We start from the raw sequence: 57,671 nt of genomic DNA, 5'->3' as shown, positions 1-57,671 counted from the left end.
AATCGCCGTCTTCAACTCTTAGAGCTTTCAAAAAAATGGGGCTTTTATATTATTGAAGATGACTATGATCATGAATTCCATTATGACAGTCGGCCTATGCCACCCTTAGCGAGTTTGCCTCATTCTGAATTGGTTATTCATGTTGGCTCATTGTCTAAAGTTTTTGCACCAGGGATCCGTTTAGGCTACATCGTGGCATCGCCATCAATCATTCAATCGATTACTGAAGATATTTTACTGATTGATCGTCAAGGTAATAATATTACTGAACTTGCCTTAGCAGATTTAATGCAACGGGGTGAAATTAAAAGACACATCCGTAAAATGAAAAAGATATATCAGCTACGCCGAGACCATGCATTAACTGAGTTCAATCGAATTTTTGCAGAGTGTGTTCATATACAACCACCCGCAGGTGGAATGGCGTTATGGGTGAAATTCCAGAAACCATTTACTCAAGATCAGCTTATAAAATTAAAAGAACTCAACATTGATACAGAGGATAAGTTTAAACAAATCGAGTCTTCTAATCGTAGTATCCGCTTCGGTTTTGCAGCTTTATCAGAGAAAGAAATCACTAGTCTAATTGAAACCTTAAATAAGGTTCTTAATAAAAGAACAGCGGACTCATAATCCGCTGTTTTACCTTAAGAATGATTGCCTCGATAAGAGAGAGCTTCTGTAAGATGAGGGCTCTGAATCATCTCGCTTTGAGCCAAATCGGCAATGGTCCGCGCTACTCGTAAAACACGATGATAAGCACGAGCTGATAGATTTAAACGTTGCTGTGCCATTTCAATCATTCGCTGTGAAGTACTATCAAGGACAGCATATTGTTCTAGTTGCTTCGGTGAAAGCGCTTGATTTAAACAATTTTGTCTTTGCATTTGTTGTTCATAAGCAGAAATCACACGCTGTCTTACAGCCGTAGAACCTTCAACAGGTGTTGGATCTTGCAGTTCCTGAGCTTTTAAAGGCGGTACATCAATATGTAAATCGATACGGTCAAGTAACGGGCCCGATATACGGTTTTGATAGCGCTTAATGCTGTCAGGTGAACATTGGCAACGGCTGTCTTGATTAAACGCATAACCACATGGGCAGGGGTTCATCGCAGCAATCAATTGAAAGTTAGCCGGATAAGTAATCTGCCGAGCTGCTCGTGAAATAATGATTTCTTTTGACTCAAGCGGCTGGCGTAAAACTTCTAGCACCTTTCTGTCAAACTCTGGAAGTTCATCTAAAAATAGAACACCTAAGTGAGATAGGGTAATTTCACCCGGTTTAGGATGAGATCCGCCCCCAACCAGTGCAATTGCTGATGCGGTATGGTGGGGCGCACGAAAAGGACGCTGTCCAAACTTATGCGGTGTATTCGAAATCGAGTAAATACTCGCAACTTCAAGTGTTTCTTGATTAGAAAGAGGTGGCAAAATTGAAGGAAGGCGTGAAGCGAGTAAAGTCTTACCGGTGCCCGGTGGTCCTTTAAAGAGCAGAGAATGTCCCCCTGCTGCGGCTATTTCTAGTGCGCGACGTGGGCGTAGCTGACCTTTTACATCTGCCAAATCAAATTTATAAGGCATTTGATTTGATGTTGTTGAAGGTTCAATCGAAGATAGAGATTTCGTGCCCAGAAAATGTTCACAGACTTCTTTTAAATGGCTCACCGGATAACACTCAAGGTCCGGTAAATGGTTAATATCTTGACTATTATCGAGAGGTAAAAGCATTTTATGCTTGGCCTGTTGACAGGCCATTGCCAAAGTTAAAGTACCTGACACTGGTCTTACATGACCATCTAGCGCTAATTCACCAATTAATTCAAAATCTTCGGCACAGTTTTCGGGAAGCTGACCAGAGGCAATTAAAATGCCTACAGCAATTGGTAAATCCAGACGTGACCCATCTTTGGGCAAATCTGCTGGTGCAAGATTAATGGTCAGCCGTTTAGTTGGAAATTGAAATCCACTATTAATAATGGCTGAGCGAACTCGGTCTTTACTCTCTCTTACAGCCGCCTCTGCTAGTCCGACAATGGTAAGAGAAGGTAAGCCTTGACTCACATGTACCTCAACTTCAATTAGAGGTGCATGCAAACCCAAAAGTCCCCGTGTATAAATTTTAGAAAAAGACATCTTATTGTTCCATTATGGTGCTTCATTTTTAATCGTTGTAAAGTATAAGTGCGCTACGTTGGTGCTTATTTTTTATTCTTTAAAGTTTCTTCTAACAGACTTACTTGTTTTTGTAGCTCTTCTAAACGTTGAGTGGCAGATTGAAGTGCAGTTTTTTGACGGTCAATTTCTTGTTTGGACACAAGATCCAACTTTTCGACTGCTTCATTTAATAATGCACGTAAATTTTTTTCCAAATCTTTTTTAGGCTCATCAATTTGTTCCAAAATGGCCTGTAGTAATGTTTCTAGCATAAAATATCCAAAGTGTTGTATTACCTTATGGTTTACAGTTTAACACTGCTTGAACTTGGGATATAGGTTTCAATTCTTTTAGTACAAATAGAACATTAAATAAGCACTCAACGATACTGAAAATTCATTTTATTTTTAATAGCTCATCTACATCTTGATCACTAAATAGGTTATAAAGAAAGTTCATGCAATAGATTCATTTCCCTCAACCTTTGAAATATTGGCATGAAAATTGAACATAAAACCTTACTGGTGAAAAGAAGCCGAAGGAAACAAACATGAAGCTTGTAACTGCAATTGTAAAACCGTTTAAATTGGATGATGTGCGTGAAGCGCTCTCTGACATTGGTGTACAAGGGATTACCGTAACTGAAGTTAAAGGTTTTGGTCGTCAAAAAGGACATACAGAACTCTACCGTGGCGCAGAGTATGTGGTTGATTTCTTACCTAAAGTAAAAATCGAAATTGCGATTAGTGATGAAATGGTTGACGCAGTAATTGAATCAATTACTCGTGTAGCAAGCACTGGAAAAATCGGCGATGGTAAGATTTTTGTGACTAACTTGGAACAAGTTATCCGTATCCGTACGGGTGAAACTGGACCAGATGCTGTCTAATTGGCACAAAGCTTGCTGAGTAGAAAATAACTCGCAAATGAGGTTGGGGGACACGAATGAAAAAAATGCTTATGGCGCTGAGTCTATCAGGCGCTCTTTTGGGTGGTACTGCCGTTTGGGCAGAAGATGCTGTAACAACGCCTACATCGGAAGTTGCGGCTACATCAACATCTCCAGCTACTGCAACCACTGCAGAAGCACCAGTTGCTGAAACTCCAGCAGCTCCAGCACCAACACCAAAACTTGATACAGGCGATACATCTTGGATTTTAGTTTCAACAGCTTTGGTTCTATTAATGACCATTCCTGGTTTGGCACTATTCTACGGCGGTATGGTACGTAAGAAAAATGTATTAAGTACTATGATGTTCAGCCTTTCCGCTGCAATTTTAGTAAGTTTGCTGTGGGTGATTGCAGGGTATTCAATCGCGTTCTCTGGCACAGGTGCATTTTTTGGTGATTTGTCTAAAGCCATGCTCAACGGAGTCGCGTTTGATGCATTGAGCGGGACAATTCCTGAAAGTCTTTTTGTTATTTTCCAAATGACTTTTGCCATCATTACAGTTGCAATCCTGAGTGGTTCTATTGCAGACCGTATGAAATATTCAGCTTTCATGGCATTCATTGCAATTTGGGTACTTGTTGTTTATGCACCAATTACTCACTGGGTTTGGGCAACAGATGGCTGGTTATTTAAAGCAGGCGCGTTAGATTTTGCTGGTGGTACAGTTGTACACATCAACTCAGGTGTTGCAGGTCTCGTTGCTGCTTACATGCTTGGAAAGCGTATTGGCCTTGGCCGTGAATCTATGGCTCCTCATAACCTGACTCTAACTGTTGTTGGTGCAAGCTTACTTTGGGTGGGTTGGTTCGGCTTTAACGGTGGTAGTGCCTTAGGCGCGGGTGCTCGTGCAAGTATGGCAATTTTAGTGACTCAAGTTGCTGCCGCTGCTGCTGCATTATCTTGGTTAGTTGTTGAACGTATGATCCGTGGCAAAGCATCTGTATTAGGTGGTGCTTCTGGTGCGGTAGCTGGTTTGGTTGTGATTACACCAGCAGCAGGTTTTGTCGGGGTAGGCGGTGCTTTAGTGATGGGCCTTATTGGTGGCGTAGTGTGCTTCTGGGGTATTACAGCACTTAAACGCTTACTTAAAGCCGATGATGCTTTGGATGCGTTTGGTTTGCATGCGGTAGGGGGTATTGTCGGTGCGATTTTAACTGGCGTATTCTACAGTGACGAAATTATTAAAGCAGCTAACGTTACCTTAGCTCCAACATTCGCTGGCCAATTATGGGTACAAGTTGAAGGCGTATTGGCAACCATGGTTTACAGTGGTGTTGCTACTTTTGTTATTCTTAAAGTGATTGATCTTGTAATCGGTATCCGTGTGAACGCTGATGATGAGCGCATGGGTCTGGATTTAAGCCAACATGGCGAACGTATTGAATAATCATCATTAATATATCTGCTGTCTTAAAAGAACAGTCTTGCGCTGTGATCAAAGCGATGCTTTGATCTTGCTCAGGGCTGTTTTTTTGTCTTATAGAATGCTGGTTCTGTAAGTGTAGAAATTTTGCTACACTAGGTCAAAGTAATCGACCCTATAAATCCGCTATGCATTGTCCATTTTGCAACGCCGCAGATAGTAAAGTCATCGATTCACGTTTAGCCGCCGAAGGCTGTCAGATTCGTCGACGTCGTGAGTGTGTAAGTTGCGGTGAACGTTTTACCACTTTTGAAAGCTATGAAGTGGTAATGCCCCGTGTGATCAAATCGAATGGAAAAAATGAACCTTTCGATGAGGCCAAATTACGTCGTTCGTTAATGCATGCTCTGCAAAAACGTCCGGTCACACAAGAGCAGATCGAAACAGTTTTAAGTGATATTCAGTTGCAGATTCGCCGTTTAGGTGAGCGTGACGTAAAATCTAGAACAATTGGTGAAATCGTCATGCAATCTCTATTTGCACTTGACCATGTCGCTTATGTCCGATTTGCTTCTGTATATCAAGATTTTCAGGATGTTGAGGCGTTTCGTCGTCAAATTGAGCAAATGCAACAACGTGAACAATAACTATTTGAGATTTTTATGTCTGAGTTGAAACAAGATCAATATTGGATGCAGCAAGCCATTGAACTTGCCAAACGAGGTCTATATTCGACTAAGCCTAATCCAAATGTTGGTTGTGTCATTGTCAAAGATGATCAGTTAATTGGTGAAGGCTTCCATCCTAAAGCGGGTCAACCACACGCAGAAGTCTTTGCTTTACGTCAGGCAGCTGAACAAGCACAAGGTGCAACAGCCTATGTCACACTTGAGCCATGTGCGCATTATGGAAGAACTCCTCCTTGTGCTGAAGCACTGGTTAAGGCTCAGGTTAAAAGGGTGGTTGTAGCATGTCCTGATCCAAATCCGCTCGTTGCGGGTAAGGGCGTTCAGATTTTGAAAAATGCCGGAATTGAAGTAGAAGTTGGCATTTGTGAAGATTTAGCAGAGAAATTAAATCAAGGTTTCTTAAAGGCAATGTCTACGGGTATGCCTTATGTACGCTTAAAAGTAGCTTCAAGTCTAGATGGACGTACAGCAATGGCATCTGGTGAATCGAAGTGGATTACCGGTTCTGCTGCCCGTCAAGATGTCCAGCATTGGCGTGCCATTTCAGGAGCGGTGATTACAGGTATTGAAACTGTGATTGCAGATGATTGTCAGCTTAATGTGCGTTCACTCGGTCATATTGATATTGAGACAGTTGCTCAACCAAAACGGGTTGTTTTAGATCGTCAGGGGCGTTTGCCACTTAACGCTAAAATTTTAGAAAACCCTGAAACTGTGCTGGTGATGGGGCCATATCGTCAAGAACTTGCCGATTTAGGCGTGATACAATTAGAAATTCAGCCTTTAAAAATGCTGTTACAGACCCTATCTAAGCAACATCAAATTTATGATGTATTGGTGGAAGCCGGTGCGACATTATCTACTGCCTTTTTACAAGAAGGTTTGGTAGATGAGTTGATCAGTTATATTGCCCCAACATTCTTGGGGAAAAGTGCAAGAGCCATGTTCAATGCAGAGTTTGAATATATGGCACAACAACTTCGTTTTACACTTCTTGATGTGACACAACTTGATCAAGATATACGCTTAAGGTTAATCCCTACGCAAGAGAAAGTATGAATTCAGAGCCTTCGGTTTATCACAAACGTCGTCATGCGGCCCGTACGACAGACGAATATCTTTTCCATCAGCTTGTTCCTTACCTAGGTAACAAGCGCCGATTGCTCCATCTAATTTTAGAAGCCCTTGAAATTACAGGGACACTGAATAGCAAGAAAAAGAATCCTCCGATTTTTGCCGACTTCTTTGCCGGCAGTGGTGTCGTGTCTCGTTTAGCACGTCAAAATGGTTACCGTGTGATTGCAAATGACTGGGAACCTTATAGTCATGCTTTAAATCATGCGATTTTAGCTTGTACCGATGCACCTGCATTTAAAGAGCTTGGTGGCTATCAGAAGGCAATCGACTATTTAAATCGCTTACCTGAAGTTAAAGGTTGGGTAACGCATAACCTTTGCCCACGTAACGATGATGTATACGATCCAACTCGTGACCGTTTATTCTTTAAACGCCGTAATGGTATGCGTATTGATGCGATTCGCCAGCAGATTGCAACATGGCAGGCACAAGGTGCAATTAATGATGTAGAAATGAGTGCTTTACTCGCGCCATTACTTTATTCAGCAAGTTTTGTGAGTAACACCAGCGGCGTATTTAAAAGCTTTCACCAAGGGTGGGGCGGACGTACACAAACTGCATTGGAACGAATTGAGTCATTGCTTTGGTTAACACCAAGCCGTTTTTGCGAGATTGGTGACCGTAAACGTCCTGCTGCTGAAATGTGGTGTGTAGATTCACAGCATCTAGCAAATCAAATGAGTGGTTTTGAAGTCGATGTTGCCTATCTCGATCCACCCTATAACCAGCACGCATATAGTAGTAATTATCATGTTCTGAATGCATTAACTTTATGGGATCAGGTCGATTTACCATCACCAGATACCAAAGGTTATAAGAGTGGAATTGATAGAGCGTGGCGTAAAGAACGTCCAAGCCCATATAACTCTTCTAAATATGCGAAAGATGCGTATGAAAAACTACTTTCAACCATCAATGCCCGCTATATTCTGACCAGTTATTCAACTGATGGTAATATCGAGCCGAAAGATTTGCTTATGGCTAATCTGGAGCGCGGCAAAGTGACTTTGTTAACACAAGATGTTCCGCGCTATCGAGTAAGTAAACAGCGACAGTCTGAACGGGCACGCGTACTTGAGTTTATTGTGATTACTGATACTCATGCTAAGTCAGGACCACCATTACGTCAGTTATTAGGCCAGCTTTACCACTTCGCCGAGCTAGGTGGTGTAGATACTTCAGGTAATAGTACACAGCTCGCACTTTGGTAAGCGCTGCAATTTAAGCAGTGTAAAAAGATTTGGAGATTGAGCCATGTTTACAGGCATTATTGAAAGTTTAGGAAAAGTTGAAAGCCTGCAAAGCGTAGGTGGTGATGTGCGTTTACGTATTCAGACTGATCTGGATATGTCAGATGTGCATTTGGGTGACTCAATTGCGACCAATGGAATCTGTCTCACCGTGATTGAATGGGGCGATAATTGGTACGCAGCGGATGTTTCTCGTGAAAGCTTGAATCGTACGACTTTAGGTAACTGGAAAGTTGGGCAACGTGTCAATGTTGAAAAGGCAATGTTACCGACAACACGCTTTGGTGGACACATTGTCAGTGGCCATGTTGATGGTGTGGGTGAAATTACTGTAGTACGTGAAGATGCTCGCTCAATCTATTATGAAGTTACAGCACCCGTAGAACTTGCTAAATATTTAGCCGAAAAAGGTTCTGTGACCGTAGATGGGATTAGCTTAACGATTAACCACTTACGTGGAAATATTTTAAGCTTAAATTTAATTCCGCATACAGCAGAGCGTACTAACATTGGAACATGGCAAGTTGGTAGCAAAGTAAACCTTGAAGTCGATGTTTTGGCGCGTTATATCGAGCGTTTATTGCTAGGTGACAAAGCAGCTGAACAAAAAACAGAGTCAAATATTAGTATGGCTTTTTTAGCTGAGAATGGTTTTTTAAAATAAAAAGCTAAATCGTTAAAATAAAAAAACCGGACACTTGTTCCGGTTTTTTTATTTTGAAAACTTATTGCTTGGTTAGCGTAACCGAGTTTGTGCCGACCCATGGTTTATTATGTTGGGTGCGTGTAATTGAAAATTCGCCTTTTTCTGACTCTCGTGTGAGTAAGATAGATAAAGAGTTAAAGTCGTTATGACTCATATAAAGTTCTTGTGCTGAAAATGTCCATTGTTCACCCTGATTAAGCTGCTCAAGTTGCATTGAAATCTGATGCGGAATGTCCATTTTTACCCTCATTAATTTTCATAAATAACCATGCGGTATTCTAATAATTATTTGAACTAAAAGAATATTGTGCATGACTATTCTGTGACAATTAAATGTCATTTTTATGACAAAGAGAGTCTTAAAAACTTTACTTTTCTATTTTTTCATCAGAAAACTTAGAATTCTTTAAAATGTATTCAATTTCTTCTTGAGCTGCCGAATTTAGCTTAGCTCGGAAAGCTGTTACAGATTGTTCAATTAAGCTCTCAGCTTCAAGTTCTAAACGAATACGTAAACTTTCAAGCTCAGATAAGATTTGATCATCGGTAATACTAAGTTTTACGCCAGCAGAGTAATTGACTGCCGGTGTTTCAGGGTTTTTCTGATAACGCGCAGTTTGCTCTGCAACCTCTTGTTCTAAATGGCTACGTAATGTATGTAATGTTTCAGTCTGTTCATTAAATTTTCGAACTTCGTCTGCTTGCAACTCCGCAGCATAAGCAGCTTCTGATGCACGTTTATCAGCAAGCGATTTTTCTAAAGCAAGTTGACGACGAATACGTGCTTGCTCAATGAGCTCCGCTTTAAGATCTGCGTAAGCTTGTTCAATTTTTTGCTGTGATTCTAACTGCGCTTTTTCATCATTTAAAACCCAAAGTTGAATAGGCGTTTGAGGCTCTAGTAAGTCACAAATACGTGCCAGATCCTGTTGATAGGTATGACGGACAGCTTCAGGCGCATTTAACCATCTTTTTTTAAAATCTTGCCCGACATTTAATGCCACCATGTTTCTCCTTGATCAACAGTATTTACATTTTAGCGCGTTATAATTTAAAGGTCCGCGGTTCTATACCCAAACGGCGATACATTTTAAATTTTTCTCGACCAATTTGCTTGGCTGTTTCATTATTTTCAACAATTTCTATAATGTGGCTAAAATGATCAACTTGTTCAAGTGCATGATTGTTAAAATTAAATACTAACAGGCCTTGTTCAAGTGGTTGTTTAGCCGAAATACATACAGCAGCATCAGTCTGGTCAACGCCATGCGCAATGAAACTGACAGGGTCGAATTCCCATAATCTTTCATCAAGCATCTGTTGTAGCTGCACATCTGGGCAATACCACCAGATTTTAGGATGCTTCTGTAATATTTTTCGACATAAACGGCAAGCACTATCGACTTGCCGTTCTTCGCTGGTTTCAAACAGATAAAAACTAACTTTAGCCATTCGTATTTACACGATTCGCTAAAAATTGCATGAGTAATGGTACTGGACGACCTGTTGCACCTTTAGCTGGACCAGATAACCATGCAGTTCCTGCTACATCTAAATGAGCCCAACGATATTCACGTGTAAAGCGCTCAAGGAAACATGCAGCCGTAATCGCGCCGCCGTATGGACCACCGATGTTTGCAATATCGGCAAATGGTGAATCAAGTAATTCTTGATAATCATCAATCACTGGCATACGCCATACACGGTCAAATGATTGTTCGCCAGCTTGTTGGAGCTCTGCTGCCAAAGCATCATCTGGTGAGAACAACCCACTGAGTACTTTGCCTAAAGCAACTACACACGCACCTGTTAAGGTCGCAATATCAACCACGACTGCTGGATTAAAGCGTTTAATATAGGTCAATGTGTCACACAGTACTAAACGGCCTTCAGCATCTGTATTTAAAATTTCAACAGTTTGACCGCTCATGGTGGTCACAATGTCACCTGGACGAGTTGCTTTACCAGAAGGCATATTTTCTGCTGCTGCAATTGCACCAACGACATGAATAGGAAGTTTTGCTTCGCATAGGGCACGAATGGTACCAAGTACAGATGCTGCACCGCACATATCGAATTTCATTTCATCCATGCCAAGGCCTGGTTTTAATGAAATACCACCTGTATCAAAAGTTACGCCTTTACCAACGAGAACAACTGGAGCTTGATCAATCTGTGCTTGATATTCGAGCGTTACAATACGGCCCGGACGTTCAGATCCTTTGCTGACTGCAAGAAAAGCATACATGCCTAAATCAGCCATTTGTTGCTCATTTAAAACAGTTACTTTAAGTAAGTCAGGGAATTCTGCGGCTAAAGCTAGAGCCTGTTCTGCCAAATATTCTGGGAAACAAATATTCCCCGGACGGTTGCCAAGATCACGTGCATAAGACTGACCAGACTGTACTGCATGTACTAAAGCCAGTTGTTTTTCATCTAGGCTAGTCGTTGAGCTAATTAAATCAACCTGTTGTAACACAAATTCATTTTTTTTCGATTTAAACTCATCATAACCATAAGCTGCTTGAGTTAAGCTTAAAGCAAATAAATAATGGTGCTCGACAGGTAAAGCAGCAATATCAATTGCGATATGCTTAAATTTATTTTGTGTCGATTTGATAATCGTTTGGGCAAGTTTAGCGAGCTTGACTGCCTGAAGTTCAGCTGTTTTTCCTAAGCCAAGTAATTGGCTGTGAGGCTGATTTGAAATCTGACCAAATAAAGGCAGAGTTTCATTGAAGTTGCCTTTAAATTGGGTAGCGTTCAGAACGCTTTCTAGGTTATTGATTTGATATGTGTTGACGTTGCTTTGTAGCTGTTCTGAATCAACTAAAACCCACAAAGATTCATTAGATGTCTGTTCGGGAAAAGTTGTATAAGTTGTAAATTTCATGGCTGTCGTGATTGCCTATAGAAAGTTATGATGAATTAAAACATTGAAACACTTTCAAGCATAGCGTTGCAATGTGCGGTTTTATATTTTTAACATTCGGGTAAACTAGCAGTCGTCCCGATTAGCCTTTTGGAAGTATTACTTTGATTATTCGGCGTTATCTCGTCAAGCAAGTTGTCTCTACCTCATTGGTGGTCATTTCTTTATTGACCTTAATCATGATGGGTGGTCGTCTGATCAAATACTTTGGTGTGGCGGCGCAGGGGCGTTTAGATGCCAGTATCTTGTTTAGCATCATTGGATATCGTTTACCTGAATTTCTAACCCTCATTTTACCACTGGGTTTTTTCATTGGTTTAATGTTGGTGTTTGGTCGTTTATATGTTGACCATGAAATGGCAGTACTGAACGGTAGTGGTGTGAGCCGTCATCAATTAGCACGATTACTCATTCCAATGACGCTTGTTTATATGGTTTGTCAGTCTGTGCTTATGCTCTGGATGACGCCGTGGGGACTGCGTGAGTTTGAGAAATTAACCACCACCCAAGCGGTTCGGACAGGCTTCGATTTGGTTCGCCCAAGAGAATTTATTTCTTCTGGACCCTATACGATTTATGCAGGTTCATTGTCAGAAGACCGAAAGAATTTGAAGGACATTTTCTTTTATCAACGTGCGACCAAAGAAGATAAACCAGATGTCATGATCTTGGCAAAAGAAGCGACTCGTGTAGAAGTTGCAAATGACACAGCCAATGTCGTTGATCTGGTGCAAGGCCGCCGTTATGAGATATTTCCGGGACAACCAAAATATACACAAGCAGAGTTTCAGTCTTATCGTCTACGTTTAGAAAATGATAAAGATGTTAAGTTTGAAAGTGGCGATGTAGAAGCATTATCAACGACTAAACTCTTTTCAAAAACAAATGATCCAGTCATAAGAAGTGAGTTGGGATGGCGTTTGTTTGGACCATTCACCATTATTATTGCTTTAATGCTTTCTGTGGCATTGTCGGAGGTGAGTCCACGACAAGGTCGTTATTACCGTCTTATTCCGGCGATTTTTATTTTTTCCAGTCTGATCGTATTAATGATTGCAATCAAGACTCGTATTAGTAAAGAAGAACTCGATATTTGGGCTTATCCTGCCGTGTTGGTGGTTTATGGCGTTGCAGCAGCCTTATTTTCACGTAAACAAAAGTTGGCACCAAAAATCAAGAAACAGATCAAGCGAGTGAAATTATAATGTTAGCACGTCGAATAGTCGCCAAATATGTGACGAAAACCACTGCGCTTGCAATGTTTGGCACCACAGTTGTTTTGTCAATTCTACAGATCTTATTTACGTATCTGGGCGAGTTGGGTGAGCTCAAACCAGACTATAACGCATGGCAAGCTCTCATCTATGTGTTATGGGGCGCTCCTCGTTATCTATATGAAATTTTGCCTATTTCTGCCTTGATTGGTGCGGTAATTGGTTTAGGGTCACTAGCAACCAGCAGTGAACTTATTGTTATGCGCTCTGCTGGTATTAGCTTATGGCGTATTGTTGGTTGGGTGATGCGCTCAGCTTTACTGCTTATTATTTTGTCTTTTGCTTTAAGTGAATGGGTTATTCCATATACTAATGAAAAAGCAGCAAGTGTTAAAAGTCACCGCTCTGTAGCTGCTTTAGGCGAAGTGAAAGGTTATTGGTCACGTGAAGGGCAGCGATTTATCTATATCGACTATGCTAACTCTCAAGGCAATTTAAAAGATATTCAAGTGGTCGATTTTGACCAGAACTATTACTTGCAATCATTAATCAATGCTCAGCAAGGACAGTTCGTAAAAGATGGTCAATGGGCTTTGAAGAAAGCCCAACAAATGGATATTTTGGCGGCAGGAAATGCCATCAAAACTGACCATGACGAACAATCGCTTTCTTTAGCATTACAGCCTAAATATGTGCACATGGTGACTTTAGATCCTGAAGATTTATCACCAAGCCAGCTCATCAGTTTCATGCGCTATATGGATGAATATAGTCAGGTTCCAAAGACCTATCAATTGGCTTTCTGGCAAAAAGTTGCCTCGCCATTTTCGTTGATTGCTCTGGTTCTCGTGGCATGTTCATTTATTTTTGGGCCATTACGCCAACAATCGATGGGTTTCCGTTTGGTGATCGCATTGTTTATTGGTTTGAGTTTCTATTATTTGCAGGATTTCTTGGGTTATGCCAGCTTGGTTTATGCCCCATCTCCTGCGTGGTTCGTACTCGTACCTATCTTGTTAATGTTTGGTGCCGGAAGTTATTTGCTTTACCGCGCTCGCTAGTAATAATTGAAATTTATGGTTTTCATCAATCGTAGATATTGGTGAAAGCCATAGGAAAAAATAGAGTCTTGACCGAAAATTCGGTAAGATATTGTGACGAAATTGTAGACAAAAGAGAAATAGATTATGACGGATGCAACTGCTGGCAAGATCCCTCACGTTCTGGTCATTATGGATGGTGTTGGTCACCGTGAAGCGACTGAAGATAATGCCTTTCTTGCAGCAAAAACACCGAATTTGGCGGCAATGACCGCAAAGCATCCAAATAGTCTAATTTCTGGTTCTGGCGAAGATGTTGGTTTACCTGATGGACAAATGGGTAACTCTGAAGTTGGTCATATGAACCTTGGCGCAGGCCGTGTGTTATATCAAGACTTTACCCGTATTACTAAAGATATTCGTACTGGCGACTTTTTTAAACATGAAGTGTTGATCGACGCTGTTGAAAAGGCCAAAGCTGCTAATGGTGCTGTTCATATTATGGGCTTGCTCTCAGAAGGTGGCGTCCATTCACATGAAGACCATATTGTGGCGATGTGTGAGCTTGCATTAAAACGCGGTGCAAAAGTTTATTTACATGCTTTCCTAGATGGTCGTGATACACCTCCACGTAGTGCTCAGCCATCTTTAGAAAAATTAGATGCATTATTTGCTCAATATCCAGGTCAGGGTCGTATTGCGACCATGATTGGCCGCTACTTTGCAATGGACCGCGACAACCGTTGGGATCGCGTTGAACAAGCTTATCGCTTGTTAACTGAAGGCGAGGCACTTCGTACTGCACAAACAGCAGTAGAAGGATTAGAGTTAGCTTATGCAGCCAATGAAAACGATGAGTTTGTAAAAGCGACTCGCATTGGTGATATTGCTAAAGTCCAAGACGGTGATAGCGTTGTATTTATGAATTTCCGTGCTGACCGAGCTCGTGAAATTACTCGCGCATTTGTAGAAAAAGATTTTGCTGGCTTTGAACGTAAAGTTGTTCCAAATCTTTCTAAATTTGTGATGCTTACGCGTTATCAAGCTAGCATTGATGCGCCAGTTGCATACATGCCAGAAGCTCTCAAAAATTCATTGGGTGAATATTTATCCTCTCTTGGAAAAACTCAGTTACGTATTGCCGAAACTGAAAAATATGCTCATGTAACGTTCTTCTTTAGTGGTGGGCGTGAAGATGAATATCCAGGTGAGAAACGTATTTTAATTCCATCTCCAAACGTTGCGACATACGATCTTAAGCCTGAAATGAGTGCTTATGAAGTAACTGATGAATTGGTTAAAGCCATTAACTCTGGTGAATACGATTTATTGGTTGTGAACTATGCCAATGGTGATATGGTAGGCCATACAGGTATTTTTGATGCGGCAGTTAAAGCAGTTGAAGCAGTCGACCTTTGCCTAGGACGTGTCTATGAGGCAGTTATGGCGAAAAAAGGCCACATGCTCATTACTGCTGACCATGGTAACGTTGAACAGATGCAAGACTACGAGAGTGGTCAAGTTCATACTCAACATACAACGGAACTTGTACCGTTTATCTATGTTGGCCCAACACAAGCAACAATTGCAGAAGGTGGTGTGCTTGCCGATGTAGCACCAACGATTCTCAATTTAATGCAGATTCCTGTTCCTGCTGAAATGCAAGGACGTAACCTGATTACATTATCTGCATAAACTAAAGGTGATTGGATGCTGCAACACATTAAATATAAAAAACTTATTGTAAGTATGTTGCTGTGTTGCAGCCAATTTTCTTTTGCGGCGCCAGTTGTAACAGAGAAATTGTCACCTTTGCATTCTGATTCGGAAGAACCAGAACATAGTTATGCAGAGGTGCCGATCGAGTCGATTCAACAGTTTGTACAAATCTATGGAATCGTTCGAGATAACTATGTCGATGTGAAGTCTGACGATGCCTTATTTCAACAAGCCATTAAAGGGTTAGTGAGTGGGCTAGATCGTTATTCACGTTATTTGTCGGCAGAAGAATATCGTCAACTCATTCAATATACCGAAGGTGACCTTGCCTCGGTTGATTTTGCTTTAAGCCCTGAATTACATCTCCATAAATGGATAATTCGTGATCTTAAAACAGGTTCAGACTCATATAAATTAGGCTTAAGAAATGGTCAGACGATTCTCAAGATTGATAATCAAGACTTAAAAAATTTAAACCAAGATCAGGTACTTGGTCTGCTTTACGGTTCTATTGGAAGTACGCTTCAAGTACAAGCAGAAGAGTTAAGTGGAAACATTAACTTAGTTCGTAATAAAAAAATAGAAACCGATATCGAACCTGTAATGCTACATAATCAGGTTTTAGTACTCAAAATTAGAGTATTCCAGCAAGATACGGCAAATGAAATTAAACGGTTAATTGAAGAAAATAGTTCACCACGTTTAAAAGCCGTTTTAATCGATTTACGAAATAATCCGGGTGGACTGTTATCAGCAGCAGTCGAGTCAGCAGATTTATTTTTAAATAATGGAATTATTGTTTCAACCAAAAGCCGCTCGGAAGGTAACCAGCAATTTCAGGCTTTGCCCGGCAATGAATTTCAGAATATAAAATTAGGTATATTAATTAATCATCGCTCTGCATCGGCAGCCGAAGTTTTTACTGCAGCCATGAAAGAACACCAGCGTGCATGGGTCATGGGTGAAAAAAGTTATGGAAAAGGTGTAGTGCAAAAGCTATTTCCTTTGCCAAGTGGTGCGGCACTACAAATGACAGTCTCACATTACTACACGCCAAACGGCAATATGATTGAAGGGCAAGGTATTCAGCCTAATCAGACCTATCCTTTGCCCCCAGAAATGAAAGAAGACGTCTATTTAGATCGCGTTGCAGACTTATTTCTAAAGAAAAAGTAGTTTTATACTTCTTCTCCCAATTCTGTATCTAAGCCAAACTTTTTCAGTCGATAGCGTAAAGAACGAAAAGTCATTCCTAGCTTTTTAGCTGCTAATGTTCGGTTCCAATGTGTCATATCCAATGCGTTCAATAGAAGATCTTTTTCAATATTTTCTAAGTAGCGTTCTAAACCTTCCATTGGTAGTTTTGGTCGAGTTTGGGCAATCGCAGTTGACGTGTCATTCACTGGTTGAGTGGTGATTTGAGAGTTAACACTACTGCCTCTGAGAAGAGGTGCGAGGTGTGTTAAATCAATAAATTCATCATCACTTAAGGTAATAGCTCGTTCAATCATATTTCTTAATTCACGAACATTACCCGGGAAATCTTGCTGCAATAAATAAGTTTCACCAGTTGTAGTTAATTGTTTGCTTGGAATTTCCCATTCCATACAAACTTTTTGAATAAAATGATTGGCTAATAACAAAATATCGCCACCGCGCTCACGCAGTGGCGGTAACATGATATCCATCACATGAATACGGAAAAATAAGTCCTGACGGAATTTACCTTGTCGGACTAACAAATCTAAATCTTGGTGGCTGGCACTGATTACTCGAAAATCAACATCAATTTCCTGATCTGAACCTACTGGACGAATTTTTTTCTCTTGCACGGCCCGAAGCAATTTAACTTGCATACTTAATGGCAATTCGGCAATTTCATCTAAAAATAAACTACCGCCGTGTGCCGATAAAATAAGACCTTGTTTATCTTGAGTCGCTCCAGTGAAACTTCCTTTTTTATGTCCAAAAAGTTCACTTTCCATGAGCTCGGTTGGGATGGCTCCACAGTTAATCGCAATAAAAGGGCCTTCGCTGCGATTACTCAAGCGGTGAATCAGATTAGCAACAACCTCTTTACCTGTACCAGACTCGCCTGTAACAAACACAGGAGCTTGAGAGCGGGCTATTTTTTTAATAGCTGTTCGTAAGTTTTGTATTGGCGGAGAACGACCAATTAATAGGTCATTTTCCAAAGTTGTTTCACCAAACTCATGCTCTGGTTTTGGCTGATTTAGCGCTTTTTTTAATAACTGATCTAAATGAATTTGGTTAATAGGTTTACTTACAAAGTCAAAAGCTCCTGCTTTTAACGCTGCAATTGCAATATCCATATTGCCGTATGCAGTTAAAACTGCAATTGGTGTGTGTGGGTAAGTTTGAGAAACGTGTTTAACCAATTCTAAACCGCTACCATCGGGTAGGTTTAAATCGGTTAAACATGCATCGTAATGAAACTGAGTAAAGAGTTGTTTGGCCTGTTCAACCCGATAAGCAAGATGTGTTTTAATCCCCATTCGTGCAAGAGTCATTTGCATTAAAAGGCACAAATCTTCTTCATCGTCTACAAGCAAAACCAGTGGTTGCTGTTCTGCCATTTCCCCAAAAACCTAATAAAAAAATCAATATATTATTGGGCATTCCATTCGGAAGCATGCCCCTTGTTTTTGCTCTACATAAGTGAGCTTTGCATGGTTTGCCTCACAAAAACTATGAGACAAATATAATCCTAAACCAGTTCCATTAATTTCGGTACTAAAAAATGGTTTAAATAATTGAGATATATCACGTTTTGAAACCCCTTCGCCGTAATCGATCACATCAATATAAATTTTATTTGTTTGTGAGTGAATGTTGATCAGAACATGGGATGAATCGGGTGCATTATGTCGCAAAGCATTTCTGACAAGGTTAATGAGCACCTGCCTAAGTTGTTTCTCGTCAAATAATAATTTTAAGGATGAATCGGAAATTTTAAGCTGTATAGAATGTTTAACATCTAAAAGATCTTCGTCTAATAACGTCTTTATGAAGTTGTTTAATTCAATCTGGATTGGGTAAGTTCTTTCGCTGCTGGCCAGTCCTAATGTGTCTTGAACAATACTATCGATGCGCTTTGTTTGCTTGCCAATCATACGACGTAAAGTATTTTGCTGTTCTAAATCACTATCTTTAAGTAATTCATTTGCCTGAACAATGGCTGCTAGGGGATTACGGATTTCATGTGCAATGCTGGCTGAAAGTTGCCCTAGGGCAGCAAGTTTGAGTTGTTGAGCTTGCTGATTAATCTGCTGTGCATCTTGTAAGGTGAGTAGCGTCAATGCTTGTTGTGGCACTAAAAGATGTTGCACTTTAATGTTAATAGAATAAGTCGATAGTCGCGACTCAAAAATAAATCGGTCGCCTTCTTGTAGGTTATCAAACTTAAGAATTTCAAATAAATCGGGGTGCCATTTCGCTAAAGGATATTTTTCACTGGCAAATTGAGGAGGAATCCCTAATAGAGAACAGGCAGCTGGATTGCTTAAAACAATGTCGTAGTTTTCATCTAGAACCAGATAACCTTCTTCAATTTGTTCCAAAATATAGCGGTTAATATTTTGTAGTTGATAGAGTTCTATTGATTGATGGAAAGTCAGTGCTTCAAGTAGTTTAAAGCGCTGTACCGCGATTTGCCCAATGCCATGCACCACAAAAAATAAGAAGGCTAATAAGGCACTATTACCAATCGTATTTAGATTATTGTAGTCAAATAAACTACCAACAAAACGTTGGTAAATAACGGCAATGACCGCAAGTAATGTAATGAGTAAAGACATTCTTGCGCTGAGTAAAATTGCCGAGGTAAATATAGCAATAACATACAACAAGCTGAGTTGTAGATTTGGTTCACCTACAGAAAATGTAAGTAAACTCAGGCAGATAACATCAACTACAAAAAATAAGATAAGCTGCTTTGTTGCCTGAGTTGCAACAAACTTAAAACATAAAAGCTGAAGAAGGCTTAATATGGAATAGCCGAGCAGGGTATAAGAATATAAAGCGGGTTGTTGTAGACTATTGTCGATTTGAGCATCGGTTAAAACCAAAATAATATTGAGGCTAACCGCAATAATAAGACGATATAAACCATACCACGTGCCCAAACGAAAAATCGTATGGGACAACGATGAGTTTAAAGGAAATTGCATATAAGTTGGATTATGGCTTGATCAAACCATAACGGATCGCAAGGTGAGTGAGTTTAACGTCGCTATCGATAGCGAGTTTTTCAAAAATACGGTAGCGGTAAGTATTAACCGTTTTTACACTTACAAAAAGTTTGTCCGCAATTTCCTGAGCGCTAATACAATTTACAACCATCATTGCAACTTGCATTTCTCGTTCAGATAAAGCGTCAAAAGGCGATTGTTGCGTATCAGATAGATAGGAACTCGCCAACTGCTCAGCAATATCGGCACTGAAGTATTTGCCGCCTTGCATGACTTTGTTGATTGCCCGAACCATTTCTGTAATTGGAGCACCTTTAGTGATATAGCCTTTAGCTCCTGCTTTAAGCAGAAGAGAAGGGTACGGTTCTTCTGATAAACCACTTACAGCAATAACTTTTGTGTCTGGTGCGGTTTGTAGTAAACGACGTGTCGTTTCTACGCCCCCGATACCTGGCATGTTGACATCAAGCAACACAACTTGAGGATGTTTCTGACGAACAATAGCAATTGCTTCTTCACCCGATTCGGCTTGTCCAATGACCTCTACATCGGCATGATCTTCTAACATACGGCAAATGCCTGTACGTACAAGTTCATGGTCATCCACAACTAAAACTGTAATCAAGAAGACCTCCTTTCTTTCAAAAAACAAGTTTTTTGTTACATAAAGCAAAATTAGCTTGCAATGGAATGACAAAATTAGCAATCCTATTCTTATATAGTGAGCGAATAGTTGTGCACAATTGTGTCGGTAAAAGCGTTATACCTTATACCTCAAATGTAAGGCATAATTATAGTAAGCGCAAATGTGTATCACCCTGAGTCGAGTATTGTGCCGTGAAAAATTCTAAAAAGTCTTTAATACATGTGCTAAGCATGTCTATTTTGCTTAGTTTGAGTTCAACAAGCTTTGCAGAACTCGTCAATAACCCGTCCTCAGGGAGTAGTGGTACTGCAAGCTTAAATTGGTCTTCAGCTGATGCTAGCCAATTTTTGAATGAGGAAGATGATGAGCCAACTCCACAAGGTTCAACGTCTGTAACCACGACATTGCGTGGTGGTAGTGCACCGAAAGTTATAGCATCTGCTCCTAAGCTCGCTCCAATTCGTGATACGAGTGGTTACAATGCTCAGCCGAGTGTAAGTGCTCGAGCTGCTTTAGTGATGGATGCGCAAACGGGTGAAGTGCTGTTTAGTAAAAATACCAATGCTTCTGTGCCAATTGCCTCTATTACCAAGTTAATGACAGCAGTGGTAACAGCAGATGCTCGTTTAAACATGTCAGAAGAAATTATGCTTGAGCAAATTGATTTTGCTGGGGCAAACGGTAAAAATTCAAGTTCAACACTCCGTGTTGGCGACAAAATGAACCGTGCAGAAGTATTGTTGTTTGCTTTGATGAAGTCTGAAAATCCCGCAGCGGCAGCTTTGGCGCGTACTTATCCGGGCGGTCGTCCTGCATTCGTAGCGGCGATGAATGCTAAAGCACGTGCTTTAGGTATGAATGCAACGCATTATTATGAGTCAACTGGTTTAGATCCACGCAATGTATCTTCTGCGCGTGACTTAGGAATTTTAGCGAGTACAGCTTCTCAATATGGTTTGATTCGTCAATTCTCAACTACACCAACTTATGACTTTAACTTGGGTTATCGTGTTTTGAAATCTAACAATACCAATGCTCTAGTGCGTAATGGTGGTTGGAATATTAACTTATCTAAAACAGGTTATATCAATGAAGCAGGTCGCTGTGTTGTCATGCATACGACTGTAAACTCGCGTCCAGCAGTGATTGTATTACTTGGTGAGCCAAGTACGCAGGCACGTAATAACGATGCAACTAACCTATTAGGTTGGTTAAGTAATTTACCAAAACGTATTTAATTTAAATATTCTAAAAACGCTTCTATCAAGAAGCGTTTTTTTACGGCTATAAAAAAGACATAAAAAAACGGCTGTGTTGAACAGCCGTTTTTTGAAAACTCAGATTTTACATATTAGATAAAATCGAATCTTTTACTTGGCTCATTGTCGCATCAATTGACAACATCACTGCATCAGCACATTGTTTGATTGCAGTGTCAGGATCTTTCAAGCCATTACCAGTTACTGTACATACAATGACAGAACCTTCAGCAATTTTACCTGCTTTAATGTCACGAATCGCACCGCCAATAGAAGCAGCAGATGCTGGTTCAACAAATACGCCTTCATACATAGAAAGTAAGCGTTGAGCTTCTAAAATTTCGCTGTCTTGAAGTTCATCGAACCAGCCTTTAGAGTCACGTACTACAGCTTTTGCATGGTTCCAGCTTTGTGGATTACCAATACGAATTGCAGTTGCAACTGTTTCAGGGCTTTCAACTGGAGCACCACGTAAGAATGGAGCTGCGCCAGAAGCTTGGTAACCAACCATTGTTGGTAAACCTTCAGGTTTTGGACCAGTGAATTGATCAGTAGCTGCATCATAAATCACTTGTTCAAACTGATCAGCAGGTTGGTTTGCTACAGCTTCGGTATAACCCATCCAGTGAGCAGTGATGTTACCTGCGTTACCAACAGGTAAGCAGTGATAATCAGGTGCGCGGCCTAAAGCTTCAACGATTTCATAAGCAATAGTTTTTTGACCCTGCAAACGGTAAGGGTTGATTGAGTTTACAATCGTTACAGGTGCTTGATCAGCAACTTCTTTTACAAGACGCATACCATCATCGAAGTTACCACGAATTTGCATAGTGATCGCACCATACATCATCGCTTGTGCCATTTTACCCATTGCAATTTTGCCTTCAGGAATCAAAACAAATGCTTTGATACCTGCGCGTGCAGCATAGGCAGCAGCAGCAGCAGAAGTGTTACCAGTAGATGCACAGATAATCGCTTTAGAGCCTTCTTCAACCGCTTTGGTTACAGCCATGGTCATACCACGGTCTTTAAATGAACCAGTTGGGTTTAAGCCCTCATATTTCACATAAATTTCAACATCTTTGCCAATAATACGTGGAATATTCTCAAGTTTAATGAGTGGGGTGTTGCCTTCACCCAAAGAGATAGCACGAGTAGTTGCCGAAACTGGCAAACGGTCACGATAACGATCTACAAGACCAGTATAACGATTGGCATTAGACATGATGGTGTTCCAATTAGAGGTGAAGCGGGAGAGGGAATCTTTCCCTCAACCTGATTAACTATCGAGCGATTCTAAACGAATTCTTACGATTTCGCCACGAATTGCAGGTAATGCTTGGATTTGTGCAAGAGCCTCATCCATTTTAGATTCAACGATTGGATCGGTCAGAATCACGATTGGAATAAGGTCTTTTAAACGGGATTGTTGCATGATGGCATCAATACTAATTCCAGCGCGACTTAAGATGGTAGTAACATCTGCAAGTACGCCAGTTTGATCTTCTGCATTTAAGCGGATGTAATAACCGGTAGTCATTTCTTCACGACTTAAAATTGGCACATTTGTTAATGCTTCAAAAGCCAACTGAGGAATTGTTCCTGCACCGTCTTCGGTATAAGAGATGTCACGAACAATATCAATTACATCAGCAACAACAGCAGAAGCTGTTGGACCAGCACCAGCACCAGCACCGTAATAGAGCGTTGGGCCTACAGCATGCGCTTGAACTAAAACAGCATTTTTAACGCCGTTTACATTCGCAATAAGCTGTTCATCTGGAATGAGCGTTGGGTGAACACGTAGTTCAATACCCTTTTCAGCACGGCGTGCAATTCCTAGGTGTTTAATGCGGAAACCAAGTTCTTCTGCATATTTCACATCTTGTGCAGTGATTTTACTGATACCTTCGGTATAGACCTTATCAAACTGAAGAGGAATACCAAACGCACAAGACGCTAAAATTGTAAGCTTGTGCGCAGCATCAATACCTTCAACATCAAAAGTTGGATCTGCTTCTGCATAACCAAGTTCTTGAGCTTCTTTTAATACATCATCAAATGCACGACCTTTTTCACGCATTTCAGTCAGAATAAAGTTGCCTGTACCATTAATGATGCCTGCCAACCATTCAATATGGTTTGCAGCAAGACCTTCGCGGATGACTTTAATAATTGGAATACCGCCAGCAACTGCTGCTTCATAAGCAATTTGTACAGCATTATCTTCAGCTGCTTTAAATAGTTCATTGCCATGTTCAGCGAGTAACGCTTTATTTGCAGTCACGACTTGTTTGCCGTGTTTGATTGCTTCCATGATAATTTCGTAAGCAGGATGGATACCACCCATTACTTCTACAACCACATCAACGTCTGGTTGACGAACGATATCAAGTAAATCTGCGCTTTGTTTAATCCCTTCCAATTCTAGATCTGGACGAGGACGGCGTGTTCCAACGTGGGTAATTTGAATTTCTCGACCGGTGCGACGTTTAATTTCAGCGGCATTTTCTTGTAGTAGTTTAAGGGCTCCTCCACCTACGGTTCCTAGACCGAGTATTGCCAGGCGAACTGGTTTCACGTCACACTCCATTCATCATTTAATCATTTAGTTGAAGCTAGATCATAGCTAAAAAAAACGCCAGACTCTAGCGCTTTTAGTGCCTGTTCAATGAATTAGAGTGCGATGTTTGGAAAAGAAGAGTAGATCAGTCTTTAAACACAGATAGTTAAAGCATTATTTATTGAAAAAACAAAGCGCTGCAATGAGAGCAGCGCTTTTTGTAAGAGATAGATGATTAATCATTCATCAACTTTAAGTAGATTATTTATCCAGACGTTTAATTAATTCATCTGGTGTTAGATATCCACCTAAGTACTCGCCATCAACACTATAAATAGCAGGTGTACCATTTACACCCATGTTTAAGCCAAGTTGATACTGCTCTCGAACAGGGTTTTTACATTGAGCGGGCGGAATATTGACGCCTTGTACTGCTTGGCTAAAGGCAGCTTTACGATCTGCACTACACCATACAGCTTCCATGGTCGGCATAAATTGCTCACCACGTGGCCAAGCGATATAGCGTACTTCAATACCCTTTTCATTAATTTCGGGAATGTGCTCATGTAATTTATGGCAATAAGGACAACTTGCATCGGTAAACACATAAATCACATGTTTAGCCTTACCTTTTGCAGGGTAGACGATGAGATCTTCATTTTTTAAAGCAGCAAGATGCTTTTTGTTTTCTGAAGCTTGAAGATTATCTCCAATATTATGAAGCTCTTTGCCTCCTAATCGGATTACATCACCCTGAATTAAATATTTTCCATCACTGGTGGTATAAATCGATGTCATTCCTTCGAGATTTACCCAATACAAATTAGGAACTTCTGTCGGCTTGATATCTAAAATTTTGGCGTTGATATTTGCATTCTTAAATTGTTTCTGCAAAGTTTCGATCAAACGCTGCTTATCATTACGTTCGATAATGGTTGAAGCTTCCCCAGTAGCAGGTGCAGTCGCTGTGAGCGCATCTTCTTTTTGTGGTTTGTTTTCTTTAGAACAAGCACTGAACAAAAGGCTAGATGCCAGAGCGCAGGCAAGAAAAATTTGAGAGCGGGTAAAAGACATAGATAACCCTTATTTCATCAGTATTTATAGTCAGAAGCTGCTAAGCATAACAAAAAATCTAATGTGTATTGTTAAAACTTTCTTAACCTTTGTGAACGAAATCAAACGATTGATATGAAATATTTACTTTGAGCTTCACAGCTTTATCATCCTCTAGGGTGATGTTTTTCATGTAATTGTTGCATTCGTACTTGTGCAACATGTGTATAGATTTGTGTTGTAGATAAATCGCTATGACCCAGTAACATTTGTACTACGCGTAAGTCAGCGCCGTGATTAAGCAAGTGTGTCGCAAAGGCGTGACGTAAGGTGTGAGGTGAGAGTTCAGCTTGAATATTGGCTTGAAGCGCATAGCGTTTAATGGCATACCAAAAGTTCTGCCGACTCATAATTCCGCCATGTTGGGTCAAAAAAAGATAGTCAGTCGAGCTTTTGTAGAGTTGAGGCCGAGCATTATGCAAATAGCGTTCTACCCATTCACAGGCGAATTGTCCTAACGGAACTAAACGTTCTTTATTGCCTTTACCTGTAACACGTAAATAGCCTTGCTTTAAATTAATGAGCTCTAATCGCAAGTTAAGTAGTTCTGAAACACGTAAACCACACGCATAAAGTACTTCAAACATTGCTCGGTCACGTAAGCCAAGTGCTGTATTGATATCGGGTGCTTGAATCAGTGCTTCAACATCTTCTTCAGATAGATCTTTGGGTAAGGCTCGTCCAATTTTTGGAGAATGGTGGGTTGCTACAGGATTATCGCTTCGTAATTTCTGTTCACGTAAAAATTTGTAAAACTGGCGTAGAGCAGATAAGCAGCGAGCAATCGAGCGGGGGCTTTTCCCGACTTTGGTCAACTCAATTAAAACATCAGCAATATCATCACTTGTCCACTGTGGAAGAGCTGTTTTTTGATGAAGTTCACTGCATTGAATGAGGTCGGATAAATAAGCATTTCGTGTATGAGGACTTACTGTCTGTGCAACTAAATAGTCTCGAAAACCTTGTAAAAAGCTTAAATGTTCAGGAATTTGAACTGGGCTTGGAATACGCGGTTTTTTATTCAACATACACTAGATCCTCTAAACCTCTGTACTTTAAAAGAAACTTTAAGGTTTGTCGATTAAACTGAATAAGAAGTGAAATTTAACCTTATTTGGTAATTATTCTCATTTATATGTATACTAGAAAAAAAGGTTTAGGATCGGATGCGGTGCGTTTATCAGCTTTAAAAGTGAAGCAAGCGGCGACCATCACCAAAGTGAATCGGATAGAAGTAGAGTCCGAGCAGCAAGATTTGGTCGCAATTCGTTTGGAAAGTCTGGGCTTTGTACCAGGCACACGAGTGGAAGTGATTACCAAGGGTATTTTTGGTGGTGATCCGATCTTGATCCAAATTGGCTTTACTCGTTTCGCTTTACGTAAAGCAGAAGCGGAAAAAATTGAAATTTTAGTAGAAGAAGGAGTACCCGCATGAGTGATGCGTTACGTATTGCCCTTGTGGGAAACCCGAACTGTGGTAAAACCTCTCTTTTCAACCATTTAACTGGAACTCGACAAAAAGTTGCAAACTATGCGGGCGTAACTGTTGAGCGTAAAGTAGGTCATTTTCAGTTACCGTCAGGTCGAGCAGTGCGTGTACTCGATTTACCGGGTACATATAGTCTAAATGCAACTAGTCCTGATGAAGTTATTACCCGTGACGTTTGTTTGGGTAAGATTGCAGAAGAAGGGCAGCAAGATGCGTTTTTGTGTGTGGTTGATGCCACTAACTTAAAATTGCATTTAGGACTGGTGCTCGAAATGATCGGGCTAGGCCGCCCGATTTTACTTGTACTGAATATGATGGATGAAGCGCGTCGTCGTGGCATCCAAATTAATACTCAAAAGTTATCTCAACGTTTGGGTGTACCTGTTGTTGAAACAGTTGCTGTTCGTAATGCGGGTATTGAAAATTTATTACATGCCCTTGATCAAGAAAAATACAGTGTGCCACAAACCGAACTGAGTGGTTTAACTGGGACTCATCATCAAAAAATCGATATGATTTTTAAAGATGTTGTTCATTATGTTGAGCAGGGTGATAAGCGTACTGATTTTCTAGATCGAATTTTCTTGCATCCAGTTTTAGGCCTGCTTAGCCTTGCGCTCATGATGTTTATTGTGTTCCAAGCAGTTTTTGCGTGGGCAGCTCCATTCATGGATGGCATTGAAGGTTTCTTCGGCTGGTTGGGTGAAGTAATCGGAAGCGTGATTACACAGCCCCTACTACATAGTTTGGTCGTTGATGGAATTATCGCGGGTGCTGGTGGCGTAGTGGTATTCTTGCCACAAATTCTGATCTTGTTCTTCTTCATTTTAGTATTAGAAGAATCGGGCTATTTACCGCGTGCAGCATTTTTGCTTGATAAATTAATGTTTCAAGCTGGTTTAAGCGGACGAGCCTTTATTCCTTTACTTTCAAGCTTTGCTTGTGCAGTACCGGGAATCATGGCAACGCGTAGTATTAGTGACCCTCGTGATCGCTTTACGACCATTATGGTTGCGCCATTAATGACTTGTTCGGCACGTTTACCTGTATATGCTCTGCTGATTGCTGCATTTATTCCAGAGAAAATGGTCTGGGGTATTTTCAACCTACAAGGTCTGGTGCTATTCGGTCTCTATATGGCTGGTATTGTGAGTGCGCTTTGTGTTTCATTTTTAATGAAATTCTTCCAAAAAGATAAGTCTCAACATGCCTTATTGCTAGAGCTGCCGAGTTATCGTTTCCCTGATTTAAAAAGTGTGGGAATTGGTTTACTGGACCGTGCAAAGATCTTCTTAAAACGCGTCGGCGGAATCATTTTTGCGCTCTCTATTTTGCTCTGGTTTTTGTGTACTTTCCCACAACCACCAGAAGGGGCGACATTACCTGCTATAGATTATAGTTTTGCCGGCATGCTCGGACACCTTATTCAACCTTTATTTGCTCCAATTGGTTTTAACTGGCAAATCTGTATTGCTTTAATTCCAGCTATGGCTGCGCGTGAAGTTGTGGTTGCAGCATTAGGTACGGTTTATGCCTTGTCTGCAACGAGTGACGATGCTGTAGCACAAGGTTTGTCACATCTGATTAGTGCAGATGGCACAGGTTGGTCTTTGGCAACAGGATTGTCGCTTTTAGTGTGGTTCATTTATGCCCCACATTGTTTGGCTACGTTGGCAACAGTACGACGTGAAACAGGTTCATGGAAACATGTTGCTGCCATGACTGCATATCTGTTCGGTTTGGCTTATTTGGCATCGTTTGTTACCTATCAAATTGCTTCCCACTATTGGGGTTAAGGCAAGAAAGGAGGTTGTATATGATTCAATATCTGATTATTGCGGTTGTAGTGAGTTGGAGTGCGGTTGTTGTTTTTAAGAAAGTATTTCCAAAAACAGCAAATTCAGTCTTTTCTTCACTCTCTGTATTTTGTGAAAAGCAGGGTTGGACAACTTTGGCAAAATGGCTTAAACCAAAAATGACTTTTGGTTGTGCTGGTGGCTGTGGTTGTTCAAGCGAAGATAAACCTACCAATACAGTTCAAGAAATTAAGCCAATTAAATGGCAATAAATTTAGTATTTCCTGTTTCGTTTAAAAAGCCATCATATTGATGGCTTTTTTACGCACTGACACAAAAAAAGATGAATAAAGTTCAAACTGAAAAAGCATTCAAAACAGCAAAGTGCTAACATTTTTGCCATTCTGTCGATTGATAAATTGTGGGGCAAAAATGTTAATACAACGTGGTGGATTAAAAGTTGTCGCAGGCTTAGGAATATCAGGTGTATCTGCTGTTAATTTCCTGCATGAACAAGGCTACCAAGTTGCAGTAACGGACTCTCGTCCAACCCCTCCTGGCCATGACCAGATTCCAGCTGGTGTTAAAACCAGTTTTGGTCAACTTGACCAAGAATTATTATTACAAGCAGAAGAAATTATTTTAAGCCCAGGCCTTGCACCGCAATTACCAGAAATTCAGGCAGCTATTGCTCAAGGGATTTCAGTAGTAGGCGACATTCAACTATTACGCCGTGCGACTGAAGTGCCTATTGTGGCTATTACGGGTTCTAATGCCAAAAGTACCGTAACGACTCTAATTGGTTTAATGGCTAAAGATGCGGGTAAAAAAGTTGCTGTGGGTGGAAACCTAGGACGCCCAGCTCTAGACTTGCTAAAAGACCAACCAGAGTTGCTTGTACTTGAGCTATCAAGTTTTCAGTTGGAAACCACATCACATTTAAATGCTGAGGTTGCTGTGGTTCTTAACATGAGTGAAGATCACCTAGATCGTCATGGCGATATGTGGGGTTATCACCAAGCAAAACACCGTATTTTCCAAGGCGTTAAAAAAGTTATATTTAACCGTGATGATGCTTTAAGTCGCCCTCTTGTTCCAGATACAACCCCAATGCAAAGCTTTGGTCTAAATGCACCAGACTTAAACCAGTACGGTGTTTTAAGAGAGGGTGATGGCGAGCTTTGGCTTGCACGTGGTTTGCAGCGTTTAATTAAAAGCTCAGATTTATATATTCAAGGCATGCACAACGTAGCCAATGCTTTAGCTTGTTTGGCATTAGGTGAAGCAATTGGTTTGCCTATGGAATCTATGCTTGAAACGTTAAAACAGTTTAAAGGATTAGAGCACCGCTGTGAGTATGTGAGAACTGTACATGATGTACGTTATTATAATGACTCTAAAGGGACTAATGTTGGTGCTACACTTGCTGCAATTGACGGTTTAGGTGCTGCAATTGAGGTTAAAAAAGGTAAGGTTGCCTTGATTCTAGGTGGGCAAGGTAAAGGTCAAGATTTTGCTCCATTACGTTCTTCTATCGAAAAATATGCCAAAGTTGTGGTATTGATTGGTGAAGATGCTCCAGTTATTGAACAGGCTATTCAAGGCGCAACCAAAATTTTGCATGCAGCAACGCTTAAAGAAGCTGTAGAGCTGTGTCAACGTGAAACACAAGCTGAAGATGTGGTGTTGTTATCACCAGCCTGTGCAAGTTTTGATATGTTTAAAAGTTATAATGACCGTGGTCAGCAGTTTGTTGCCTGCGTCAATTCGTTGGTTTAAAGAAAACATGATTAGGAATGTAGTATGGCAGGCTTAGCTCAGACCACAATCCAGAAAATCAATCATTGGTATGAACGGATATTGCCTAAATGGCCAGCGGAAGTGACGCCACGTAATGTCCTGATTTTCTGTGTCGTTGCATTGTTGTGTATCGGTTCAGTGATGGTGGCGTCTGCTTCGATGCCCTATGCTGAATATATGCATGAAAACCCGTTTCACTATGTGATTCGTCATGGTATTTCGATTGTCGCTGCGGCTGTGGTGGCATATTTGACCTATCGGATATCACTCAATACGTGGTTTAAAAATACTTTTCCGCTGTGGCTGTTGACCATGGTTCTGCTACTTGCTGCTTTGGTGGTAGGTTCAGAAGTGAACGGTTCTACACGTTGGATTAAGATCGGTGGCTTTACTTTACAGCCAACCGAGGTTGCCAAAGTCATGATGGCAATCTTTACCGCAGACTACGTTGTACGCCGTGCCAAAGAGGTTCGTACTCATTGGAAAGGCTTATTACGTTTAAGTGGGGTTATGGCAATTACGGTTGGTTTGATTATTGCTGAGCCTGACTTGGGCGCTACGATCGTAATTGTATTGATGATGGTCGGGGTATTCTTTTTAGCTGGTGCACCGCCAACACAGTTCTTAATTATGTTAGGTGCGATTGTAACCGGTATCGTATTTTTGATTTTGTTTGAACCATATCGTTTCCAGCGTTTGATTTCATTTACTGACCCATGGGCAGATCCATTAGGGGTGGGGTATCAGTTATCAAATGCATTAATGGCCTTTGGCCGTGGTGAGTGGTTTGGTACAGGTTTAGGGCACAGTGTCCAAAAGCTATCTTATTTACCTGAAGCGCATACTGACTTTATGTTGGCGGTGTTAGGTGAAGAGTTTGGTTTCTTTGGTATTTCTATTGTCATTGGTTTGTCTTTCTTGATGTTGGCATGCTGTATCAAAATTGGTCATCGTGCATTGAAACATCATTATCTTCGCGCAGGCTATTTAGCTTACGGTATCAGTATTATTTTCTTGCTCCAGATTTTGGTAAATGCGGGCATGAATATGGGTTTGATGCCGACTAAAGGTTTGACTCTGCCATTTATTAGTTATGGTGGTACATCTTTAATGATGTGTGCTGCGATGATTAGCTTGATCTTAAAGATCGATGCTTCAACCCAAGAAGTGAACCCAGAAAGGGAAGAATCAAACTTCTAGTTAAGTATTTAGGCGAGAGAAAACCCGATTTGATATCGGGTTTTTTTATTTATAGATATGTTCCGCTGAGCTCTTGCCCATGTGGAATTAAATCAACATTCCACTGTGCTACTGCCTGCTTTAGCATCACTTCGGGGCGGTCTAAATCAACGCTTGGTTGGCCTAGTGCTTGTATGGCTTGTTGTAGTAATTGAGGAGCTTTAGTTAAATCGAGTGCTTGAGCAAGGTTTTGTTTAGAAAGCTTTTGCCCTTGATCATTCATGGCGAGAGGGAGGTGCATGTAGCTCAGTTTAGGGTATCCTAAGAGCTCGCTAAGCCAGATCTGACGTTCGGTGTTATCTAATAGGTCTGAGCCTCGAACGACATGGGTGATGCCTTGCAGATAATCATCCACGACGACAGCAAGTTGATAGTTAATAATCCCATCACGGCGTTTAAGAACAAAGTCTCCAAGGTCATGTTGCAGGTTAGAACAATGAAGTCCTTGTAGTCGGTCATCAAAACAGATTTGTTGATCTTTAACTTTTACGCGAATTGCTTGGTCTTGAAAATCAAGATTAAGATTGCGGCATGTGCCCGCATAGATTGCATTTGAACCCAGCATTTTGCGTGTACATTGACAAGCATAGATTAGACCCTCTTTTTTAAGTTGATTTAGTACACTTTCATAAATGTCTAAACGGTTTTTTTGAAAGATGATTTCTGCATCGGGTTCGAACTGGAAGGCTTCCAGTGAGGTGAGGATATGCTCTTCACTGCCCGGATAAATACGAGGGATATCTGTGTCTTCGACACGAACCAGCCATTTGCCTTGGTGAGCTTTAGCATCACAATAACTGGCGACAGCGGTAATGAGTGATCCAAAATGCAAAGGGCCGGTTGGCGAGGGCGCAAACCGACCTGAGTATGAAAAGCTAGGCTTTTCTTGAGTAGCTACAGCGGTCATATTAACCGTTATTTTGCTTCTCTTTAATTTCTGCCAAAGTTTTGCAGTCAATACATAACGTTGCAGTTGGACGTGCTTCTAAACGACGTAAACCGATTTCGATACCACATGTTTCACAGAAACCGTAGTCTTCGTTTTTAATTGCTTCCATAGATTGTTCGATTTTACGAATTAACTTACGTTCACGGTCACGTGTACGCAATTCAATTGCAAACTCTTCTTCTTGGGTGGCACGGTCATTTACATCTGGCAATGCAGTTGATTCGTCTTGCATCGTATTCAACGTACGATCAACTTCAGACATTAATTCAGCTTTCCATGCTTGCAGAATTTGTCGGAAATGCTCGAGCTGTCCTTCAGACATGTACTCTTCATTTTTCTTAGGTTGATAAGGTGCAATACCAAATAAACTTGCAGTTGTGCCTATGTCAGAAGTTTTAGGTTTCACTTTACGTGCACGTTTTGCAGAAGCTTTGTCACCTTCCACTACAACTTCTGTATGTTCATCCAAAACTTGGTTGTGGTTGTCATTCGCCATAATAGGGCATTCCTCATCATACACGTATTATCTATACGCAAAAAATATGGTGATATGCAAGTGTTTTTATAGAAAACCATCGATGGGATTTTCCCATCGGGTCGTCATCATATAGATTTTTCCTGCAAGATGATAGTCATTCCGTCCCGTAAATATTTTCAAAACGTGTTTACCCTAGTCATAATTGCATATAAGCATATATAAAATAGAGCTAATAGCCTGAAATATTGGTATTTATAAGGCCCTGAAAATTTTCAAGACGGAAGACTTCTGTTTCAAAACTACCATCGTTTTTTAGACGAATGTAACGGTAGCCGGGAGCATTTTGGTCTAGGGCAAACTCATTACTAAACGGTTTAAACTGAACGCTTGTTGAGGGCGTCGAGAAAAATTCGATCCCTTGCCAAGTGTTTAGTGAGTCTTGGTGAACGTGCCCGCAGATTAAAGCTTTTACATTTTTAAATGGAGCTAATGTGGTAAGCAAAGCATTAGAGTTTTGTAACTTGTGATGATCAATCCATTTAGATTTCATTGCAAAAGGATGATGATGACAAGCCAATAAAACAGGGTTATCTGAAAATTCTTCGAGTAGTGCCGCTAAATTTTGTAGTTGTTCTGGCGACAGGTGTCCATTAATCTGACCTTTTACTGCACTATTTAATAAAATAACGCGCCAGTTTCCTAAACAAATGACCACAGGTTCCTGATGATTTTCTTTATGTAATGGAAAATGATCAACGTTATCATGATTGCCCAGTGTCTGGAAAAATGGCAGACCTAACGTTTGCATATATTGAATATAACGTTTGTAGGTAATAGGCGTTGGTGCTTGAGCCAAATCTCCAGTGTGGATAATGGCATCAGTTTCAGGATGTTTTTTCAGGATCTGTTGAATAATGGCATGAAAACTTTCTTCAGGATTCATCCCCACAAATTCTAAGTGTGGATACTCCAATAAGTGGGTATCGGTAATTTGTATAATGACATGGTCTTTTTGTGAAAGTGTTGAGACTTGAAAAGTCACCGTCCTACCTCGTCGGATTTTATTATCGTTGTGATGTGTTGAGATAGCCATTGTAACGCCATAATGACAGGGGCATTTCTCAAACGTCCTTGACTCAATAATGTTGATATTTCGCTGTAGTCAAACAGGTGTAAAAGAATATTTTCACCTTCATCAGGCATGCCAAAAACCCCGCCTTTAGATGGTAAGTTTGTTTCAGCAGCATATAAGTGAAATAGTTCTGAACACGCCCCAGCAGATGGATAAAAGCTAAATAGATGATGTAAATGATTAACTGTGCATCCTGACTCTTCAAGTGTTTCACGGCGAATACAGCTCTCCGGCGTTTCATCTCCATCCAATACACCAGCAATTACTTCCAATTGCCACGGCGAATCGGGGTCATTAATTGCACCTACACGAAATTGTTCAATCAGCGCAAACTGTTGTCTTTGATCATTGTAGAGTAGAACGCCAGCCGCTTCAGGCCGATGAATCAGTTCACGTTGTAATACATGAGTATATTTAGTTTGATTAAATAGACGATGTCGAAGGCTGACTTTTTCAACTTGAATAAAACCACGGAATAGAGATTCACGTGATGTTACTTCGACATCTTTAGATGTATAACTTGGACGTTCAACAATACTCATGATTCGATCAGGACGAAATCTATTTATTTCATCCTAACCGAGAATCATGGCTAGGCAAGTGTTTTTTTTGAATATTTACACTTTGTGATACAGTTTTTGACCTTGCTCTTGATAAACCTCTTTCATCGCTTTGAGGCCTTCTTCAACCTCTGAATTGCTATTAGTGAGGTTGTTGGCATAGTCACGAACATTCTGGGTGATTTTCATCGAACAGAATTTTGGTCCACACATTGAACAGAAGTGAGCAGATTTATGAGCCTCTTTTGGTAAGGTTTCATCATGCATGCTACGCGCTGTGTCAGGGTCTAAACTTAAGTTGAACTGATCATCCCAACGGAATTCAAAACGAGCTTTTGACAAGGCATTATCGCGAACTTGAGCGCCCGGATGTCCTTTCGCAAGGTCAGCAGCATGTGCCGCAAGCTTGTAGGTAATAATTCCGTCTTTAACATCTTTTTTGTTTGGTAAACCCAAATGCTCTTTTGGTGTCACATAGCAAAGCATCGCTGTGCCGTACCAACCAATCATGGCTGCACCAATTGCAGAAGTAATGTGGTCATAACCCGGAGCGATATCAGTCGTTAAAGGCCCAAGTGTATAGAATGGTGCTTCTTTACATACTTCTAGTTGGAGATCCATATTTTCTTTGATCATGTGCATTGGTACATGACCAGGGCCTTCAATCATGACTTGAACATCATGTTCCCATGCACGATGAGTAAGTTCACCTAGGGTTTTAAGTTCGCTGAACTGTGCTTCGTCATTTGCATCTTGAATACAACCCGGACGTAAGCCATCACCTAAGCTAAATGAAACGTCATAAGCTTTCATGATTTCACAGATTTCATCGAAATGAGTGTATAAGAAGTTTTCTTCATGATGCGCTAGACACCACTGCGCCATGATTGAACCACCACGAGACACAATACCTGTTAAACGGTTTGCTGTAAGTGGAACGTAACGAAGCAATACACCTGCGTGAATCGTGAAGTAGTCAACGCCTTGTTCAGCTTGTTCAATCAGTGTGTCTTTGAAGATTTCCCATGTTAGGTCTTCTGCAACACCATCAACTTTTTCAAGCGCTTGATAAATAGGTACGGTACCGATTGGAACAGGTGAATTACGAATAATCCATTCACGTGTTTCATGAATGTTTTTACCTGTCGACAAATCCATAATGGTGTCGGCACCCCAACGCGTTGCCCACGTCATTTTGGCAACTTCTTCGTCAATTGAAGAACCAAGCGCTGAGTTACCAATGTTGGCATTAATTTTAACCAAGAAATTACGGCCAATAATCATTGGCTCAAGTTCTGGATGGTTAATATTGGCAGGAATGATCGCACGACCTTCAGCAACTTCTTGACGAACAAATTCAGGTGTAATTTCTTTTAAGTTTTTTGCACCAAAATTTTGTCCAGCATGTTGACGCATATCAACACCTTCACGCTGGCGCTGATTCTCACGAATTGCAATATATTCCATTTCAGGTGTGATAATACCTTGCTTGGCATAGTGCATTTGAGTGACATTTTTGCCAGCTTTAGCACGGCGTGGGTTTTGAATATGAGCAAAACGAATGTCAGCGGTGCGAATGTCTTTTAAACGTTCTTGACCAAAAGTTGAAGTTAAACCAGAAAGTACGTCAGTATCGTTACGTTCTTCAATCCAGTTTTGGCGAACTGAAGGTAAACCTTTGTCTAAATCAATTTGAACATTTGGATCTGTATAAACACCTGAAGTGTCATAGACCATAACAGGGGGATTATGTTCACCGCCCAGACCAGTTGGAGTATCTGTTAAAGAAATTTCTCGCATCGGAACCTGAATATCAGGACGAGAACCTTCAATATAAACTTTTTTAGAAGCGGGTAAGATGCGGGTTAAATCTTTTGCATCTTGTTCATGTTGTGCTGAAATTTCAGCAGAAGAGAGATTCGTTAACTGGTTCATTACATGATCCTTATGAATAACATCAACGAATCAAGCACGACCAAAAACGATGGCGGATTTATCTTTGCTAGATAAATTTAAGGCTTAAGTTTTCAGATGGCTTGATTCCTACGCAGGTCTTAACCTGATCAGGTTCAACGGTACTCATGTTCAAACTTGTGTTGCGATAACACGAAATTTACACAATCTCAGCGAGTTATTACTCGCGCTCCGTCAAGCGATTTACAGACTAACATGTTTTAGGTTGGGTGGCATTGTCAATTTGTATCTATACAAACCGCATCTATATGGCAGTCACGATAAACTTCAGTGTTCCATGGGGAGTCTAATTTTAATAGCTGCTCGAGTTGTTCATGAGTCATCTGATAATTTGATTTTTTATCGCCACTCTTATCAGTTAAATCTATTCTAAATTGCTTATTACGCTCCTCTACAGGCGTGGCAATAAACTTAAGAAATAGTTGAGCAGGTTTCGCTAAACTCGATTGGCTTTGTGTAGATAGAAACTGAATCTGTTGAAGCGCATCTTTATCAAACCATGTGTTCGGTGCATATTCATCTGACACAGGTGTATTATCGAGACCAAAGAAAATAAAATAGCGATATTCGTTAAAGAGTAGTTTTGCATCACTAATAAAATGGCTTTTTGGATACTTTTGAATAAATTTTTCCCAAAATAATACACGTTCAGTCAGCTCTTTCCATGAAATAGCCAACGCACCATCGTTATAGAAAATATTTTGATTGTCTTTCGCCATACGAGTTAAAAACTCTTTTTGGTCAGCAGGTAAGGCTTTAGAAAAAACATCAACTAAATAGTTTGGCTGACGTCGATAGGTAAACATGCCTTCGCCTTGATAGAGTAGTTCAATATAGGCTTGACCTTCATGTTGAAGTAAATATTGATCACGTGGACTCAGTTGGTCGAAGAGCTTTTTCTGAGTTTGGATGACCTTTTTAAGGTCTTGTTGTTTATGTTCTAAAACAGCATAGCCAAAAGCTTCAAACGCTCTACCTGTTTTTTCAGTGTAGTCTTGTTTAATAAAACGTTGATACATGGCTGTTGATGCATCAATCAGCTTAAGCTGTTCATCATTTTTTAAAGACGGAACACAGGTTTTAAGCTTTTCATTAATTTGATTTAAGTCTTCTATTTTGCTGTTTTGATTAATCGTGTGCATAGCTACCATAATTTGTAAGCAGCTACTGTCTTGTTTTTGAGTGGCCTTTTGCTCAGTTGATTTTTGCTCTTTAGATACAGTTTGATTTTGCTCTGATGTTTTATTACATCCAGCTAAAAGTAGTGCGCTGCACATACTCATCATTAGAACTTTTTTCATCATTGTATTTTTATCAAAGTGAATATTGCTCAAATTATAACTCGGAAAAAGATTGCATCATTGTTAGAAATCTTTATTATTAGGTAGGTCGGTCTACTTAAATTAAAGCTATGAATGATAAAACAGCAAGACAGAAAATTCTCGATGCCGCTTCAACTTTGTTTTATAACGATGGTATTACTGCAACTGGAATTAACTCGGTTACGGCTAAAGCAGATGTTGCTAAGATGTCGCTTTATAATAATTTTTCTTCAAAAGGTGAGCTTGTCGATGCCTACATTGCTGCGCGCCATCAAGAGTGGCTTGATCTCTACCAAAAGCGTTTAGAAAAAATAAAAACAGCTAAAGAAGCCATCTTGGCCGTATTTGATGCCTATCAAGACCATGCGGAATTTGCCTATGAAAAAGGCTTTCGAGGTTGTGGGTTATTGAATGCTGCCGCAGAATTTCCCGCAAATAGTTCAGGGCGAAGTTCGGTAAGACAACATAAAGAAGAAGTGGAAGGTATTGTTGCTGAGCATTTAAAAAAATTAATCCCAGAGTCACAGCGGATTAGTTATGTGGCTACGCAGCTTTCTTTTCTTTTAGAAGGTTCTATGGCACGAGCAGGCTTAGAAGGCAACAGTCGTCAACTCCTGTTAGCAAAACAAATGGCAGAAGACATTTTAAATAGAGAATGTCCACATGATTAGCCTCATTAAAAATAGTAGTTATGGAGGCACAATCGCGATTTTAGTTGCCTCTGTTTTGTGGGGAACAACAGGTACTGCGGCCGCATTTGCACCAACACTTGGCCCACTCGCTATTGGTGCCGTAGCGATGGGCGGAGGTGGTCTTTTACAAGCTTTGGTTGCATCACGAGCGATACGTGAAAACCGACAATTTATAAGAGAAAATCTTTTAATACTGCTTTTAGGTGTAGCGGCGGTTGGTATTTATCCTTTGGCTTTTTATTCCTCAATGCATTATGCAGGCATTACGATTGGCACCGTGGTTTCAATTGGTTCGGCTCCACTAATCGCAGCAATTTTAGAGCGATTCTTTGATCGCAAAGCTTTGTCTGCCATCTGGTTTCTAAGTTTTATTTGCGGTGTGCTTGGCGTAACGATGTTGTCGATGGGTGAAAGTCATGCGGTCCTAGATGGTACAAATCAATGGAATAAATACTTCGGTATTTTTCTTGGGCTTGTCGCAGCTACAACTTATTCACTTTATTCATGGGCTGCAAAAAGATTAATAGATCGGGGTATTGCCTCTAAAGCTGCAATGGGCATGATTATGGGCGGTGGGGCAGTTATTTTGCTTCCTACTTTGTTGGTTACAGGTGGTGGGTTATTACAAAGCTCAACCAATTTACTTGTGGCTGGTTATATGATGCTAATTCCTATGTTTTTGGGTTATTTACTTTTTGGTTTTGGACTAAAAACAGTAAATGCCAGCAAAGCGACCACCTTAACTTTATTTGAACCTTTAGTTGCTGCGATTTTTGCCATTGTGTTGGTGGGTGAGCATGTTTCATGGTTGGGTTGGGTAGGCATGCTTTTGATTTTTATTTGTATTTTAATATTGTCAAAAACTGAGAACGCTTAAAAAAACTAAAACTTTTAATGGCTTGAGTTTGATTCGAATTTTTCTTAGTCTTAAAGGCAAGTTTTATCGTTGATTTGAACAATGAAAATAAAATTAATGGTCGCTGTTGGCCTTTGGAGTTTTGCATCTTCGAGTTTTGCTCTAGATTTGATTGAGACTTATGAGCGCGCAAAACAAAATGATCCGACATGGCAAGCCAATCAACAACAATTTGAAGCAGATCAACTTAATTTAGGCTTGGCAACAGGAGCGTTATTACCCACAGTTACACTGTCTGGAAACATTACTCGTAATCGACAAACTGTAAAGCGTTCAAACTTTCCGGGTGTTGATCAAGAAGGTCTTTCTGATGCTTTGGTAAGTAATACCTCAACGACTCGGCAAGCGACCTTAACAGCACGTCAGCCATTATTTCGAATGGATGCTTGGGAAGGTTATAAGCAAGTTAAAACTTCGGTTGCCTTAAGTGAAATTACCTTAAGACTGCAAAAACAAGATCATGTTTTAAATGTAGCAGAAGCCTATTTTAATGTACTGCGTCAGCAGGCACTGAGTGTTGCATACCTACAAGAAGAAAAAGCTTTGCTTGAGCAGCTGAATATGATGAATGCCAAACTCAAAGAAGGTTTGGTGGCACGTAGTGATGTGAGTGAAGCAAATGCTCAATACCAAAATGCCAGAGCCAATCGTATTTCAACCAATGTTCAATTACTTTTAGCCCAAGAACAGCTGTCTGAATATATTGGTTCTTATCAAGATAAACTTGCTGTATTACGAAGTGATTTTAGTTTTCAAAAGCCTTATCCAGCAGAACTTAATGATTGGATTTCTTTGGCCCAGCAAAAAAATCTAAAGATCCAGCAAGCCCGTTTACAGCAACAATATAGTGAAGATCAGCGCCGTGTGGAAAAAGCCGCGCTTTATCCTCAGATAGATGCTGTGGCGAGCTATGGTTATACCAAACAGACCCCAGAGACTCTTATTTCCACTGACGGAAAATTTGATCAGGTTGGGGTAGAAATGAACTGGAATTTATTTAATGGCGGGCGCACTCGAACATCAATTAAAAAGGCGACTGTAGAAGCCAGTAAAGCCCAAGCTCAACTTGATGCGGCCATCCGCCGTGCCAATGTTGATGTGAAAAGTGCATTTATGCAGGTTGATACGGACCAAGCCAAACTCGAAGCAAGAAAAGCTGCAATGGATTCATCTTCTTTAGTTTCTCAAGCCTCGAAAGCGAGCTATAACGAAGGCTTAAAAAGTATGGTTGATGTTTTATTGGCCCAGCGTAATGCTTTTTCTGCAAAACAGGATTATCTTAATGCTCAATATGACTATTTATTGAATGTGCTTCGTTTAAAAGCTGCGGTAGGTCAGCTCGGTGAAAAAGATCTGGTTGAGCTTAATAGCTGGTTAACTTATCAGTAATAAAATGCTTTTATCTGAAATTTAATTTTGTCATAAAAACTTAATGATTGCTGTGTTTTAATGCTCAATCATTTTATTCCTGCGCCATCATGTTGGAGGCTTCCCTTGAGTCCAAGTAATCCGGTGTTAACCCATCATATTTCTTCTCAATTTAATGAAGATTTGCAAGATGTAAACACAAAGTTTATGACCATGGGTGGCTTGGTCGAACAACAGGTCGCAAATGCAATTCATTCTTTGCTTGATACAGACGCAAATTTAGCGATTGATGTTCAATTTAAAGATAATGCAGTCAATCAATATGAACGTGATATTGATGAAGGCTTGACGTTAATTTTGGCGCGTCGTCATCCAGCAGCGATTGACTTGCGTATGGTTATTGCCATGAGTAAAGCCAATACTGACCTTGAGCGTATTGGTGACGAAGCTGCAAAAATTGCCCGTATTGCACAGAACCTTTGTGAAGAGGGTGGTTCGCCTCGTGGCTACATGGAAACACGTCATATTGGTAACCAAGTTCGTGTCATGATTCATGATGCACTTGATGCTTTTGCACGTTTAGATGCAGATCAAGCTTTACGTGTACTTTTAGCCGATGCTGACATCGACCGTGAATATCAGTCAGCAACGCGCACATTAATGACCTATATGATTGAAGATCCACGCCATATTGCTCGTGTAATTAACGTCATGTGGGTTCTACGTTCTTTAGAGCGTATTGGTGACCATGCACGTAACATTGCTGAGCAAGTCATTTATATGGCAAAAGGCTTTGATGCTCGTCATACCAAAATTGAAGAAATTGAAGCTAAAGTTCACGAAAAGTAATCTTGAGCTGAAATATTGAAAGGCCTTGTTTGAAACAAGGCCTTTTTATTTGCTTAAAAATAATAGATAAAAAAATGTCCCGAACTTTGGGGGGAAGTTCAGGACAGAAAATCAAGTGCATAAACACGACAGGGATCGTGTTCTTCTTGCTATGAATTGATATTAAGTTCTTTACTTTTTGATGTCATGTAGAGTCCTGTTCGCTCTATGTAAGGCTTTTTATGCTTGTGTAAGTTTCACGTAAAAAAAGGCGGGTCTATGTGTATAGGACCCGCCTTTTTAATGATGAAGAAGCTAAAACAAACCGATTATTCTGGTTTCCAGCCTTCAGCTTTTTCTACGCTTTCATCATTGTTAAAGAACTTCTCACGTTGTTCTTCAAGGAACTTCTTCGCATCTGATTCAAACACGTTTAAGCGTTTTTCATTAATCAGCGTAGTTTGGTGTTTTAACCATTCTTGCCATGCTTGCTTAGAAACATTTTCAAAAAAATCTTGGCCTTTAGCACCTGGGAAAGGAGCGAAGTCTAAACCTTCCATTTCCTTTTGATATTTGCGGCAAAAAACTTGTCGACTCATGGTTTATCCTTAAGCGTATAACTGTTCTAAACGTGTATGGGCACGAGCAATCGCAGCTTCAACCTGTTTTGGTGAAGTTCCGCCAATATGATCACGTGCATTTACAGAAGCTTCTAGTGTTAAGGCTTTATCAAATACATCTGCTGTAATTAAGTCAGAGAATTGTTGTAATTGCTCAAGTGTTAACTCAGATAAATCTTTTTCTTCAGCAACACCTAATGCAACTGCTTTACCTACAATTTCATGAGCATCACGGAAAGCAACGCCTTTTTTCACTAGGTAGTCAGCAAGATCGGTTGCTGTTGAGAATCCACGAAGTGCAGCTTCACGCATGATTTCAATATTTGGAACCAATGCAGGAATCATATCTGCGAAAGCCATGAGTGAACCACGAACCGTATCGATTGCATCAAATAAAGGTTCTTTGTCTTCTTGGTTGTCTTTGTTGTACGCTAATGGTTGACCTTTCATGAGCGTAAGTAAACTAATTAAGTCACCAAATACACGGCCAGATTTACCACGAATAAGCTCTGGAACATCTGGGTTTTTCTTCTGCGGCATGATTGAAGAGCCAGTACAGAAGCGGTCAGGAATATTCACAAATTTGAACTGTGCAGAAGTCCAAAGAATCAGTTCTTCTGACATACGTGATAAATGCATCATGATAAGCGCAGCAGCAGCATTAAATTCGATAGCAAAGTCACGGTCAGATACAGCATCAAGAGAGTTTTCAGATACTGCTTCAAAACCTAAAAGTTCTGCTGTATATGCACGGTCAATCGGATAAGTTGTACCAGCAAGAGCAGCTGAACCAAGTGGCATGCGGTTAACACGCTTACGGCAGTCTTGAAGACGTTCAGTGTCACGAATTAACATTTCAAACCATGCTAACAAGTGATGACCAAAAGTCACAGGCTGAGCAGTTTGTAGGTGTGTAAAGCCCGGCATAATTGTATTTACATTTTTGGCAGCCAAGCCTAACAAGCCTTTTTGTAAACGTTCTAATAATTTTAAAATATCATCAATTTCGTCGCGTAGGTAAAGACGAATATCAGTTGCAACCTGATCGTTACGGCTACGACCTGTGTGCAATTTTTTACCTGTAATGCCAATACGTTGAGTCAAACGTGATTCAATGTTCATGTGAACATCTTCAAGATCGATGCGCCACTCAAAGTTTCCAGCCTCAATTTCTGAGCGAATGGTGCTTAAACCTTCAATAATGTCATCGCGTTCTGCTTCTGTGAGTACGCCAACTTTCGCAAGCATGGTAGCATGCGCAATCGAACCAGCGATGTCTTGTTTATAAAAACGTTGGTCAAACTGAACAGAGGCGGTAAATTCGGCTACAAAAGCGTCCGTCGCTTCAGAAAAACGACCACCCCACATACCTGAGGTTTGGTCTGGGGTTACTGAATTAGGGGGATTTGAAGATGTGGTCATGGTGGCTCAGTAAAATAAAAAAGAGTATATCACTTGCCGAAGCTCAACAAACAAAGTTGTTTCCTACAGCATACCGAAATCAAAATTCCTCCTATTTTTTTACGAAAAACGGGCGTTGGCAACACTTATTCGAATTAATTATCGCAAGTAATGTTTTGGCTCTGGTCTTAGCATTGGCTGAAGCACAGTCTTGGCAAGCCTTGAGCGGGGGAAGGCTTTTTCAATACATCGTTTTTATTAACTGGGTAATATTGTCCTTTTTTGCATTGGTTGAACGCTTTCAAGCTTTTTTTAGCAGCTTACGTCAAGAGTTTGCCTTGGCTATTGGCTTTATCATGTTGCAAGGTATTGTTGTCTTAACCACTTTGATGAGTAATTTTTTTCACTTTGGTCTTTTAAATAAACATGCATCATTAACGCAGGGCTGGAGCATTTATTTTACCAATGTACCTTTATATCTAAGCTATGGAATATTACTCGGGGCTTTCTGCCTACGTTATTTATATGTCAGAGAACAATGGTTGCATCAGCAATATGCCGAATTAAATGCCCGTATTCAGGCCATGCAAGCGCGAATTCATCCACATTTTTTATTTAATAGCCTAAATAATGTAGTCAGTTTAATTGCGATAGATCCAGATAAAGCAGAAAGCATGCTTATTAGCTTGTCACGTTTATTTCGTGCCAGCTTTCAAGAATTGAAATTGGTGAGTCTGCATGAAGAAATCGAGCTAAGTAAACAATATTTAATGATTGAACAGGTCCGTTTGGGAGAGCGTTTAAAAGTAGATTGGAAAGTCGAGCTTTCACCTGTGCAACTCAAACAGATCACCATTCCTTTATTGACATTACAACCTTTGTTAGAGAATAGTGTTTTTCATGGGGTAGAACCAATGATGGGTAAGGCAACTATAGGGGTATTGGTTGAAATATTGCAAAATCAGGTCAGTATAGTCATTACCAACCCATATACAGACGATACAATAAATTCAAGGAAAGGGCATGGAATCGCGCTTGAAAATGTTAAGCAGCGCCTGAAAGCATATTATGGGAGTTCCGTAAGATTTCAGGTTTATAAAGGTGAAACCTTATATACCACCATTATGAGCTATCAATATCAAACAAAATAATAAGTTAGTCAGAGTTAACCATAAAAAAATGGATCAAGTTAACGGTGACAAGGAGGATGAATGAAGGTGCTGATTTGTGATGACGAACCACTTGCAGTGGAGCGATTATCACGTTTAGTTTCAAAGATGGGACATAAAGTTGTATCAACGGCTCATCATGGACAAGAAGCCTTGGAACAGGCGCGGCTTCATCAACCGGATGTAATTTTACTTGATATTCAAATGCCAGGTATGAATGGTCTTGTCTGTGCAGAACAGATAAGCCAGCTAAATCCTCGACCTGCGATTGTATTCTGTACGGCCTATGACCAACATGCGTTGGAAGCATTTAAGTCTCAAGCTCAAGCTTATCTTCTTAAACCCATTGATCCTCAGGAACTTGAACAAGTTTTTAGTCAGTTGACTCAGCTTACTCAAGCACAGCTCAATGCTTTACCACAACATGATTTTTTACATGATCTAAAAACACAACGACATCAAATTGCTGCAAAAACCTATCGTGGGGTTGAGCTAATTCCAGTTGAAAATATTTATTATTTTTTAGCCGATCAAAAATATGTCACGGTGCGTCATCAAAATGGCAGTGTATTAATTGATGAAACTTTAAAAGAGCTTGAAACCGAATTTGCAGATCAATTCATTCGTATTCATCGAAATGCATTGGTTGCAGTTGCGTATTTAGATGGACTGGAGCTCGTTAGCTCTGGGCAATATCAGGTTCGTTTACGTGGCTTAGATGAGCGACTTTCGGTGAGTCGTCGACATTTATCTATGCTTAGAGAACGGATCCATCAGCTCTAAAGTTAAAAAGAGTTATCTTGGGCGTGCGAGATTTTACTTGCAATTTTAAGGGATCAAGTTAAGTTTAGGGTGTATCGTTTGACCAGCCTATGCTTGAATTTATGAAAACCTTGAAAATTGCTACACGACAAAGCCCACTTGCTCTTTGGCAGGCAGAATATATTCGTGCCCGATTACAGGAGCTTCACCCAGATTTAACGGTGGAGTTGGTTAAATTTGTCACACAAGGCGATAAAATCTTAGATACGCCTTTAGCAAAAATTGGTGGGAAAGGGCTGTTTGTTAAAGAGTTAGAGGCAGCACTTTTAGATGGGCGTGCGGACCTCGCTGTACATTCAATGAAAGATGTTCCGATGGCTTTGCCAGAAGGTCTAAGCTTGGCAGTAATTTGTGAACGTGAAGATCCATTAGATGCGTTCGTTTCAAATCAATTTGAAAAATTTGCCGACTTACCTCAAGGTGCAAAAGTGGGCACCTCAAGTTTACGCCGTAAATCTCAAATTTTAAAACAACGTCCTGATTTGCAAATTATTGACTTGCGTGGAAATGTTGGCACACGTTTAGCGAAACTAGATGATGGTCAATATGACGCTATTATTTTAGCTAGTGCTGGTTTGAAGCGTTTAGGGTTGTCAGAACGTATTCGTCATTGTTTAACACCAGATATTAGTTTGCCTGCGGTGGGCCAAGGTGCGTTGGGCTTGGAATGCCGTGCGGCTGACCAAGATGTATTAGCTTTAATTCATCCACTATTGCACGAAGAAACAGATGTTTGTGTACGTGCTGAGCGTGCTTTTAATGCCTATCTTGAAGGTGGTTGTCAGGTTCCAATTGCAGGTTATGCCACACTACAAAATGGACAAATCCATATTGAAGGTCGTGTCGGAAGTCCTGATGGGCAAACATTATTATGTGCTGAACTGACAGATGAAGCTAGCAATGCTCATCAACTGGGTGAAAACCTTGCTCGAAACTTACTTGATCAAGGTGCGGGTGAGCTATTAAAGGCTCTTTACTAAACCATGTTGTTTATTAATACTCGACCTGATTCTCGTGCCGCTGAATTAACAGATGCTTTGCAAAATGAAGGTTATCAGGTTGAGTCTTTACCTCTTTTAGAACTCGTTGCTAAACCCTTTTCCGAACACTTACTTCAGCATTACCAACAATTAGTTAAAGCACAAGCTATTGTTGTGGTCAGCCCAACTGCTGTTGATGTGGGTATGCAGTACTTAATAGAAAGTGGTTTAAAGCTAGATGACTTAACACATATTCAGTGGATTGCGGTCGGGCAGGCTACTGCTAATCGCCTTCATGAATATGGCGTTGACGCACATATTCCAGATGTTGAAACTTCTGAGGGAATGTTAAACCTACCGATTCTTCATAATATGAAGCAGGCTGGTAGTGTCGCTTTCTGGCGAGGAGAGGGCGGCCGTCAATTTATGATGGAAACTTTGCAGCAGCAAGGTATTCAGATTTTAAATTTCGTTTTATATCATCGGCAATGCCCAGAAACCTCATATTCTACATTCAAACATCTGACACAGAATTCAAATTATAATTTACACAAATGGCTAGTCTTAATTACCAGTGAGGCCAGCTGGAAATATTGGTTAGAGCTTTGTTTAAAAAATAATGTACAACCTGATTGTGTATATTTGGTTTTAGGCCCACGTCTTTTCCAAATTGTTAAAGAATATCGCGATCAACAACAGGCTCATTTTCACATTATTCAACTTGAAAATTTATCGCCTTCGGGGATGATTCATCACATTCAGGCATTATAAGGATTCGTATGAGAAAACTTGTTTCTATCATCATTTTACTGGGCATGGCTTGGTTGGCTAAACTCAGTTACGATATGTGGCAAATTTCTCGTACTGTTCCCGAGCTTAAGCAAAGTCTGCTTCAATCAGAACAGCACTATGCCAATCTAAATGATCAATTGGTTGCTTTACAGCGACAATTACAGAATCAACCTGTAAATACTGGTGATAAAGTAAGTTCAGTAGCTCACCCAGATGCTCCACCAGCAGGTATTGCTCCTACAGTTTTAATTAAACAAAAGTTAGATTTAATTCAATTTGCAATTGATCAACAACAACTGATTTATGCAGTTGATCAATTAAATCAGTTGCAGCTATCTCTCGTGCACTATGAAATTGCTCCAGCATTGCAACATAGCTTGAACCAATCGCTTGAGCAGGATAAGCAAGCAGTTCAACAATTCACTTTGGCTCAAAATCAGCGCCATCAATTGATTGATGATTTATTACAAACAATTGATAAAAATATTCAGCAAGCTTTAGCTCAGCCTAAGCTTGAGATGGATCAATCCGAGTCTGTGTCTTGGTGGAAAAAATGGTTCCGCATAGAAAAAGTAGAAACGCCGTCTATTAATTTAATGAATCGCAGTGTGGTGCTCAAAGAGGTGCAATTAAGACTATTAATTGCTGAACAGGCGCTCAATCAAGGCAAAATGACAGAGTATCAAAACGAGTTGCAATCTGTGATGCAAAAGCTAGATGAAATGCCTGATGCAACGAGTCAACAGTTAAAAAAACGTATTGCTAAAGTGGCACACTTATCGATAGTGCCTGTTCCTAAATTATCTACACTTGGTCTAATTGGCTCATAAGGAGGAGATATGAAACACCTCCTGTCGGTTTATTTCGTAATTAGTTTAATACTCTTTGCCGCTTTAGCTTTATTGAGTTATGGCTATGGAATGGGGTATGTCTACATTTACTGGCGACAATTGCAGTTGCAAACAAATGTCTGGGGATTAACCCTTGCTTTTGTTGCCATGAGTTTTATTGCTCAACTTATATGGCTTTGGGTTAAACGTTATTCCTCTCGCGAGCAGAGGAAAAGTGAAAACATCTTCCAGTTTAAAAACCTTCATCCCTATGAACAATTAGGTATTGTCTGGTTATTAGAGGCCGCCGAAGATCAACGTGTATTTATTGAACGTGTTTTTACTCAGTCAGCGCTTTTAAAAAATATTATTGATGCCAAATTTCTAGTTTTAAGTGGAGACTATCCAAAAGCATTGGCTGCTTTAGATCAATCACCGCCTATGGCATTTGAATTGGCAGAGTTAGAACGAATCGAAATCTTTTTAGCCCAAAACGAAGCTGAACGTGCATTAACTCATCTTGAGTTTTTATACCAGCATCAGTTATCGCCTTGGCTTGAAGAAATAGAAACAGCCTACCAGCAAAGATTAACTGCCTTATGGGGGCAATTGGCGTTGCAACACCCATGGGTATATTTACGATCAATGAAGTATGGTTTGCTAGATGCTGAGCACCGTGATTTATGGTTACAGCAACTCCTTCAGCAGTTTGATGAAGCTTCCGTTGATGATCTGCATGCTTTGCAACAACGTTATCTGGATTTAGAGTCTGAAATTCAAACTCGACCTTATAGCAGTAAGTTGTTATGGCTCAAACTATTGGCGCGTATGCCTGATATGAGCATGCAGCACGCAGCCTTAACACTACACTTATTAAAAGAACAGTTCGATCCAGAAGTGTTTTATCTGTGGTTTCAGCAGCAACTGCTTAAACAGGTTCCAGACTATGCAGATGTCGAAGAAAAAATTATCGAGTTTGAAAATCAATATATGAATTTGCCTGTTTTAACCTTTGCAAAATGGCATGTCTATATGGCAACTGGACGTCAAGCAGAGGCTGAAACATTATTATCATTATATCCAGATAATATTTTAATGAGCTATTTACGTATTAAGTCTACGCTTAATGAAGATGAAGTGTTAATCAAACAGTTAAACCTAATCTTTGAAAATGATGCGAATTTTTTAAAATTTAAAATATGAGGCAAAAATGAAAGAACTGTCTGTCTACCCGATAATATATGAACAGAAAGTAGCGTGGGGGGATATGGACGCTTTCGGTCATGTCAATAATGTACAATATTATCGATATATTGAAAGCTCACGTATTTTATATATGGAAGCTATAAATATATTAACGCCACAATTATATACCGTTGTAGCCTCAAGTCAGTGTAAATATTTAAAGCCAGTTTTTTATCCAGATGTATTGAAAGTCGGTGTTCGCGTGGAAGAGCTCCGTAATAGTGCATTCCGTATGGCTTATATATTATGGAGCGAGACACAACAACAAATCGTGGCTACTGGTGAAGCGGTTATGGTCTGCGTAGATAAATTAACAGAACGAAAATGTGAAATACCTCAGGAAATAAAACAAAAAATTATTGAGCTAGAAAAATCTGTTGGGCATGACTTAATACATTTATCTTAAATAAATATTAATAAAATATATTTCATTTATAATTGATAATGTAATTAAAAGGTAATTTTTTTAGTTATTCTGATGAACACGGCTTTCAAACTATTGCTTATTGAATAGATTATAAATAATATTGGTCTTGATTTTATGTTTTTAAATTTTGTCTGTATTATTTTGAATTGTCTGTAAGACTGGAGTATTTATTAATGAAACCGGATATCAGTGAATTATCTGTTGAAGAGTTAAAACGCTTACAAGAAGAAGCGGAAGCTTTAATTGCAAGTAAAAAAGATCAAGCAATCGAAGATGCTTATAATCAAATTATCGAGATCGCTGAAAATGTAGGTTTTAGTGTTGAACAACTTCTTGAGTTTGGTGCTCAAAAACGTAAGAAAACAACACGTAAATCTGTTGAGCCACGTTACCGCAACAAAAACAATTCTGAAGAGACTTGGACTGGCCGTGGTAAACAACCACGCTGGTTAGTTGCTGAAATTGAAAAAGGCGCAAAACTTGAAGATTTCTTAATCTAATCGTATTGCAGATTTAAAAAACCAGGCAGATTTGCCTGGTTTTTTTATGCATAAAAATATCTAAAGTGTGTTTTAAAAATTATTTAAGAAATTGGGTGTTTAAATTCATCTTTAAATAGATTGTTGAGATCAAATTTGCATTTAGTTCTTTTAGCACTCGGTTTTCATGATTTTGTCATACGTTCAACTTATAGTCTTAATACCGAAGCCAAGCCCGATTGCTTGGTTTTTTTATATGAAGTGAATTGGCGATGTTGAAAAAGTATGCATAATGTCAGACTAGGGAGCTACTCTCAAAATAAGGACGATAATTTGCATGTTGGTAAGGCTGAATGAAGAAAAAGTCTAAGCAATGGAAGTGGTGGTTATTTGCACTCATTGCATTTTTAATTTTTATTATTTTACAGATCCCGGCGACGTGGCTAATTTCTAAATTTTCAAAGAATAATCAAACTCTACACAATGTAAGTGGAAATATCTGGCAAGGCCAAGCAGATTGGCGGCGTGGTACTTTGAGAGGCTCGATTCATTGGAAAACTAGACCTCTTGACCTGTTTTTATTACGGTTCGCTGCTGATGTAGATATCCATAGTGGAAATACCCAATTATCTGGGGTAATGGGCTATGGCGTGGGTAAAAAAGTAATTGTAAAAGCTATGAATGGTCAGGTTGCGCCTGAAACATTAAAACAAATTGTGAACTGGCAATGGCCTGTGAATAGTATCCAGTTAAAAGATATTAATTTTAATTATAAAAAAGAGCAGGGTTTCGGCGCAGTTGATGGTCAATTGCATTGGGGTGGCGGTGCTTTGATTTATAATATTGGTGATCGTCAAGACCGGATGAATATGCCTTCTTTAAATGGGCAACTAACGGACCAAAACGGTCAATTACAAGTTGATATACGTGATCAACGCAGTCAAAAAATGGCGAATCTTTTATTAGATGCCAACATGATGCTTGATGTGCAGCTTACGCAAAGATTATTACTGAATATTCCATCTTATGATGGAAAAGCTGGTTTAGATACATTTGTCATTAGTTCTCGTCAGCCCTTAATACAAGGGGGTAACTAATGAAAGTGTGGATTGAGAAATTACAGCACCTACAATGGCAAAAATTAGATCGGTTAAGTGTGGTTGTATTTGCCGTTTTAATTCTATGGCTGTGCTGGAAATTGGCTTCATTATTTTGGTGGGTGATTGCACCTCCTCAAATGATGCAGTTTGATCGGGTAGAGTTAGGATCACAGCAACCACAAATTCCTAACATTAGTACTTTTTCTCTTTTTAATGAACCTTCAGCCAATGCAGCTCAGGAAAATGTCAACCTAGAATTACAAGGTGTGATGCTGGGCTATCCGAACCGTTTTTCTTCGGCTGTTATTAAGCTTGATAATACTGCTGACCGGTATCGGGTGGGAGAAACAATAGGTTCTACCTCTTATCAGTTGGCAGAAGTTTATTGGGATCACGTGATATTGCGTCAAGGTAATGGAAGTACGCGTGAGCTTCAGTTTAAAGGTTTGCCAAACGGTTTATATCAACCTATGACGCCAGATGCCTCACAACCAACTGCAACTGCGTCTCAGTCGTCGGCACCTGTTAATACGACTCAAGAGGCGTTAGGGCAGGCTATTCAGCAAATGCAGGGGAACCGAGAGCAGTACCTCAAAGATATGGGTGTAAGCGGGAACTCAAGCGAAGGTTTTGAAGTTACAGAACGTACACCCACTGCGCTTAGAAATAAGTTAGGTTTAAGGCCGGGTGACCGGATTGTTTCCTTAAACGGTCAAACGGTTGGGCAAGGGCAAACGGATGTGCAGTTACTTGAACAGGCTCGTCGAGCTGGGCAAGTGAAATTAGAAATAAAACGTGGTGATCAAGTGATGACCATACAACAAAATTTTTAGTGATAACACGTCACCATAAGAGTTAGGAATTATCGCAAGTTATGGCTTTATTGAATCATCAACGTCCACTTTGGGCATTACTTGCAGCAGCCCCATTGATTGCGACAGTGAGCAGCAGCGTCTATGCCCAGACATGGAAGATCAATTTACGTGATGCTGACTTAACTGCATTTATTAATGAAGTTGCAGACATTACGGGGAAAAACTTTGCAGTAGATCCGCGAGTGCGTGGCAATGTCACGGTAATATCGAATAAACCACTTAATAAAGATGAAGTTTATGATCTATTTCTTGGGGTCTTAAATGTAAATGGGGTAGTGGCAATTCCTTCTGGGAACACCATCAAACTTGTGCCAGATAGTAATGTTAAGAATTCGGGAATCCCTTACGATTCTAGAAATAGACTACGTGGTGATCAAATCGTCACTCGAGTTATTTGGCTTGAAAACACGAATCCAAATGATTTAATTCCAGCACTTCGCCCTTTAATGCCGCAATTTGCACATATGGCTGCGATAGCAGGCACTAATGCGCTAATTGTTTCGGACCGAGCTGCGAATATTTACCAACTTGAAAATATCATTCGTAATCTCGACGGTACGGGGCAAAATGATATTGAGGCAATAAGTCTCCAATCGAGCCAAGCGGAAGAAATCATTACTCAACTTGAGGCAATGAGTGCTACGGGGGCATCTAAAGATTTTAACGGAGCCCGTATCCGTATTATTGCAGACAACCGAACGAATCGTATTTTAGTAAAGGGCGATCCTGAAACACGTAAACGTATTCGCCACATGATCGAAATGCTGGATGTACCTTCAGCAGATCGCTTAGGCGGCTTAAAAGTTTTTCGATTAAAATATGCTAGTGCAAAAAACTTATCTGAGATTCTGCAAGGCCTCGTAACAGGACAAGCTGTTTCTTCGTCAAATAGCAATAATTCTTCTAACTCATCGAATCCGATCAATAATTTGATGGGTAATAACCAGAATTCCAGTTCAAATACCTCTGGTTCAAATGGTAGTTCAATTTCTACACCATCTATTAACCTAAATGGTAATTCAAATAGTAGTAATCAGAACAGTATCTCTAGCTTTAGCCAAAATGGTGTGAGCATTATTGCGGATAATGCCCAAAACTCGTTAGTGGTTAAGGCTGATCCTCAATTAATGCGCGAAATTGAATCTGCTATTCAGCAGCTTGATGTTCGACGTCAGCAAGTTCTGATTGAAGCTGCAATTATTGAAGTTTCAGGGGATGATGCGGATCAACTTGGAATCCAATGGGCGCTAGGTGATTTATCTAGTGGGATTGGTTTGCTTAGCTTTAGTAATGTTGGTGCTAGTTTATCTTCTATTGCTGCTGGTTATTTATCGGGTGGCTCGGCTGGAGCAGCGTCTGCTATTGCTGGAGGAGCCAATAAAGGTAACGGTGCAACTTTGGCTTTGGGTAATTTTGAGAATTCCCGTAAGGCTTACGGTGCCTTGATTCAAGCACTCAAAAGCAACACTAAATCAAACTTATTATCGACCCCATCTATTGTGACGATGGATAATGAAGAGGCTTATATCGTTGTTGGTCAGAACGTTCCATTTGTAACAGGGTCAGTCACTACGAATAGTACAGGTATCAATCCATATACAACTGTTGAACGTAAAGATGTGGGTGTGACATTAAAAGTTGTTCCACATATCGGTGAAGGCGGTACGGTTCGTCTTGAAGTAGAGCAAGAAGTTTCGAATGTTCAGACTAGTAAAGGGCAAGCAGCCGATTTAATTACCAATAAACGTGCTATTAAAACTGCTGTATTGGCCGAACATGGACAAACAGTTGTTTTAGGTGGTTTGGTGTCTGATGATGTTGAGCTTAGTCGTCAAGGTATTCCTGGTTTAAGCAGTATTCCATATGTAGGCAGATTATTCCGATCAGACAGTAGAAGTAATACGAAGCGTAATCTTCTTGTTTTTATTCATCCAACAATTGTGGGTGATGCGAATGATGTGCGCCGTTTGTCTCAGCAGCGCTACAACCAGCTTTACAGCTTGCAATTGGCGATGGATAGAAATGGCAACTTTGCCAAATTGCCTGAACAGGTTGATGATATCTATAATCAAAAAATGACTCCGCCAAGCCTTACCTCTCAGCCTAAAAATTATCAGCAGGTTCCTTCAGGTGGCAAAAGCTCGATAGTAACAACACCTGTAGCTGTAGAGCCATCGGTTCAAAGACAAACCTTACAGTTGCCTGAACCTGAAGTTAATCGTACTAAAAATACCGTAACAACAACGACACTGCGTCCGAGCACAGCACCGTAGTAGCATGTTATGATTGATAAAAAATGAATAGGACATACGCATGACTTGGAAATTACAAGCAATTACTGGCGAGATTACTGGCCAAGAAATTAGTGTTGATCGTGATATATTAGTCGGGCGCCATCAAGATGCTGATGTATTGTTGCAAGCCGCTGAAATTTCACGTCGCCACGCTGCATTGCTTTTAAAAGATCAATTGCTATGGGTGCAAGACCTTAATTCATCAAATGGTACATTCATAAACGATATTCGTATTGAGCAAGAAAAGCAGCTGCATGATGGTGATATTGTTCAATTTGCTAGCTTTAAATTTTCTGTATTAGCGCCTGCGAAAGAAATATTAGATTTACCTGAAATCGAAGCAGAACCAGTGCAAACTGCTGCACTAACACAACACTTAAGTGATCAAGGAATGCCAAGTCTTGCAGAGCGTGCTGCAGAAACAGAAGTTCGTCGTGATGGTATGCCACAGAATGTTTCTATACCAAAGCCTGCACCTATTCCAGAGGGTGTGGATGTCAATGTAAAACAACCATCACCTGTTGCCTTTGAGGAGCCGGTTTCTCGTGTTGCTGAAGAAAAAGAGCAACAGAAGAATGCCTCAGTTGGTTTAATCACTATTATTATTTTAGTAATTTTAGCTTTATTGGCATGGTTATTCTTTAAATAATTCGTTGCTGCTTTTACAATCAAGGCATGCTAAAAGCATGCCTTTTAAATTTTGAGAAGAAGAAGATGTCTGTTGCACAATTAAGTAAGCGCGATTTAATTTTATTTGATCTAGATGGAACACTAGTTGATTCTGCTGCTGATTTATATAGATCAATGAATTTAAGTTTACAAGAATTAGAATGGCCTTTAATAACAGAAGCCCAGATCCGAGCATGGGTGGGTAAGGGAGTGTCTAAACTCTGTGAAAGTGTTCTGCTTCATATTTTTGGAAAATTAGATGCTGAACAGCATAAAGTTCTCTTGCAGAAATTTGTTGACATATACGGTGCCGAACTTTGTGTGAATACTCAAATTTATCCGGGTGTAACTGAGTTTTTAAAGCATTGTAAAACTTTGAATATACATATGGCATGTGTTACCAATAAGCCTGTGCAACTTGCTCAAGGGTTACTTGATGCTTTAGAGCTCTCTCCTTATTTTCAAGTTGTACTTGGGGGGGATAGTTTGCCAGAGAGAAAGCCACATCCATTGCCTTTGTTGAATTGCATGCAAAGTCTAAAAATATCTGCGTCACAATCATTAATGATTGGCGATTCCAGTAATGATATTGAGGCTGCGCGTCGTGCGGGAATTGATTGTATTGTGGTTAGCTATGGCTATAATCATGGAGAAAATATCTATGATTGCAAACCTCAGCAAGTGGTTGATAGTTTGGCTGAGTTAATTATCTAATGAGTGAAATGGAGATCAGCATGAATAAGCGTATGGTTTTTCGATGGCGTGTCTAAATCGAAACTAGAAAAACACACTTTTAAATCGAAACCATATTAGAGAAAATTCATGACTACTTTAGCGCAATTCGAACAGCTTAAAGCATCAGGTTACAACACTATTCCAGTTTATCGTCAGCGTTTGGCAGATACGGAAACACCTTTATCTGTTTTTGCTCGTTTTAAGGAGCAAAAACAAGCTTATTTATTTGAGTCGGTTGAAGGTGGTGAAAACTGGGCGCGTTACTCTATGATTGGTTTGGGTGAGTCAACTGTTTTTTCATGTAATGCAGGCGTTTTATCTATACAGCATGCTGATGGTTCGATCACACAAGAAGATTGTCTAGATCCATTTGAATATATTCGTGAATTTCAGAAGCAATTTAAAGTTCCACCAGCTGAGCTTTTACCAGACTTACCAAGTTTTACTGGCGGGCTGGTTGGTTATTTAGGCTATGATGCGGTTCGCTACATAGAGCCACGTTTAAAAAATGTTCCTGCGGCTGATCCAATTACATTGCCGGATTTATGGTTAATGCTCTCAAAAACGGTCATTGTCTTTGATAACCTTAAAGACACTCTGTTTTTAATTGTTCATGCCGATACAGCACAGCCAAATACTTATGAAGATGCGCAGCAAAAGTTAGATCGATTGGAACAGTTGTTGGCTACACCAGTTAGTTTGCAAGCTAAGCCACATACACCTCCACATTTTGAATCGATTACGGGTAAAGCGAAATTCTTAGAGACCATAGAAAAGGTTAAAGAATATATTCGTGCGGGTGATGTTATGCAGGTTGTTCCTGGTCAACGTATGGTTTCTGACTTTGATGGAGAGGCTTTACAGGTTTACCGTGCTTTACGCCATTTAAATCCTTCGCCTTATTTGTTCTTAGTACAAGGGCAAACAATTACGGATCAAAAGCCATTCCATATTGTAGGGTCATCGCCTGAAATTCTCTCTCGTCTTGAAAATGGTATTGCGACAGTTCGCCCATTGGCTGGTACGAGACCACGTGGAAAAACTAAAGAAGAAGATATCGCTTTAGAAAAAGACTTGCTTTCTGATGAGAAAGAAATCGCAGAGCATTTAATGTTGATTGACCTTGGTCGAAATGATGTTGGGCGAGTTTCTAAAATTGGTAAGGTCAAAGTGACTGATCAGATGGTCATTGAGCGCTATTCGCATGTCATGCACATCGTTTCAAATGTACAAGGTGAGGTGCGTGATGATATCGATGCACTAGACGTATTTAAGGCAACTTTTCCAGCAGGTACTTTGTCTGGCGCACCAAAAATTCGTGCAATGGAAATTATTGACGAAGTAGAGCCTGTAAAAAGAGGTGTTTTTGGTGGGGCAGTGGGATATTTAGGATGGCATGGTGAAATGGATATGTCGATTGCAATCCGTACGTGTGTAATCCGTGATAAAAAAGTGTATGTACAGGCTGGAGCGGGCTTAGTTGCTGACTCAAATCCTGAATCAGAATGGAATGAAACCCAAATAAAAGCTCGCGCAGTGATCAAAGCGGTTGAATTATCATCAAACGGATTGATTTTATGAGTTTTTAGCAGTTTTTTTAAAAAAACTGCTTGCATCGTTTGGAAGTTTTGCTAAACTGCACACCGTTCCGATACGAAACGTACGAAACACTAAGAAGCGCCGGCATAGCTCAGTTGGTAGAGCAACTGACTTGTAATCAGTAGGTCCACAGTTCGAAT

General features: G+C 40.1%; 56 protein-coding genes and 1 riboswitch (1 of these 57 running past the window's edge). Of the genes, 35 read left to right on the top strand and 21 right to left on the bottom strand.

Annotated elements, in window-relative coordinates:
* Positions 1–633: the final stretch of a MocR-like pyridoxine biosynthesis transcription factor PdxR gene (gene pdxR / locus ODQ17_RS13400; RefSeq protein ID WP_322904295.1), read on the top strand. It extends 801 nt beyond the left edge of the window; 633 of the gene's 1,434 nt are visible here — the last part of the coding sequence; its start codon lies beyond the left edge, outside the window; the stop codon is at positions 631–633.
* 14 nt (positions 634–647) lie between these two features.
* On the opposite strand, the gene ODQ17_RS13395 is transcribed toward pdxR, so the two are convergent.
* Positions 648–2,135, bottom strand: a complete 1,488-nt coding sequence (locus tag ODQ17_RS13395; RefSeq protein WP_322904293.1) for a YifB family Mg chelatase-like AAA ATPase — start codon at positions 2,133–2,135, stop codon at positions 648–650.
* Positions 2,136–2,200: 65 nt separating this feature from the next.
* On the bottom strand, positions 2,201–2,428 hold the full coding sequence (locus tag ODQ17_RS13390) for an accessory factor UbiK family protein (protein WP_004795193.1): 228 nt from the start codon (positions 2,426–2,428) through the stop codon (positions 2,201–2,203).
* 278 nt (positions 2,429–2,706) lie between these two features.
* On the opposite strand from ODQ17_RS13390, the gene glnK reads away from it, so the two are divergent.
* From glnK to ODQ17_RS13360, 6 genes are all read left to right on the top strand, one after another.
* Positions 2,707–3,045, top strand: a complete 339-nt coding sequence (gene glnK / locus ODQ17_RS13385) for a P-II family nitrogen regulator (RefSeq protein WP_000780326.1) — start codon at positions 2,707–2,709, stop codon at positions 3,043–3,045.
* Between the two features lie 56 nt (positions 3,046–3,101).
* Positions 3,102–4,496 (top strand): ammonium transporter, encoded by a 1,395-nt coding sequence (locus ODQ17_RS13380; protein ID WP_322904290.1) that lies wholly within the window; start codon positions 3,102–3,104, stop codon positions 4,494–4,496.
* A 164-nt stretch (positions 4,497–4,660) separates the two neighbouring features.
* Positions 4,661–5,119, top strand: a complete 459-nt coding sequence (gene nrdR / locus ODQ17_RS13375; RefSeq protein ID WP_004795187.1) for a transcriptional regulator NrdR — start codon at positions 4,661–4,663, stop codon at positions 5,117–5,119.
* Between the two features lie 15 nt (positions 5,120–5,134).
* Positions 5,135–6,220 carry a bifunctional diaminohydroxyphosphoribosylaminopyrimidine deaminase/5-amino-6-(5-phosphoribosylamino)uracil reductase RibD gene (ribD, locus tag ODQ17_RS13370; protein WP_322904287.1) on the top strand — a complete coding sequence of 362 codons (1,086 nt, stop codon included), beginning with the start codon at positions 5,135–5,137 and terminating at the stop codon, positions 6,218–6,220.
* Positions 6,217–7,509, top strand: a complete 1,293-nt coding sequence (locus tag ODQ17_RS13365; RefSeq protein ID WP_005301611.1) for a DNA adenine methylase — start codon at positions 6,217–6,219, stop codon at positions 7,507–7,509. The genes ribD and ODQ17_RS13365 overlap by 4 nt, the downstream gene beginning before the upstream one ends.
* 43 nt (positions 7,510–7,552) lie before the next feature.
* Positions 7,553–8,212, top strand: coding sequence for a riboflavin synthase (locus ODQ17_RS13360; protein WP_004710964.1), 660 nt, complete (start codon positions 7,553–7,555; stop codon positions 8,210–8,212).
* Between the two features lie 61 nt (positions 8,213–8,273).
* Here ODQ17_RS13360 and ODQ17_RS13355 read toward each other — a convergent pair whose 3' ends face one another.
* From ODQ17_RS13355 to ODQ17_RS13340, 4 genes are all read right to left on the bottom strand, one after another.
* On the bottom strand, positions 8,274–8,492 hold the full coding sequence (locus ODQ17_RS13355; RefSeq protein ID WP_005301614.1) for a hypothetical protein: 219 nt from the start codon (positions 8,490–8,492) through the stop codon (positions 8,274–8,276).
* Positions 8,493–8,622: 130 nt separating this feature from the next.
* Complete coding sequence (blhA, locus tag ODQ17_RS13350; RefSeq protein WP_004795179.1) at positions 8,623–9,261, bottom strand: cell division protein BlhA; 639 nt, start codon at positions 9,259–9,261, stop codon at positions 8,623–8,625.
* A gap of 37 nt (positions 9,262–9,298) precedes the next feature.
* The gene (locus ODQ17_RS13345; protein WP_111855735.1) at positions 9,299–9,706 is read right to left on the bottom strand and encodes a DNA polymerase III subunit chi; all 408 of its coding nucleotides are present in this window, start codon (positions 9,704–9,706) and stop codon (positions 9,299–9,301) included.
* Positions 9,699–11,147, bottom strand: a complete 1,449-nt coding sequence (locus tag ODQ17_RS13340) for a leucyl aminopeptidase (RefSeq protein ID WP_004795175.1) — start codon at positions 11,145–11,147, stop codon at positions 9,699–9,701. The genes ODQ17_RS13345 and ODQ17_RS13340 overlap by 8 nt, the downstream gene beginning before the upstream one ends.
* A 143-nt stretch (positions 11,148–11,290) precedes the next feature.
* Here ODQ17_RS13340 and lptF point away from each other — a divergent pair, with 143 nt between their 5' ends.
* The 4 genes from lptF to ODQ17_RS13320 all read left to right on the top strand — a co-directional run bounded on the left by lptF (position 11,291) and on the right by ODQ17_RS13320 (position 16,335).
* Entirely contained in the window at positions 11,291–12,391 is a 1,101-nt protein-coding gene (gene lptF, locus ODQ17_RS13335; RefSeq protein WP_013199136.1) for an LPS export ABC transporter permease LptF, read from the top strand.
* A complete protein-coding gene (lptG, locus tag ODQ17_RS13330; RefSeq protein WP_013199135.1) occupies positions 12,391–13,461 on the top strand; it encodes an LPS export ABC transporter permease LptG in 1,071 nt (356 codons plus the stop codon). The genes lptF and lptG overlap by 1 nt, the downstream gene beginning before the upstream one ends.
* 126 nt (positions 13,462–13,587) lie before the next feature.
* The gene (gpmI, locus tag ODQ17_RS13325) at positions 13,588–15,135 is read left to right on the top strand and encodes a 2,3-bisphosphoglycerate-independent phosphoglycerate mutase (RefSeq protein WP_174727225.1); all 1,548 of its coding nucleotides are present in this window, start codon (positions 13,588–13,590) and stop codon (positions 15,133–15,135) included.
* Between the two features lie 15 nt (positions 15,136–15,150).
* Positions 15,151–16,335, top strand: a complete 1,185-nt coding sequence (locus tag ODQ17_RS13320; RefSeq protein ID WP_322904278.1) for a S41 family peptidase — start codon at positions 15,151–15,153, stop codon at positions 16,333–16,335.
* A 2-nt stretch (positions 16,336–16,337) separates the two neighbouring features.
* On the opposite strand, the gene ODQ17_RS13315 is transcribed toward ODQ17_RS13320, so the two are convergent.
* From ODQ17_RS13315 to gacA, 3 genes are read right to left on the bottom strand one after another with little or no spacing between them, the layout of a single operon-like run.
* Entirely contained in the window at positions 16,338–17,756 is a 1,419-nt protein-coding gene (locus ODQ17_RS13315) for a sigma-54-dependent transcriptional regulator (protein ID WP_224970289.1), read from the bottom strand.
* Between the two features lie 24 nt (positions 17,757–17,780).
* The gene (locus ODQ17_RS13310; RefSeq protein ID WP_322904273.1) at positions 17,781–19,349 is read right to left on the bottom strand and encodes a sensor histidine kinase; all 1,569 of its coding nucleotides are present in this window, start codon (positions 19,347–19,349) and stop codon (positions 17,781–17,783) included.
* 10 nt (positions 19,350–19,359) lie between these two features.
* Positions 19,360–19,995 (bottom strand): response regulator transcription factor GacA, encoded by a 636-nt coding sequence (gacA, locus tag ODQ17_RS13305; RefSeq protein WP_003654436.1) that lies wholly within the window; start codon positions 19,993–19,995, stop codon positions 19,360–19,362.
* Between the two features lie 212 nt (positions 19,996–20,207).
* On the opposite strand from gacA, the gene pbpG reads away from it, so the two are divergent.
* Positions 20,208–21,254, top strand: coding sequence for a D-alanyl-D-alanine endopeptidase PBP7/8 (pbpG, locus tag ODQ17_RS13300; protein WP_128825344.1), 1,047 nt, complete (start codon positions 20,208–20,210; stop codon positions 21,252–21,254).
* A gap of 106 nt (positions 21,255–21,360) precedes the next feature.
* On the opposite strand, the gene thrC is transcribed toward pbpG, so the two are convergent.
* From thrC to xerD, 4 genes are all read right to left on the bottom strand, one after another.
* Positions 21,361–22,500, bottom strand: coding sequence for a threonine synthase (gene thrC, locus ODQ17_RS13295; protein WP_004795157.1), 1,140 nt, complete (start codon positions 22,498–22,500; stop codon positions 21,361–21,363).
* Positions 22,501–22,554: 54 nt separating this feature from the next.
* Positions 22,555–23,856 carry a homoserine dehydrogenase gene (locus ODQ17_RS13290; protein ID WP_004795155.1) on the bottom strand — a complete coding sequence of 434 codons (1,302 nt, stop codon included), beginning with the start codon at positions 23,854–23,856 and terminating at the stop codon, positions 22,555–22,557.
* A gap of 243 nt (positions 23,857–24,099) precedes the next feature.
* Positions 24,100–24,912 (bottom strand): DsbC family protein, encoded by an 813-nt coding sequence (locus tag ODQ17_RS13285; RefSeq protein WP_005301646.1) that lies wholly within the window; start codon positions 24,910–24,912, stop codon positions 24,100–24,102.
* Between the two features lie 146 nt (positions 24,913–25,058).
* On the bottom strand, positions 25,059–25,979 hold the full coding sequence (gene xerD / locus ODQ17_RS13280; RefSeq protein ID WP_322904256.1) for a site-specific tyrosine recombinase XerD: 921 nt from the start codon (positions 25,977–25,979) through the stop codon (positions 25,059–25,061).
* Between the two features lie 143 nt (positions 25,980–26,122).
* On the opposite strand from xerD, the gene ODQ17_RS13275 reads away from it, so the two are divergent.
* From ODQ17_RS13275 to ftsW, 5 genes are all read left to right on the top strand, one after another.
* Entirely contained in the window at positions 26,123–26,386 is a 264-nt protein-coding gene (locus ODQ17_RS13275; RefSeq protein ID WP_013199126.1) for a FeoA family protein, read from the top strand.
* On the top strand, positions 26,383–28,236 hold the full coding sequence (gene feoB, locus ODQ17_RS13270; RefSeq protein ID WP_005301651.1) for a ferrous iron transporter B: 1,854 nt from the start codon (positions 26,383–26,385) through the stop codon (positions 28,234–28,236). The genes ODQ17_RS13275 and feoB overlap by 4 nt, the downstream gene beginning before the upstream one ends.
* 20 nt (positions 28,237–28,256) lie before the next feature.
* Positions 28,257–28,508: a DUF6587 family protein gene (locus ODQ17_RS13265; protein WP_013199125.1), complete on the top strand. Its 252-nt coding sequence runs from the start codon at positions 28,257–28,259 to the stop codon at positions 28,506–28,508.
* 160 nt (positions 28,509–28,668) lie between these two features.
* Entirely contained in the window at positions 28,669–30,015 is a 1,347-nt protein-coding gene (gene murD, locus ODQ17_RS13260) for a UDP-N-acetylmuramoyl-L-alanine--D-glutamate ligase (RefSeq protein WP_322904251.1), read from the top strand.
* Positions 30,016–30,039: 24 nt separating this feature from the next.
* A complete protein-coding gene (gene ftsW / locus ODQ17_RS13255; protein ID WP_004795141.1) occupies positions 30,040–31,236 on the top strand; it encodes a putative lipid II flippase FtsW in 1,197 nt (398 codons plus the stop codon).
* 49 nt (positions 31,237–31,285) lie between these two features.
* On the opposite strand, the gene gluQRS is transcribed toward ftsW, so the two are convergent.
* From gluQRS to ODQ17_RS13225, 6 genes are all read right to left on the bottom strand, one after another.
* Positions 31,286–32,182, bottom strand: a complete 897-nt coding sequence (gene gluQRS / locus ODQ17_RS13250) for a tRNA glutamyl-Q(34) synthetase GluQRS (protein ID WP_322904249.1) — start codon at positions 32,180–32,182, stop codon at positions 31,286–31,288.
* A 1-nt stretch (position 32,183) separates the two neighbouring features.
* Positions 32,184–32,720 carry an RNA polymerase-binding protein DksA gene (gene dksA / locus ODQ17_RS13245; RefSeq protein WP_002121205.1) on the bottom strand — a complete coding sequence of 179 codons (537 nt, stop codon included), beginning with the start codon at positions 32,718–32,720 and terminating at the stop codon, positions 32,184–32,186.
* A gap of 211 nt (positions 32,721–32,931) precedes the next feature.
* A complete protein-coding gene (gene cpdA, locus ODQ17_RS13240; RefSeq protein ID WP_322904242.1) occupies positions 32,932–33,744 on the bottom strand; it encodes a 3',5'-cyclic-AMP phosphodiesterase in 813 nt (270 codons plus the stop codon).
* Positions 33,741–34,376, bottom strand: a complete 636-nt coding sequence (locus tag ODQ17_RS13235; protein ID WP_322904241.1) for an NUDIX domain-containing protein — start codon at positions 34,374–34,376, stop codon at positions 33,741–33,743. Before ODQ17_RS13235 ends, cpdA begins: the two co-directional genes overlap by 4 nt.
* 75 nt (positions 34,377–34,451) lie before the next feature.
* On the bottom strand, positions 34,452–36,329 hold the full coding sequence (gene thiC, locus ODQ17_RS13230) for a phosphomethylpyrimidine synthase ThiC (RefSeq protein WP_004795134.1): 1,878 nt from the start codon (positions 36,327–36,329) through the stop codon (positions 34,452–34,454).
* Positions 36,330–36,417: 88 nt separating this feature from the next.
* Positions 36,418–36,552: riboswitch (TPP riboswitch) on the bottom strand.
* Between the two features lie 34 nt (positions 36,553–36,586).
* Positions 36,587–37,672: a hypothetical protein gene (locus tag ODQ17_RS13225; protein ID WP_322904240.1), complete on the bottom strand. Its 1,086-nt coding sequence runs from the start codon at positions 37,670–37,672 to the stop codon at positions 36,587–36,589.
* Positions 37,673–37,779: 107 nt separating this feature from the next.
* On the opposite strand from ODQ17_RS13225, the gene ODQ17_RS13220 reads away from it, so the two are divergent.
* The 4 genes from ODQ17_RS13220 to phoU all read left to right on the top strand — a co-directional run bounded on the left by ODQ17_RS13220 (position 37,780) and on the right by phoU (position 41,515).
* Positions 37,780–38,361, top strand: a complete 582-nt coding sequence (locus ODQ17_RS13220) for a TetR/AcrR family transcriptional regulator (protein ID WP_322904239.1) — start codon at positions 37,780–37,782, stop codon at positions 38,359–38,361.
* A complete protein-coding gene (locus ODQ17_RS13215; protein ID WP_322904237.1) occupies positions 38,354–39,259 on the top strand; it encodes a DMT family transporter in 906 nt (301 codons plus the stop codon). The genes ODQ17_RS13220 and ODQ17_RS13215 overlap by 8 nt, the downstream gene beginning before the upstream one ends.
* Positions 39,260–39,355: 96 nt before the next feature.
* Positions 39,356–40,687 (top strand): TolC family outer membrane protein, encoded by a 1,332-nt coding sequence (locus ODQ17_RS13205; RefSeq protein WP_322904234.1) that lies wholly within the window; start codon positions 39,356–39,358, stop codon positions 40,685–40,687.
* A gap of 105 nt (positions 40,688–40,792) precedes the next feature.
* Complete coding sequence (gene phoU / locus ODQ17_RS13200) at positions 40,793–41,515, top strand: phosphate signaling complex protein PhoU (protein WP_013199117.1); 723 nt, start codon at positions 40,793–40,795, stop codon at positions 41,513–41,515.
* A 308-nt stretch (positions 41,516–41,823) separates the two neighbouring features.
* Here phoU and ODQ17_RS13195 read toward each other — a convergent pair whose 3' ends face one another.
* Together ODQ17_RS13195 and argH are read right to left on the bottom strand one after the other, a co-directional pair.
* Positions 41,824–42,093 carry an oxidative damage protection protein gene (locus ODQ17_RS13195; RefSeq protein ID WP_322904233.1) on the bottom strand — a complete coding sequence of 90 codons (270 nt, stop codon included), beginning with the start codon at positions 42,091–42,093 and terminating at the stop codon, positions 41,824–41,826.
* Positions 42,094–42,102: 9 nt separating this feature from the next.
* Positions 42,103–43,536, bottom strand: a complete 1,434-nt coding sequence (gene argH / locus ODQ17_RS13190) for an argininosuccinate lyase (RefSeq protein ID WP_034590825.1) — start codon at positions 43,534–43,536, stop codon at positions 42,103–42,105.
* Here argH and ODQ17_RS13185 point away from each other — a divergent pair.
* The 14 genes from ODQ17_RS13185 to trpE all read left to right on the top strand — a co-directional run bounded on the left by ODQ17_RS13185 (position 43,527) and on the right by trpE (position 57,513).
* A complete protein-coding gene (locus ODQ17_RS13185) occupies positions 43,527–44,666 on the top strand; it encodes a sensor histidine kinase (RefSeq protein WP_322904231.1) in 1,140 nt (379 codons plus the stop codon). The genes argH and ODQ17_RS13185 overlap by 10 nt on opposite strands.
* Before the next feature lie 60 nt (positions 44,667–44,726).
* Positions 44,727–45,467, top strand: coding sequence for a LytR/AlgR family response regulator transcription factor (locus tag ODQ17_RS13180; protein WP_322904229.1), 741 nt, complete (start codon positions 44,727–44,729; stop codon positions 45,465–45,467).
* Between the two features lie 101 nt (positions 45,468–45,568).
* Positions 45,569–46,486 (top strand): hydroxymethylbilane synthase, encoded by a 918-nt coding sequence (gene hemC / locus ODQ17_RS13175; RefSeq protein WP_322904227.1) that lies wholly within the window; start codon positions 45,569–45,571, stop codon positions 46,484–46,486.
* 3 nt (positions 46,487–46,489) lie between these two features.
* Positions 46,490–47,257, top strand: a complete 768-nt coding sequence (locus ODQ17_RS13170) for a uroporphyrinogen-III synthase (RefSeq protein ID WP_322904225.1) — start codon at positions 46,490–46,492, stop codon at positions 47,255–47,257.
* Between the two features lie 8 nt (positions 47,258–47,265).
* A complete protein-coding gene (locus tag ODQ17_RS13165) occupies positions 47,266–48,108 on the top strand; it encodes a hypothetical protein (RefSeq protein WP_322904223.1) in 843 nt (280 codons plus the stop codon).
* Positions 48,109–48,117: 9 nt separating this feature from the next.
* Entirely contained in the window at positions 48,118–49,311 is a 1,194-nt protein-coding gene (locus ODQ17_RS13160; protein WP_005301703.1) for a hypothetical protein, read from the top strand.
* A gap of 7 nt (positions 49,312–49,318) precedes the next feature.
* Complete coding sequence (locus ODQ17_RS13155; protein WP_023274336.1) at positions 49,319–49,759, top strand: acyl-CoA thioesterase; 441 nt, start codon at positions 49,319–49,321, stop codon at positions 49,757–49,759.
* A 194-nt stretch (positions 49,760–49,953) separates the two neighbouring features.
* Entirely contained in the window at positions 49,954–50,280 is a 327-nt protein-coding gene (locus ODQ17_RS13150) for an H-NS histone family protein (protein WP_002053185.1), read from the top strand.
* A gap of 332 nt (positions 50,281–50,612) precedes the next feature.
* Complete coding sequence (gspN, locus tag ODQ17_RS13145; protein ID WP_322904220.1) at positions 50,613–51,356, top strand: type II secretion system protein N; 744 nt, start codon at positions 50,613–50,615, stop codon at positions 51,354–51,356.
* Positions 51,356–52,192: a type II secretion system protein N gene (locus ODQ17_RS13140; RefSeq protein ID WP_322904218.1), complete on the top strand. Its 837-nt coding sequence runs from the start codon at positions 51,356–51,358 to the stop codon at positions 52,190–52,192. Before gspN ends, ODQ17_RS13140 begins: the two co-directional genes overlap by 1 nt.
* Before the next feature lie 41 nt (positions 52,193–52,233).
* Positions 52,234–54,507, top strand: coding sequence for a type II secretion system secretin GspD (gspD, locus tag ODQ17_RS13135; protein ID WP_322904216.1), 2,274 nt, complete (start codon positions 52,234–52,236; stop codon positions 54,505–54,507).
* Positions 54,508–54,547: 40 nt separating this feature from the next.
* Positions 54,548–55,177 carry an FHA domain-containing protein gene (locus tag ODQ17_RS13130; RefSeq protein ID WP_322904214.1) on the top strand — a complete coding sequence of 210 codons (630 nt, stop codon included), beginning with the start codon at positions 54,548–54,550 and terminating at the stop codon, positions 55,175–55,177.
* 65 nt (positions 55,178–55,242) lie between these two features.
* Entirely contained in the window at positions 55,243–55,911 is a 669-nt protein-coding gene (locus ODQ17_RS13125) for a phosphoglycolate phosphatase (protein WP_322904212.1), read from the top strand.
* A gap of 108 nt (positions 55,912–56,019) precedes the next feature.
* Entirely contained in the window at positions 56,020–57,513 is a 1,494-nt protein-coding gene (trpE, locus tag ODQ17_RS13120; RefSeq protein ID WP_322904210.1) for an anthranilate synthase component I, read from the top strand.
* The last annotated feature ends 158 nt before the right edge of the window (positions 57,514–57,671 follow it).

The sequence above is a fragment of the Acinetobacter sp. IRS14 genome (assembly GCF_034650275.1).
Taxonomy (GTDB): domain Bacteria; phylum Pseudomonadota; class Gammaproteobacteria; order Pseudomonadales; family Moraxellaceae; genus Acinetobacter; species Acinetobacter oleivorans.
This window is presented reverse-complemented; position numbering and strand designations above follow the sequence as displayed.

Excerpts from the sequence above, each read along its gene's own strand:
- ODQ17_RS13395 (WP_322904293.1), bottom strand. The coding sequence starts at position 2,135 with ATGTCTTTTTCTAAAATTTATACACGGGGACTTTTGGGTTTGCATGCA.
- ODQ17_RS13390 (WP_004795193.1), bottom strand. The coding sequence starts at position 2,428 with ATGCTAGAAACATTACTACAGGCCATTTTGGAACAAATTGATGAGCCT.
- glnK (WP_000780326.1), top strand. The coding sequence starts at position 2,707 with ATGAAGCTTGTAACTGCAATTGTAAAACCGTTTAAATTGGATGATGTG.
- ODQ17_RS13380 (WP_322904290.1), top strand. The coding sequence starts at position 3,102 with ATGAAAAAAATGCTTATGGCGCTGAGTCTATCAGGCGCTCTTTTGGGT.
- nrdR (WP_004795187.1), top strand. The coding sequence starts at position 4,661 with ATGCATTGTCCATTTTGCAACGCCGCAGATAGTAAAGTCATCGATTCA.
- ribD (WP_322904287.1), top strand. The coding sequence starts at position 5,135 with ATGTCTGAGTTGAAACAAGATCAATATTGGATGCAGCAAGCCATTGAA.
- ODQ17_RS13365 (WP_005301611.1), top strand. The coding sequence starts at position 6,217 with ATGAATTCAGAGCCTTCGGTTTATCACAAACGTCGTCATGCGGCCCGT.
- ODQ17_RS13360 (WP_004710964.1), top strand. The coding sequence starts at position 7,553 with ATGTTTACAGGCATTATTGAAAGTTTAGGAAAAGTTGAAAGCCTGCAA.
- ODQ17_RS13355 (WP_005301614.1), bottom strand. The coding sequence starts at position 8,492 with ATGGACATTCCGCATCAGATTTCAATGCAACTTGAGCAGCTTAATCAG.
- blhA (WP_004795179.1), bottom strand. The coding sequence starts at position 9,261 with ATGGTGGCATTAAATGTCGGGCAAGATTTTAAAAAAAGATGGTTAAAT.
- ODQ17_RS13345 (WP_111855735.1), bottom strand. The coding sequence starts at position 9,706 with ATGGCTAAAGTTAGTTTTTATCTGTTTGAAACCAGCGAAGAACGGCAA.
- ODQ17_RS13340 (WP_004795175.1), bottom strand. The coding sequence starts at position 11,147 with ATGAAATTTACAACTTATACAACTTTTCCCGAACAGACATCTAATGAA.
- lptG (WP_013199135.1), top strand. The coding sequence starts at position 12,391 with ATGTTAGCACGTCGAATAGTCGCCAAATATGTGACGAAAACCACTGCG.
- gpmI (WP_174727225.1), top strand. The coding sequence starts at position 13,588 with ATGACGGATGCAACTGCTGGCAAGATCCCTCACGTTCTGGTCATTATG.
- ODQ17_RS13320 (WP_322904278.1), top strand. The coding sequence starts at position 15,151 with ATGCTGCAACACATTAAATATAAAAAACTTATTGTAAGTATGTTGCTG.
- ODQ17_RS13315 (WP_224970289.1), bottom strand. The coding sequence starts at position 17,756 with ATGGCAGAACAGCAACCACTGGTTTTGCTTGTAGACGATGAAGAAGAT.
- ODQ17_RS13310 (WP_322904273.1), bottom strand. The coding sequence starts at position 19,349 with ATGCAATTTCCTTTAAACTCATCGTTGTCCCATACGATTTTTCGTTTG.
- thrC (WP_004795157.1), bottom strand. The coding sequence starts at position 22,500 with ATGTCTAATGCCAATCGTTATACTGGTCTTGTAGATCGTTATCGTGAC.
- ODQ17_RS13285 (WP_005301646.1), bottom strand. The coding sequence starts at position 24,912 with ATGTCTTTTACCCGCTCTCAAATTTTTCTTGCCTGCGCTCTGGCATCT.
- xerD (WP_322904256.1), bottom strand. The coding sequence starts at position 25,979 with ATGTTGAATAAAAAACCGCGTATTCCAAGCCCAGTTCAAATTCCTGAA.
- feoB (WP_005301651.1), top strand. The coding sequence starts at position 26,383 with ATGAGTGATGCGTTACGTATTGCCCTTGTGGGAAACCCGAACTGTGGT.
- ODQ17_RS13265 (WP_013199125.1), top strand. The coding sequence starts at position 28,257 with ATGATTCAATATCTGATTATTGCGGTTGTAGTGAGTTGGAGTGCGGTT.
- murD (WP_322904251.1), top strand. The coding sequence starts at position 28,669 with ATGTTAATACAACGTGGTGGATTAAAAGTTGTCGCAGGCTTAGGAATA.
- ftsW (WP_004795141.1), top strand. The coding sequence starts at position 30,040 with ATGGCAGGCTTAGCTCAGACCACAATCCAGAAAATCAATCATTGGTAT.
- gluQRS (WP_322904249.1), bottom strand. The coding sequence starts at position 32,182 with ATGACCGCTGTAGCTACTCAAGAAAAGCCTAGCTTTTCATACTCAGGT.
- dksA (WP_002121205.1), bottom strand. The coding sequence starts at position 32,720 with ATGGCGAATGACAACCACAACCAAGTTTTGGATGAACATACAGAAGTT.
- ODQ17_RS13235 (WP_322904241.1), bottom strand. The coding sequence starts at position 34,376 with ATGAGTATTGTTGAACGTCCAAGTTATACATCTAAAGATGTCGAAGTA.
- thiC (WP_004795134.1), bottom strand. The coding sequence starts at position 36,329 with ATGAACCAGTTAACGAATCTCTCTTCTGCTGAAATTTCAGCACAACAT.
- ODQ17_RS13225 (WP_322904240.1), bottom strand. The coding sequence starts at position 37,672 with ATGATGAAAAAAGTTCTAATGATGAGTATGTGCAGCGCACTACTTTTA.
- ODQ17_RS13220 (WP_322904239.1), top strand. The coding sequence starts at position 37,780 with ATGAATGATAAAACAGCAAGACAGAAAATTCTCGATGCCGCTTCAACT.
- ODQ17_RS13215 (WP_322904237.1), top strand. The coding sequence starts at position 38,354 with ATGATTAGCCTCATTAAAAATAGTAGTTATGGAGGCACAATCGCGATT.
- ODQ17_RS13205 (WP_322904234.1), top strand. The coding sequence starts at position 39,356 with ATGGTCGCTGTTGGCCTTTGGAGTTTTGCATCTTCGAGTTTTGCTCTA.
- ODQ17_RS13195 (WP_322904233.1), bottom strand. The coding sequence starts at position 42,093 with ATGAGTCGACAAGTTTTTTGCCGCAAATATCAAAAGGAAATGGAAGGT.
- ODQ17_RS13185 (WP_322904231.1), top strand. The coding sequence starts at position 43,527 with ATGTGGTCATGGTGGCTCAGTAAAATAAAAAAGAGTATATCACTTGCC.
- argH (WP_034590825.1), bottom strand. The coding sequence starts at position 43,536 with ATGACCACATCTTCAAATCCCCCTAATTCAGTAACCCCAGACCAAACC.
- ODQ17_RS13180 (WP_322904229.1), top strand. The coding sequence starts at position 44,727 with ATGAAGGTGCTGATTTGTGATGACGAACCACTTGCAGTGGAGCGATTA.
- hemC (WP_322904227.1), top strand. The coding sequence starts at position 45,569 with ATGAAAACCTTGAAAATTGCTACACGACAAAGCCCACTTGCTCTTTGG.
- ODQ17_RS13170 (WP_322904225.1), top strand. The coding sequence starts at position 46,490 with ATGTTGTTTATTAATACTCGACCTGATTCTCGTGCCGCTGAATTAACA.
- ODQ17_RS13165 (WP_322904223.1), top strand. The coding sequence starts at position 47,266 with ATGAGAAAACTTGTTTCTATCATCATTTTACTGGGCATGGCTTGGTTG.
- ODQ17_RS13160 (WP_005301703.1), top strand. The coding sequence starts at position 48,118 with ATGAAACACCTCCTGTCGGTTTATTTCGTAATTAGTTTAATACTCTTT.
- ODQ17_RS13155 (WP_023274336.1), top strand. The coding sequence starts at position 49,319 with ATGAAAGAACTGTCTGTCTACCCGATAATATATGAACAGAAAGTAGCG.
- ODQ17_RS13150 (WP_002053185.1), top strand. The coding sequence starts at position 49,954 with ATGAAACCGGATATCAGTGAATTATCTGTTGAAGAGTTAAAACGCTTA.
- gspN (WP_322904220.1), top strand. The coding sequence starts at position 50,613 with ATGAAGAAAAAGTCTAAGCAATGGAAGTGGTGGTTATTTGCACTCATT.
- ODQ17_RS13140 (WP_322904218.1), top strand. The coding sequence starts at position 51,356 with ATGAAAGTGTGGATTGAGAAATTACAGCACCTACAATGGCAAAAATTA.
- gspD (WP_322904216.1), top strand. The coding sequence starts at position 52,234 with ATGGCTTTATTGAATCATCAACGTCCACTTTGGGCATTACTTGCAGCA.
- ODQ17_RS13130 (WP_322904214.1), top strand. The coding sequence starts at position 54,548 with ATGACTTGGAAATTACAAGCAATTACTGGCGAGATTACTGGCCAAGAA.
- ODQ17_RS13125 (WP_322904212.1), top strand. The coding sequence starts at position 55,243 with ATGTCTGTTGCACAATTAAGTAAGCGCGATTTAATTTTATTTGATCTA.
- trpE (WP_322904210.1), top strand. The coding sequence starts at position 56,020 with ATGACTACTTTAGCGCAATTCGAACAGCTTAAAGCATCAGGTTACAAC.